Raw genomic sequence first — 43737 nt, forward strand, 5'->3', positions numbered from 1 at the left:
CGCGGTTCCCGGTTTTTGCGCTGGATCGCGTGCTTGGCGCACCCCACAATCTGGTCACATCGGTGGAAGTGCACAACACGCCGCTGGCGCGGCTGGCATCCGATCACCTGCCGGTCAAGGCGCATCTCGACCTCAAATCGGCAATGAGCCTGCTCGAGGAACTCAGCCCGGAAATATTTAACAGCCGAACCGGATGATATTCACAGGTAAGGCGAACCCAGCCAGATAATCCGGTCCAGAAGGCGCTCCAGGAAAGGCCGGCTCTTGAGACGCGCAAGATTGACCTCGCGGCTGTCCTCTATCACCTTGCCGATGCGCTCCTCCACCTGACGCGCCACATCGCGGTCGAGGATTTCCAGATCGACTTCGAAATTCAGCCGCAGCGAACGCGGATCGATATTGGACGATCCGACATAGGACCATGCGCCGTCGATGGTCATCAGCTTGGAATGATTGAAGGCGCCGCCCGCCCGCCAGATGCGGCAGCCGTCCTTCAGCAACTGGTCGAACTGGGCGCGCATGGCGCGGTCCACGAGCTTCAGATTGTTGACGCCCGGCACGACGATATCCACCGACACGCCGCGCCGCGCAGCCGTCACCAGCGCGCTGATCAATTCGCGGTCCGGCAAGAGATAGGGCGTCATGATGAGAATATGCTGCTCGGCGATCGAGAAGGCGCCCATCATCATGCGCTGGTTGGTTTCCACGTTCTTGTCCGGTCCCGACCCGACGACGCGCACCAGCGTTCCGGTGCCCGGCGGGTTTTCCGGCGGTGCGATCTTCCATGCTTCCCCGGTGAGAAGCTCGCCGGTTGCAAAGCGCCAGTCTTCCGATGCGATATGAAAGAGATCGGCAATCGCCGGACCTTCCAGCTTGAAATGTGTATCGAAGGCAACCGCGTCGCCCGCTATCCTTCGCACGAAGCCCGCACGAATATTCATGCCGCCGGTGAAGGCGATCTTGCCGTCGACGATTAGGATTTTACGGTGGGTGCGCAGGTTGGCGTAAGGCAGGCGCAGCCCGATGATGATATTGCCGTTGAACACATCGACCGCGACGCCCTTGTCCTTCAGGAGCTTCACGATGCTCGGAAAGGAATAGCGCGCACCGACCGCATCGACCAGCACGCGCACTTCCACGCCGCGCCGGACCGCATCGCCCAAGGCATCGGCAAATACTTCCCCAATCCCGTCCCGGTCGAAAATATAGGTTTCCAGCATGATGCTGCGCTCGGCGCGGCCTATGGCGTCGAGCATGGCGGCATAGGCTTCGTCACCCGTCTCCAGCATGTCGATATTGTTGCCGCTCGTGAAGTCATAGAGGCTCACCGCATCGCCCAATATCTTCATCGCCCCGAACTGACGCCCGAAGGCTGCGCGCACGAGGTCATTCGTCGTATCGAAGTGCGACAGGTGATAAAGCGCAATCTTGCCCCGGTTGGCGCGCTGGTGGCTGAGGGTCGAACGGCGGATGCGGTTCACACCCGCAATGGCATAGACCACCGCTCCCACGATCGGCGAAAGCACGATCACGCCTACCCAGCCGATGGCGGTGCGCACTTCTTCCTTCGTCATGGTCGCGTGAATGGCGGCGATCGCTCCGAGAACAACCGACAGGACAAACAGGATATGCGGCCAGTAGTGGGAAACGAGATCGAACATCGGCAGACTTTAAGCGGAAAACGACTGTAATAGCAAAGGGATATAATGCTGCGCCCACCAAACGAACACGGGCTGCGACAACGATCCGCCAAACCCGCGCATGACTTGCAGGCACCTTGGCACCGGACCACAGAAAACTGCGCCTTGCAGCCCCGCCTCACGCAGAACGCAACGGTTGTGATAAGCTGGTCAAATTCAATACATGCTCTATACTGGTCATGAGGCTTGACAATTTGAGGGACGTCTCATGGCAACAGCTCATAATGATATCGACCGCCCGACCTTTCCGGCAGAACTTTCCAGCAAGTGGGGCTGGTTTCTCGCTCTTGGGGTGGCGCTGCTGATCCTCGGAGGCATCGCCTTCGGCAATCTGGTTCTCGCCACCGTGGTCTCGGTCTACTATGTCGGCCTGATGATGCTCATCGGCGGCGCCATGGAAATCGTTCATGCATTCGGCGTCAAAACCTGGGGCAGCTTCTTCTTCTGGCTCCTGAGCGGCCTGCTTTATACGGCGGCGGGCATCGTGGCCTTCATCAATCCGGTGCTGGCGGCCGGTGTCCTGACCTTCCTTCTGGCGGCGGCACTTCTCGGTTCCGGCGCATTCCGCATCTGGCTCGGCTTCAAATCGAAACCATCGGCTGGCTGGGGCTGGATCGTTGCGGGCGGTGTCGTCACCTTGCTGCTTGGCCTCATCATCGCCATCAAATGGCCGGTCAACAGCCTGTTCGTCCTTGGCCTTTTCCTGGCGATAGACCTGATCTTCCAGGGCTGGTCCTTCATCGCCTTCGGCCTCGGCATCAAGAGCCGCTAAAAGCGCCGCGCACCATCGGCAAAGCGGCGCAGACTGCGCCGCTTTCATCCGCCACGAGACTTGTAACATGGCGCTTGTTGAGATTCTGGCCAACTCCTGCTAGATGCTGCCCAACATCTTCGCGGCGCGCCTTCACGCGCAGCCCAACATTTCGCCATCACGAGTTTCTTCATGCCCGCTGACCATCCCGTTTCCAAGCGCCGCACATTCGCGATCATCGCGCACCCGGACGCCGGTAAAACCACGCTGACCGAAAAGCTGCTGCTGTTTGGCGGCGCCATTCAGCTTGCTGGTGAGGTGAAGGCCAAGAAGGACCGCATCCAGACCCGCTCCGACTGGATGAACATCGAGCGCGACCGCGGCATTTCCGTTGTCACCTCCGTGATGACCTTCGAATACAAGGATTGCATCTTCAACCTGCTCGACACGCCGGGCCACGAAGATTTTGCCGATGACACCTATCGCACGCTGACGGCGGTCGATTCCGCCGTCATGGTCATCGACGCCGCCAAGGGTATCGAACCGCGCACGCTCAAGCTTTTCGAAGTCTGCCGCATGCGCGACATTCCCATCGTCACCTTCGTCAACAAGATGGACCGCGAGGCGCGCGACCCGCTGGAAATCCTCGATGAGATCGAGGAAAAGCTGGCGCTCGACACGGCCCCGATCACCTGGCCCATCGGTTCGGGAAAAAGCTTTGCAGGCACCTTCGACCTGCACAGCGACACGCTGCGCCGTCAGGATAATGAAGAACAGCCGACCAAGGTCAGCGGACCGGAAGAAGCCGCAAGGCTTCTGCCGGAAAACGAGCGCGAAGCGTGGCTGGAAGGTGTGGAACTGGCGCGTGGCGTCTGTCGCCCGTTCGACCTCGCCGCCTTCCGCGAAGGCCACATGACCCCGGTCTATTTCGGCTCGGCGCTGAAGAACTATGGCGTGCGCGACCTGATCGAAGCCTTCTGCGATTTCGGCCCTTCCCCGCGCGACCAGCAGGCCGATGCCCGCATGGTGGCGGCGACCGAAGACAGGATGACCGGCTTCGTGTTCAAGATTCAGGCCAATATGGACCCGAACCATCGCGACCGCATCGCCTTCCTGCGCGTGTGCTCGGGCAAGCTGTCGCGCGGCATGAAGGCAAAGCTGGTGCGCACCGGCAAACCGATGAGCCTTTCCGCACCGCAGTTCTTTTTCGCCCGTTCGCGCCAGATTGCCGACGAAGCCTTTGCGGGCGACGTGGTCGGCATCCCCAACCACGGCACGCTGCGCATCGGCGATACGCTGACCGAGGGCGAGGATATCCTGTTCCGCGGCGTGCCGAACTTCGCGCCGGAAATCCTGCGCCGCGTTCGCCTCGACGATGCGATGAAGGCCAAGAAACTGCGCGAAGCGCTGCAGCAGATGGCGGAAGAAGGCGTCGTGCAGCTCTTCCTGCCCGATGACGGTTCGCCGGCTATCGTCGGCGTTGTCGGTGCGTTGCAGATCGACGTCCTGACCGAACGGCTCAAGGTCGAATATTCACTGCCGGTCGGCTTTGAAATGTCGCGCTTTTCGGTCTGCCGGTGGATTTCCGCCGACGATCCGGCTGAGGTCGACCGCTTCATTGCCGCCCATCGCGCCGATATCGCACACGATCTTGACCATGACCCGGTATTTCTGGCCCAGAACGGCTTCTCGCTCAACTACGAGGCCGAGCGCTGGAAAGACATCCGCTTTGCCACCGTCAAGGATTACCAGGTCCGCGGCAAAGCGTGATCCTTTGGAGAGAAAATGAACGATCCGGTTCTGGCTGCGCTTGATCTGCCTCAGGCGCTGCGGCAGCAATTACGGGATTATCGCAGTCGGCAGGACGAGCTTGGCCGCTCGACGGCCAATGTGCATCTGCTCGACCATCCCGAACAAGAACCGCTGGTTCTGAAAGTGGAGCCGCAAAGCCCGGTCGGCGAACTTGCCGACGAAGCTGCACGGCTTCGCTGGCTCAGACAGCAAAACCTTGCCTGCCCCGAAGTCCTCGCTTTCGAAATCGCGCCGGAACACAGCTTTTTGCTGATGACGCGCCTGCCGGGTCAGGATCTGGCTTCGGCAGTCGGCACGCTCGCGCCGGAGCGTATTGTCGATATTCTGGCGAGCGCCCTGAAATCGATGCATGCCATCGACCCGGCTTCCTGTCCGTTCGATCACCGGCTGGAGTTCCGCATCGAAGACGCCCGCAAGCGTGTCGAAGCGGGTGCGGTCGATGAAGAGGATTTCGACGAGGAACGTGAAGGGCGGGACACCGCAGGGAGTTTTCGAAGAACTGCTTCGCCTGAAGCCCCAAAGCGAAGATATTGTCGTCACCCATGGCGACGCCTGCCTGCCGAATTTCATTGCCGACAAGGATGCCTTCACCGGTTTCATCGATTGCGGCAGGCTCGGCCTCGCCGATCGCCATCAGGATTTGGCGCTCGCCTGCTGGAGCATCCGTTACAATCTGGGTGAAGAATGGGTAGCGCCGTTTCTGGCCACCTATGGCGGGCCGGCAATCGAAGAAGCAAAGATCAGCTATTATCGCCTGCTGGACGAGTTCTTTTGAATCCGGTTCAGCTCGATTGAAACTCCGCATATCGTCACCGATTTGCAGATGGCGCAGTTTTTCGGGATTGCGAACGAGATAGATCGCGTGGACCCGCCCCTCGGCAATCTCCAGTGCGGCGACCTGCGGCAATCCATCCGCTTCCATGCTGATATGCCCCGGCAGACCGTCGAACACGGCGAACTGCCGGATGGCGGGAGGCACACCATCAGCCTTGCGGGAGATTCCCTCGTAGAAGCGCATGATCTTCGCTCGCCCATAGATGGGATTGAGCGCCGCGTTGCGGACACCGCCGCCATCGGAATACATGATGGCATCTTCCGCCAGAAGGCCCTGCAATGCGCTGAGATCGCCACTGCGGGAGGCTTGAAAGAAGGCTTCCGCGATGGTGCGTCCGCGGTCTTCCGGCAAGGTGAATCGCGGCTTTTCCTGGCGCACATGCATCCGTGCCCGGCTTGCAAGCTGTCGGCAGGCCGCCGCGTCACGGTCGAGCACTCGCGCGACTTCCCCAAAGTCCATGCCGAAAACATCGTGCAGCAGAAAGGCCGCCCGCTCCAGCGGCGACAGCCGGTCAAGCGCCAGCATGAGCGTCAGCGTGATATCGTCGCTCCGGTCTTCCTCTTCCTCGACCAGAGGTTCGGGAAGCCATAAACCGGGATAGGTCTCACGGCGCACGCGCGCGGATTTCAGATAATCGAGCGCGAGCCGGCTTACGACCCGCACCAGCCAGCCTTCCGGTTCCCGGACGGTTTCCTGGGCTGTCGTATTCCAGCGCAACCATGCTTCCTGCGCAATATCCTCGGCTTCCGCATGAGAGCCTATCATGCGGTAAGCGATGCGAACGAGCCGGGGCCGCAGGGCCTCGAACGCGTCCGCATCGAAGCTGTTGCCCGTATCAGGCTGCTGGCGCATCGGTCGTGACCGGATGCACGGTGCGGAACCCGACCGCAACACGGTTCCAGAGATTGATCATATTGATGGCCATGCTGAGCTTCACGATCTCCTCATCCGTGAAATGCGCTTTCAACGCTTCGTAATCCTCGTCCGGCGCGCGGGTCTGCGCGATCAGCGTCAAGGCTTCGGTCCAGGCCAATGCAGCGCGTTCACGGGGCGTGAACAACGGCGATTCGCGCCACGCGGCCACGAGGTAAAGGCGTTCTTCAGTCTCTCCCGCCTTGCGGGCATCGCGCGTGTGCATGTGAATACAGTAAGCACAGCCATTGATCTGCGATGCGCGAATACGCACGAGTTCATAAAGACTATATTCCAGCCCGGCCTCCGACACGGCCTTTTCCGCCTCGACCATAGCCTGCATGATCTTCGGTGCCAGCTTGTAGGGAACGAGTCTTGCTTCCATGATATGTCTCCTTGGGGCTTACGATTTGAGGTCGTTCACCATCAAGACGAAACAGGCACCGCAGATGTGACATGGTTCACAGAGAAATTTACCTGTCTGCTTCCAGCAGTTTTTCGGCAATCTTCCCGGCCAGTCTTTCAGCGACCTGTTCCTTGCTCATTTCCGGCCATTCCTCGATACCCGACCGGCTGAGGATACGGACATGATTGCGGTCGCCACCCATCACGCTGCTTCCATCCGGTGCGTGCGAAACATCATTGGCAACGATCCAGTCCGCGCCCTTCTTCTCAAGCTTGGCTCTCGCATTTCCGGCCACATCCTGCGTTTCGGCGGCAAAGCCGACGACAAGGCCGGGACGCCTGTCGCTATGGCCGACACCGGCCAGAATGTCGGGGTTTTCGACCATGGCGAGCGTCGGCGCGCTTTCTCCGGGCTTCTTCTTGATCTTCTGCCCCGCTTCATTGGCCGTGCGCCAGTCGGCAACCGCCGCCACCATCACCGCCGCATCGGCGGGGAAGATGCCGCTCCACCGCAGCCTGCATTTCACGCGCAGTCTCGACATGAATGACATCAACGCCTTCGGGATCGGGAATGGTTACAGGGCCGGACACCAGATGCACCGTCGCGCCAAGCCGCGCGAGTGCTGCCGCGATCGCATGGCCCTGCTTGCCCGACGAGCGATTGGCGATATAGCGGACCGGATCGATAGGCTCATGCGTCGGCCCTGACGTTATGACGATGGTTTTGCCCGCAAGCGGTTTCGCCTGCGGTGACAGCAGGTTTTCAATGGCCGCGACGATTGCCAGCGGCTCGCTCATGCGGCCCGTTCCAGCCTCGCCGCTTTCCGCCATTTCGCCCCTCTCCGGTCCGATGAAGCGAACGCCATCCTTTTCAAGCGTCAGGCGGTTGCGCCTCGTCGCGGGATTGTCCCACATGGCCGGGTTCATGGCAGGCGCGATCAGAACCGGCACCTTACGGGCCAGCAGCACGGCACTTGCCAGATCGTCGGCAAGCCCGTTGGCCATCTTCGCCATCAGGTCGGCGGTCGTCGGCGCGACGACGATCAGGTCCGCATCGCGGGCAAGCCGGATATGCCCGACATCCTGCTCGTCCTCCCGCGAGAACAGATCGGTAAAGACATGATCGGCGGACACCGCGCCGATGGTCAGCGGCGTCACGAATTGCTGCGCGGCAGCCGTCATCAACGGGCGCACATGCGCGCCACGCTCGCGCAGACGGCGGATGAGGTCAGGCGTCTTGTAGGCTGCAATGCCACCGCCGATAATAAGAAGAATGCGCCTTCCGGCCAGTGAAGCCCCTGCCCCGGGCGACGCTGCCACGACCGGCGCGGCTACATTCAGTCCGGCCAGCAGGATGCGCGCCTCTTCTTCCATCGAGCGCCCATTTTGTGCCGCACGAATACGGAGACGTTCCTTGGCGGCGTCATCAAGATTACGGATGGTAATGCTGGCCATGTGATTGCACCTGCCTGTTACAAGTGCAATCATTGAAATCAGTTTAAAAGCTGGCTGTCACCTTAAAAGTGATTTCATAGCCATAAATAGAGCTTGATAGCTATTGCAGCGAGCGAAATCGCAATCACGACCTGCGCGATGCGGCCCCAGCGCGAATGGCGCGCCTCTGCCCGACCGATAGCTTCCGCGGTGGCCTCGTCAAAGCGTAATCCATTTACAGCCATGTCGTCCAGCGCAACGGAAACACGTTCCACGCGCGCCACAAGTTCCGGCGTCTTGCGCGTGAAATGCAGCAGCGAATAAGCGCTGTCCTTCGCATCGAGAAGCATACCCTGCGGCCCGAGGTTCCTGGCGATCCAGTCGCCGACCACCGGCTCCGCCGCCTTCCACATGTTGAAATGCGGATCGAGCGTGCGTGAAACACCTTCTACAACCACCATGGTCTTCTGAAGCATCAGAAGCTCGGGGCGGGTTTCCATATCGAAAAGCTCGGTCACTTCAAACAGCAAGGTCAGAAGCTTGGCCATGGAAATGGTTTCGGCGGGCTGGCCGTGGATCGGCTCGCCAATGGCGCGGATGGCCTGTGCAAAGCTTGCCACGTCGTGCGTATGCGGGACGTAACCGGCTTCGAAATGCACTTCCGCCACGCGCATGTAATCGCGTGTGATGAAGCCGTAGAGGATCTCGGCAAGGAACCGCCGCTGCTGCTTGTTGAGCCGCCCGGTAATACCGAAATCGACCGCAACGATCAGGCCCTGATGGTCCACGAACAGGTTGCCCGGATGCATGTCGGCATGGAAAAAGCCGTCGCGCAGCGTATGGCGCAGGAAAGACTGGATCAGCGTTTCAGCAAGCTTCCGGAGATCGAAACCGGCGGCTTCAAGCGCTGAAATGTCCGACATCTTGATGCCGTCGATCCATTCGAGCGTGAGCACATCGCGGCCCGTGCGCTCCCAATCGACCTTGGGAACACGGAACCCCGCATCGTCCTTGATGTTCTCGGCAATCTCGGAAAGCGCTGCCGCTTCAAGACGCAAATCCATCTCGATGCGGGTGGTCTGCTGGAGTGTCTCCACAACCTGAACCGGACGCAGGCGGCGGGTGAAAGGAACATGGCGCTCCTGCATGCGCGCGACCATGTAGAAACCTTCGAGATCGCGGGCAAAACGCTGGCGCACACCCGGACGAATGACCTTGACGGCAACCTTCTGGCGCGCTCCGTCCTTCATGATTTCGGCCGGATGCACCTGCGCCATGGAAGCGGCGGCTATCGGCGCATCGAATTGCAGGTAAAGATCATCGATCTTGCGGCCCAGCGAACCTTCGATTGCCGCAACGGCATCGACCTGCGGGAAGAAGTCGAGCCTGTCCTGCAAAAGTTCGAGGTCGGCAGCAACATCGCGCCCCACGATATCTGGCCGCGTCGCCAGAAACTGGCCAAGCTTTACATAGGACGGGCCGAGCTTGTTCATGGCGCGCGACATGCGCTCGGAACGCTGCATGTGACGCGCGCGCGGACGCGCCAGAATGCCCGCGATCTTGTGCCCGAACGCCGGAAGACCGGAAAGACCCTCAACAGGCAATGCACTGATGACGCCTTCGCGCGTCAATATCCATCCGGCCCGCATCAGCCGGAAAGCGGCGGAAAAACTGCTCATGCCCCGATGCCCCGTTCCTGACCCCGTTTCATCACAGGCACGATCAAAGCTTCCAGCCGGAATGGAGCGCGGCAATGCCGCCGGTGAAATTGCGATAGCTGACGCGCTCGAAACCAGCCTTCTCGATCATCAGCGCAAAATCCTGCTGCTTGGGGAATTTGCGGATCGACTCGACCAGATAGCTGTAGGAATCCCCGTCGCCCGTAATCATCTTGCCGATGCGCGGAATAGCGTGGAACGACCATTGGTCATAAATCTTGTCGAGAACCGGCAGTTCAACCTCGGAGAATTCGAGGCACAGGAACCGACCGCCCGGCTTCAACACGCGATAGGCTTCGGACAGCGCCTTGTCGATATGCGGCACATTGCGAATGCCGAAAGCAATCGTATAGGCGTCGAAGCTGTTGTCCTGGAAAGGCAGTTCTTCGGCATTGGCTTCGACGAATTCGAGATTGTCGGCAAGGCCCTTCTTGATCGCGCGTTCACGACCGACGCCCAGCATCGAGCCGTTGATATCGAGAATGGTGACATGGGCCTGACGGCCGGAAGCCTCAACGATGCGGAAAGCGATATCGCCGGTGCCGCCAGCAACGTCGAGCGAGGTCCAGCCCGGGCGCTTCGACGGCGCCAGCCATGCGATCATCGCATCTTTCCAGACGCGGTGCATGCCCGCCGACATGAGATCGTTCATTACGTCGTACTTGCTGGCGACCTTATGGAAAACGTCGTTGACCAGACCCTGCTTCTCGCTTTCGTCAACCGCCTTGAAACCGAATGAATGCTCCATGCCGCCTTGTGCGCCCACGCGGTCCGCATTGCCGTTCTGCTGGCTCATAGCTCATCCTGCTTCTGATTATTAAGACGAAAACGATTTCCGTAATGCATATAAAGCTTGTGCCGGACGATACAAGCAGAGACCGCCCTCCACTACCCCTTTTGTGAAGGGACCTTGCGAACCGTCTTGCGTTAGCGTTTAAAAATGGCCAAAGAGACATAAAACTGTGCGTGCGCGCTCGCCACGCGTTTTCTCCGGCGCAAACTGCCGCTAAAGTCAAAAAGATAACAAGAAAAGTGGAAAGATCATGGGCGTTACAGTCGTCAGCCATCCGCTTGTCCAGCACAAGCTTACCATCATGCGCAAGAAGGAAACGTCCACGGCCAGCTTCCGGCGGCTGCTGAAGGAAATCTCGTTGTTGCTCTGCTATGAAGTGACGCGCGATCTCGAACTGACCACCATGCCCATCGAAACGCCATTGATGCCGATGGATGCACCGGTGCTCGAAGGCAAGAAGCTCGTCTTCGCGTCGATCCTGCGCGCCGGCAACGGCCTTCTGGAAGGCATGCTCGATCTGGTCCCTGCTGCCCGCGTCGCCCATATCGGGCTTTATCGCGATCACGACACGCTGCAGCCGGTCGAATATTACTTCAAGGCGCCCGAAGACATCGTAAACCGCCTCATCATCGTGGTGGACCCGATGCTGGCCACCGGACATTCGGCAATCGCAGCCATCGACAAGCTGAAGGAACGCGGCGCGACCAATATCCGCTTCCTCTGCCTGCTGGCGGCGCCGGAAGGCATCAAGCGTTTCACCGAAGCCCATCCGGATGTCGACGTGTTTACCGCGTCCATCGATGAGCGCCTCGATGAAAAGGGCTATATCGTTCCCGGCCTCGGCGATGCCGGCGACCGCATGTACGGCACCAAGTAAGCATTAACCCGCGCCTGCTATCGTGCCTCCAAACGGGGGCAGCATGGCGCGGGCTTTTACGATCCTTCTGGTATTCGCGGGACTGGCAATCGCCTTCCCGCTCCTGTTTGAAAAATTCAGCCCGCAACTGAAAGCCGGTTCAAGCACAGCCGCGACAGCCTCATCCGCTTCTTCGTCGCCCTCCACTGCCTATAGCGGCCGCCGCGCGCAGATCGCGCCGGACAGCCGCGGCCATTTCATCGCGGACGTCAGGATCGCCGGTCAAACCCTTCGCGCCATGGTGGATACCGGGGCAAGCGTCGTTGCAATCAACGCAAATGCCGCGCGGCGCATCGGCCTGTCGCTCAAACCCGATGATTTCAGATATCGCGTCTCGACCGCCAATGGCGAGACCCTTGCAGCACATGCCATCCTGCCGAGTATCGAAATCGGACGTATCCGCGTGGAGAATGTGGACGCGATGGTCCTGCGGGACGACGCGCTCTCGGATACGCTGCTTGGCATGAGTTTTCTGAAGCGTCTGCGTCACTATGAAGTATCGAATGGCGCACTCCTGCTGACGCAATGATGTGATAGCGTACTTCCGATACAGGTCAAAAGCGGTTACATCCACTGATCAGAAAGCCTCAAGACCGATGGAAGCCAGCCATGACACCGGACCAACGCCTGACCGAGCTCGAAATTCGCGTAGCCGAACAGGAAAAGACAATCGATGAATTGTCATCCGTTCTGGCCCAACAATGGAAAACCATCGACCAGCTTTCCAAGAAGCTCGGCGCACTGACCGATCGCTTTCTGGAACTGGAAGAGCAGACCGCGCCGGACGTGCCGGTCACCAAACCACCGCACTGGTAGAACATTATGCTTCAGATTGTCCCGCTTGCCGACCGTCCCGATCTCGTAACCGTCTGCGCCGCATGGAACCATGCGGAATGGGGTGAATTTACCGGGTCCACCCTCGATGAGACCGCACAAGCCTTTTACGACATCTCCCGTGAAGACGATGGGCAGGCAGCGCGGGTCGCGCTGTGGAACGGGGAACCTGCCGGGCTTGCCCTCCTGATCCATAGCGACCTGGAAACGCATCCGCATCTGAAGCCGTGGGTGGCGAGCGTGTTCGTTGCGCCCGGCCATCGCGGCAAAGGCATCGCCAAAGGTCTTGTCGGCGCCATTGAGGACGCCGCCCGGCAACATGGCTATGGAGAGGCCTATCTCTACACCAACAAGCCGGATCTCTACCGGCAGATCGGCTGGAGCGATTTCGAGCTGCTCGATGGCGACTATGCAGGAATGCTGATCATGCAAAAGAAAATCGCGCGGTAAGAACCGCGCGATCTTTTATTACCGGCCCGCTTATTGTGCCAGCGGGATCGGGCAACTCACGCCAGTGCCGCGCAAGCCGCAATAACCGTTCGGGTTCTTCGCCAGATATTGCTGGTGATAGTCCTCGGCATAATAAAACTCCGGCGCATCCTCGATTTCCGTAGTGATCGGGCCGAGTGCGCGAGCGGCGAGCGCCTGCGTGTAGTTTTCACGGCTCTTTTCCGCCACGTCACGATCCGCCTTGTCGAAAGTGTAGATGACCGAACGGTAGGTCGTGCCGATATCGTTGCCCTGTCGCATACCCTGGGTCGGATCGTGCTCTTCCCAGAAAAGGGTCAAAAGCTCGTCAAGGCTCACAACCTTCGGATCGTAGACGACCAGCACGACCTCCGCATGGCCGGTGAGGCCTGTGCAGGTTTCCTCATAGGTCGGGTTGGGCGTAACGCCGCCCGCATAACCGACCGCCGTCACATATACGCCCGGCACCTGCCAAAACAGGCGTTCGGCACCCCAAAAGCAGCCCATCCCGAACAGAACCTGCTTGTAGTCTTCCGGCCACGGTCCTTTCAGCGGGCGCCCGTTCACGAAATGGGTGGCGGCAGTCGGGATCGGCGCCGCGCGCCCGGGCAAAGCCTCGTCCGTCGAGGGCATCTGCATCTTCTTGCGATAGCTGTCCAAGAAACTCATGGTCTCCATCTCCTGATTATCGGGCGGTGAAACGTCCCAAAGGGCGCTCTCGACGATGACCGATTGCATAGAATAAAAGGGCGAGAATGCCGAAAAGAAGCCAGCCAGGCTGCTCAAGCAAAGGAACACAGACGGCATTCCAGGCTCCTGCCCCTATATAGTGCGTCACGAAGGTTTCTGCATCGGCCAATGTTTCGGGCGCGTTGCGTGACCACATGGATAAAAGCGGCTTGGCGATAAACTGCGACGCGCCAACGGAGCGCGCACCATCAAGGACCGCGAAGATCACCGCGAAAGCGAGAAAAACAACCGCAAAACTACGCAATACAAATCGGATCACGATTCTTCGCCCCGGATTCCTACCCTGCTCACGGCCCCGGTTTTGAGCCCGGCCTGCCGAAGATTTGTCTTTTTGACGTTACTAAAGCATAGCACACAGAACCTGCCACACTCAAAGCCAAGCTCGAACACAATTCCTCGACCGCAATAAAATTCAATGATTTCAAATATTTATCGCGCCGACATCGCTCTTTGCACAGGTTCGGCGATTTAGACGCAAAAACTTGCAAATAGCTGTTGAACATATGCATTTTCTGGCTATATTCGCGCCGCACCCGCTAGTTGGCGATTAACCAGCGCCTGTTTCGAAAAGCGGTGTCACGTTTGCAGTCAGTTTTCACCGTGAGACACGGTTTCCCGACAGCAAGGCAGACGGAGAGGTGGCCGAGTGGTTGAAGGCGCACGCCTGGAACGCGTGTATACGGGAAACCGTATCGAGGGTTCGAATCCCTCTCTCTCCGCCATTATCATCGACCCGGCGACGGGCCGCGCCTATCTTGATGCAGCGTAGGGTTTTGATGATGATATCGTCTCTGCGGTGACGTTTTCCCTAAAGGTAAAAAATCTGACTTGGATATGAAGCCCGCAGACGCAGGCTTCATAACGTTCCCCGATCAAGACTGATCGAGAAATTCCGTCAGGAAACGTCGAAACGGTCGGCTGCATTCGACCGGGGCCATGTGAGTTTGGCCTTCGAGAACTTCCAGTTTAGCGTCGACGATACCATTTCGGGCGGCTTCCATCATGCCGTCGCCAAAAAACTGATCCAGTTCCCCTCCGATAATCAGTGTCCTTGCTGTGATCGCGGTCAGATCGACTGGCTCAGCCTGCATTATCAATTGAAGATACCGCACAATAGCGTCACCGGAGTTCATTTTTTCTGGAAGTTTGTTGCGGTCCACCCATAGCTTTATCTTCAGTAACAAATTCAGCAGGGGATTGCGGAATATTGCCGCAAAGTCATTGATCAGCTCGTAGTACTGCTCCTGTTGGGCAAACTGGATTTGTCGATTTATCCTGATTTCGCCATTCTCGCTGAACTTGTGAGCGCTCGCCACCAAAATCAGCTTCTTAACCGACCCTTCGCGCGCTGCCGCAAGCCTTGTCGCCAGCAGTCCGCCATAGGATATCCCCATGAGCGAAAACGCCGGGACCTTCATTTCTCTGATCGCGCGCTCATAGTCTGACACGATTGTCTCAGTTGTTGCTTTCGTGTCGAGCTGCTGATCGTAGCCGATCAGGATAAAGCCCTGTGTTGGCGGCAGCATACGTGCGACACGTTTTGCGTCATGCATCATCCTGTCAAAGCTGTGTTTGCGGACAAAACCTTGCCCGCCATTGATCACGATCAGGGGATCAGATTGATCGCCCATGCGAATATAGGGAATTCTTCCGAGCAAAAAGCCGGTCTCAAATTTGGTCATGATAATCCTCAGCAGCAATAGCTGCTTTCGTCAGCATATTGGCTGTTGGGTTATTTATCAGCGATCTGGCGGGCAATAGCTTGCGCCAGAGGCGGCATCGGCAGCTCCATGCGGATGTAAACACGGCCGTCCCGTGTTCTCGATACCAAACCGGCATCGCAGATCTCGCGACGCAGCAAAGCGTGATCTCCGAAACTGTGCCACGCTTTCATAAGCGCGTTCACCTCGGCTTCCGTCAGTTTCGTCCGGGCCGGCAAGCGAGACCAAAGCACCCATAGAACCGATATCTGATCCGAACGTTTGCTTGGAAAGCGCGTAAGAACGCCATCCTTATCAAAGCAGCGGGCCACACGCTCCACGCTCGCTCGGTCGATAACAGGGTGTTTTTCTTCCTTTACAGGCTTTTTCGCACCGCTTCGCAGGTGCTGGAAGTTTTTGTATCCTGCACCTTTCGCAAGAATATTCAAAACTTCAAGGTGAGAAGGCTGTTTTTCGCGATCGGCATAGGCACTACGAATATTGCGCGCTAAAGCCGAAATGTCATTGACATGCAATGGTATTAATTCCCTGGGCATGGTCCCTGATCCTTAAGGCGTGCCTGTCAAATTGAGATCGGTGATCGCCATTCCGACGCGGCACGAACAAGGTGGTCGATGCGTCAAGGAACTAAAGAAGCAGGTTTAGCTTGCCCAGAGGGCGGCGATGCCTAGGTGAACTGCGGACCGGAGGCCCGTTTATCAGAAGGACAAATTGCCTGCAAGAGCAATTTGTTCTTGGTTCTCCGGACTATCTAACCGAGTTGCGGGACCGTGCAAGCCTCTCCCCGCTGCCAGCGCGGTTGTGCGGGGCATGATGGTAAAACGCCGTTCGAAACCAATGGTTTTGGGTATGCTCCGGAGCCCCAAAAAGGTGAGGCGTGTTCTACGACAAGTGCGCAATGCGAAGGCGGTGCATGCAGTCCGGGCCGAATTTCTTTACTGAACGACAAATCGTTTCATATGGAATGACCGTGCTGAATCGAGCATCATTCTGTCGACAACACCCAAGCCAAGCGGAAATCGATAATACGGCCCACGGATTGGCCGGGACCAGCGGTGACAAGCAATTGCGCTTATGGCGGACCGTGGTTCGTGCATGTCGCAGCAGTTCACATACCGCGAGAGCTCGTTCGGAATAGCTACCTGATTTTCGTCGGAAGACGATGAAGCAGAATCATGAGCGATTTGAAGTAACTGCCTCTGACCCGAACGGCGCCACTTCAAAAAACCCTCTTGCACAAAATCGGGGGCCCAATCGCGCTCGTCGCGCCGATTGGGCCTTGCTTTATGTAACTTACTCGGCGGGCTTACGGGTATCGCTGGTGCTGATCACCCGACCTCCCAGTATCGTTGCCAAAACCGGCACATCACGGATGGCTTTCGGAGCGACCGTCGCAGGGTCATCGCCCAGCACCACGAAGTCCGCGAACTTGCCAGCTTCGATGCTGCCGACTTTCTCATCGATCCCAAGAGTATAGGCGGCATCAATCGTTACCATGCGCAACGCCTTGTCCACCGATATGCGCTCAGCCGGAGCCAGAACCTTCTTGGAGATCGCACCAATACGATTCACAGCGATCCACACTTCTTCCAGCGGACGCGGCGGCGCAACGGGCGTGTCGGTGTGAAGCGACACGACCACACCTGCGTCCGTCAGCGTCTTCAGCCGGGCAGCGGTATTGGCCCGATCGGTGCCGAACTCAGGTCCGTTCAGGTCCGCGCGTTCGTAGACATAGTATGGGTTGATGCTCACCACACCGCCAAGGGGCACTCACCCGCCGCGCCTGCTCGGGGGTGGAAATACCATAATGTTCAAAGGTGAAGCGGTGATCGAAGCGCGGCTTATCCTTTTGCAGCGCATCCAGCGCATTGATGGTCGCCTCGTTTCCGGCGTTGCCATTGGTATGCACGTGGATGTGGAAGTTCTGCTCCCACCACGGCTTCATGTCGGCCACGAAGTCGGACAACTTGTCAAACATGAAGAGGCCGCTGTAGCGGTCGGAGTGGATGTAGCCCGGATTCTGTATCTGCATGCTGAAGCTCAGAAGGCCATCATCGGAGAAGAATTTTACCCCTTCGAACATCAGCCTGTCATTGCTCGAGTCGCGCAGCTTGTTTGCTTCGGCGATCGCATTGTCGCCATAGGTGCTCGCGAAAGTATGCCCGTCAACCACAACGACGAGGCGCTGATTGGCCTTCGAACTATCGAAGGAAGACTTCAGCACCTGGTGCTCAAGTGGAATATTGATCAGCCCGAACGCCAGGTCGGACATCGTGGTCACACCCGCCTGCTGGGACAGGTCCGACAGATATTTGACGTTCTTCAGCGCGATATCCGGCGCCAGCAATGCGTTGATGGTTGGAGCGAGCACATATTGAGCAGCGCGCTCACCCAGGAACTTTCCATTGAGTTCCCCGTCGGAGCCAACCCCAATGCCCAACACCTTCTTGGCGTCCTCGGTGGTGAGGCCCCGCTTCTTGATCGCGGCACTGTTGGTGAAGACGAAATGCTCGGAAGCATCCCAGACAAAAATCGGCTTCACGGTAGAAATCTTGTCGAGCTCGGTTTTGTCGAGATGGCCGCCCATCGCCACGACGTCGAAGCCAAAGGCCAGCACATCGGCGTTCGGGTCCTTCGACGCCTCTACATATTCCGCCAGCTTGGCAAGCGCTTCCTGCCGCGTCTTCACACCGGGAAACGCTGGCCCATAAGGGTTGAGCATCGGATAGTAGCTCAACGGCGGGCGGGTCAATGAGGTTGCGCCGACGATAGGATGGGAATGGGCCTCGACAAACCCCGGATAGATGACGCGATTCTGGAACTGCTTGTCGATCTTGTGCGGATACTTATCGAGCCAGGGCTTCAAGTCGTCCAGGGTCCCTACCGAGAGAATCTTTCCGTCCTTCACCGCGACGGCCGTTGCCTCGGGCCAGCCCGGATCCATCGTCACAATTTTTCGCGCCGTGTAGACGGTGACCAATCCATCATCCGTTGAGGCAGTCGCAGATTTGGCAGAGCCATCAGTAGATGTTTGAGCGAGCGCTAATAAAGGAAAACTTAAAGTAAAGGCAACGGACAATACGCCGACAGCAGACTTTATCTTCATCACGACCCCTCAAACAACCTCTAATAGAACCTTAAACGAAGAAGGAGCCAGCCATCAATAAAGTAAATCTGCCCCACCCAATGCCAATCTATGAGCAGTGATTACAATTGTCAATCAGGTGTTCTTTGTTTTATATTATAGAATTACATTATATTCGAGATTTATCTCAGGTTTGGATGGTGCATTTTTCTCGCGCGCGGAGGGAGCACGCGCTGCAAAATCAATCCTGCTGTCCTGATCGACGCAGCAAAACACCGCTGCATCCGAAACCGGCAATTAAAAAGCCGGAGGTTTGGCCTCCGGCTTTGATTTTAGTTCAGGCCTTCTTCCTTGAACGCCTTTTGCACGTTCGGGCGCGCCAACACGCGTTCGCGCAGCTTCAGCGCCTTGGGATAGGCACTTAAATCGAGTTTCAGTCCGACGCCCCAGCCAATGATGACAGACGCATAGGCATCCGGCTGCGTGAAATCATCGCCAAGCCAGTAGGCGTTCTTGTCCGACAGCATGGCTTCGAACTGCCCCAGACGACGATTGATATTGGCAATGACGCCCGCCTTCGCTTCTTCCGTGAGGGTGGGAGCGAACAGGCCGCTGAAAGCCGCATGCAGATCCGAGCAGAAGCCCAGCGCTTCCTGCAGGCGTGCGCGTTCGATCGTGCCATAGGCAGGTTTGAACGCCGCAACATCGGAATGGTCGCCGATATATTGGAGAATTGCCGCGTTCTGCGTGATGACAGTGCCGGGCTTTACTTCCAGCGCCGGAACCGCGCCGCGCGGATTGATCGCGAAATAGTCTTCGCCGTCAGCCGTCTTCTTGGCCTTGATGTCCACGGCTTCCAGCTCATAAGGCAGGCCTGCTTCGCTCAGGATGATGTGGGGTGCGAGCGAACAGGCACCAGCCTTGTAATAAAGTTTCATGAAAAACTCCCATCGGTTTCGATGAAAGATATCTATCAAATTCGCCCCGCCCGCAACAAACCGGGGATCACATTTCTTTGTGTGCCCCCGATATTCGAAAGATCGTCCTGAAACAGGCCATCTATCAGAAAAGCGATGCTATCCGGGCGGGTTTGGAGGATTGCATCCGGGTCACGACGACCAGCTTGTTGAACTCGCCGCGCTTGAAGGCGCGCAGGAAGCGCGGATAGTCCTTGAACACCACACAGCCATTGGAATCACCACGGCGTCCGAGCATGAAAGTATGCGCCAGAAGCCCATCGCGATTGTAGCGGTTATTGCCATCGACAGGCGTGAGGCGGATCGCCTCGACGCCGTGGAACAACGCCTCGCGCATGCGCAGATCATAGGTATGCGGCGGTGTGGGCCCGCGGTTCTTCTGGTTCACGTAGCGCGGATTGTCACGCATCGGACCGAGGCCGGAATGGGCTTCCAGACGCTCGCCGCTCGGCAGGTAAACGGTGGCCGCGGAAATATCATAGATGGCAACCTTGCTGCGCGAAGCCTGATTGAGAAGCGGGCTGAACAGGCCGAGGCGCGGCTCCTCGGTTGCGCCGCTTTCCGGCGCATAGGCGAGTTCGGTCTTTTCACGCATGCGGGAACGGCGCAGCGAAGGCTTGGCACCAGGCAGCGGCACGTCATCGGGCAGGAATGCGTCCTGAGTGGCACCGTCTTCTGCGGCGACAGCCGAGTTCTGGTCCGGTGCGAGCTGCGGAACAGGAACGGCATTGCCGGTGGGCAGATGTGCCTGCTTCTCCGCCGCATCCACTTCTTCGGCTTTCGAGAGCGGTTCTATCTTGCTGAAAGCCGCTGCCGCGTCCGATGGGGCAGGCACCGGCGCATAGGCGAGCATAGTCGCACCGGCCTCCGCAGCAGGTTGCTGTGGCTGAACGCGCGCCAAAACGGGCTCTTCGCGCCGAACGCGATCAGCGCGCAGTTCAATGAGGGACGCCGTATCAACGGGCTTGTCCTCGATGACGGAATCCGGGCCGATATCGGCGATGATAGGCGCACCATCCGCGCTTTTGCTCCGGCGCCAGTCGAGATTGGAATAAGCGGCGTCAGCGGTATAGGTATCGATGAAGCCTTGCCTGATGCGTCGCGACGGTGCGAGCCTGTGGTCGACGACGGCAAGCGCCTGCGGTGCGTTCAGGGAGACACGGCGCATGACCGGGGCAACAGGTGCAAAGGCTGGCACCACCGTTTCCAGCGTATCGAGCGCGGTCATCATCCAGCTTCCGGCTACGAGGCCCGTTGCGGCGAACACCGCAACACGCGTAAACCCCTTGAGACCGAAAGGAAGCCGGATGCCCTTGCCGCGCGGAGCTGCGGAGCCATACACTTCTGTTACACACGCCATGATACAAATCCGAGTGGAGAACAACTTTCACTGCACCGCCTTGCATGTCAGTCCGGCAAAAAGACGAACGCAACATGGCAAGGCGGTGACTGGAAGGTCATCTCCAGCATCGCCAATTATGGTAACCAAATCCTTTACGGGATGAAGAAAACCGGATCGCCCTTAGCCGGTTCAGCCTGTCAGAAGCAATGCGCCTTGCTTGGCGCTGGGGAACTCCAGCCCCTCCACCGCAACGCGATTTCGTCCACGATGCTTGACCCGCATCAGGGCAAGATCGGCCCGTGCCGCCGTTTCCCACAAGGTTTCGCCGCCGCGCACCATGGCGATACCGAAGCTGCATGTCAGCTGGCGGCCTGACAGCATGAGGAACTGATGCCGGGCCACGCGCCCGCAAAGCAGATTGCCCAGTCTCTCGCATGTTTCGGCATCGCCACGGACCAGAAGAACAAATTCTTCGCCGCCAATGCGTCCGACGATCGTCGTTTCGGCTGCTATGGTTTGCAGGATGCGGGCGAACTCGACCAGAACCTGATCGCCGGTTGCATGGCCCAGTGCATCATTGATCGATTTGAAGTGGTCGATATCGGCAATGATGACCCCATGGTCGCCGCGCTGGACCTCGGCCAGACGCATGCGCGCCCGGCGTTCCAGTCCGCGACGGTTGAAAACGCCGGTCAGCGGATCGGTGTCGCGTTCCGCCTGCAATTCCTCCACCACATCGGAAGTCGTTACCGCCAGAAGGACAAGGCCGGCGAACACGCCCGCAAAGGAACCGAATATCATGACGCCCTGCCAGTAGCGCGTATGTATCAGTTCCGACGGTTGCACAATCTCATCGGGGAGGCCCAGCGCCATTCCAGCCTGCACATAGAAATGCACCGTCAATAGCAGCAATGCACCGAACAGCACCCGATCGATCGAGCTTCGACAGGCGAGATCGCGCGCCTGAATGCAAAGCACCGCCATCAGGCTGCCCAGCGACAGATGCACCGCAGGCGCAATGCGCGCGTAACCCGTATCATTTGCGATGAAAAAGACCATGGCCGCCAGGAGACCGAGCCCGATCAGGCGGGGCGCCACCCGCGAATAACGCATGCCCATCCGCATCATCACACCTTCGCAAAGCAGCCACCCGCCCATAAAATGGAGAGCCGTTGCTATCGGCGAAGTCAGGGCAAGACTGTCCGGGATCCCCGATATCGGAACCAGAAGCCCCATGGCGAAACAGCCAAAGCTGAGGCCGAAAAACAAGAGATGCCTGCGCTTCATGTCGAGCGTCCAGACGCCCGACATCGTCGCAGCAAACAGCAAGACTATAAGCGGCGGCACAAACTTCACGAACTGGCCCTGATCAGTCAAAACAAGATTGCAGAAAACGCTATTTCAGGTTGAACGTAATGTGCAATTACAAACCGGGGGCAAAGTCAAGTTAATAGCTGTCAATATTGACAAACACCAAAGCCTAAAGGAGCAATATCGAGTATAAGTGAATGCTAAAAATCATCTGAAAACAACATCATTCAGGAAAGTTCTGCTTTCACATAGTTTTTACCTTGAGATTTATCCCCAGAAGCTTTTCGGCGATCATCCGCCCGATAGGTATGGAAGATGTTGCCGCAGGTGACGGCGCGTTGCAGACGTGAAGCATTCTCTCCGTTTCCCTGAAGAGGAAATCATGCACCAGCATACCGTCATCGAGCACGGCTTGCGCGCGTATTCCCGCCCCCGGCGCGCCGAGATCGGAAAGCTCCAGCGTCGGGCAATATTTCCGGCATTCCTTGAGATAACGCGCGCGGGACGCGGAATTGCTGAACTCGGACAGTGCAGAACGCCAGTTCTTCATAGCCATCTTCCAGAAGCCGGGAAATGCAGCCATGTCCGCGACGTCGCCCGCACGGAAACTGCCCTTGTCATATCCTTCGCGGGCGAACCCGAGCACCGCGTTCGGGCCGACCGTGACGCCGCCATCGATCGTTCGCGTCAGGTGGATGCCGAGGAATGGCAGGTCGGGATCGGGGATCGGATAGATCAGATGCTTGACGATATTCGCCTTCGATTGCGGCAGGGTGTAGTATTCGCCACGAAACGGCACGATGCGGTGGCTGATATCCAGCCCGGCAAGACGCGCAATGCGGTCCGACTGCAATCCGGCACAAGCGACCAGTCTGGAAGCGCGCACGGTCTCGCCATTCACCGTCACCGCAACGCCCGTGTCATCCTCCCGGATGGCAGTCACCGGCGAATTGAGCCGCACAATACCGCCGCGCTCGACGATTTCCGCCGCCATCGCCCGCGATATTTTCGCATAGTCGACGATGCCGGTCGCAGGAACCAGAAGCGCGCCCAGCCCCGCGACCGCAGGCTCTGCCTTGCGTAGCGCCTGCTGATCCACGTGCTGGAACGCGATGTCGTTCTGGACCGCACGCCTTGCCAGAGCCTCCATGCGCTCGACCTCGTGTGGAGAGGTTGCCACCAGAAGCTTGCCGCATGTTTCGAATGGAATGGAATATTGCCTGCAAAAGGCTTTCGTGGCTTCGGCACCGGCCCGGCACAATTGCGCCTTCAATGAACCGGGCTGATAATAGATGCCGGCATGGATGACGCCGCTATTATGTCCCGTCTGGTGGCGCGCGAAATCGCTTTCCTTCTCCAGCAGAATGATCCTTGCGCCCGGCTCCGCCTCCTGCATGGCTTTTGCTGTCGCAAGCCCGACAATGCCGCCGCCGATGACGCAATAATCATAATCCGCCACGAAATCCCCTCCTCAAGCCCTCTTCCATGCCCCTGCGCCCCGCCTTGCCACGGTTCGACAGGATGATTACCTGTTACTTATACGATTGCGGCCTTGGTTGCAGCACCGCAAAATGGCATTCTTTGCCAAACCCGTTCCCCCATGCGGAGAAGTTCCATGCGCCATCAGTTCGACCTTTTTGCTCCTTCCGCGGCGGAAGGACAGGAACGGGCAGAACTGCGTCCCGCCCGCGCCAAACACGGCAAGACCACCGGTATCGACGAAGCGGAAATGGTGAAGCGGCTGAAGGAGAGCGGACGTTACCGCATCCTCCAAAGGCTAGACCCGCCGCCGACCGTTCCCGACGCCGACAGGATCGCCTTCCCCCGTCTGGGCGTTGTCGTGGACACGGAAACGACCGGCCTCAATCCAGCGCAGGAAGAAATCATCGAGATCGGCGCGGTTGCCTTCCGTTATGCCGATGACGGGTCGATAGGCGATATCTGCGCCACGTTCGGCGCATTGCAGCAACCCTCCCGGCCGATCCCGGCTGACATCACCCGCATCACCGGCATCACCGACGAAATGGTGAGGGGCCAGACGATCCCCCGCGAAAAGCTGGACGCGCTCATCGCCGAGGCCGATATCATCATCGCGCATAATGCCGGTTTTGATCGCCCGTTTCTTGAACGTTTTTCCATCGCCTTCGCCAACAAGCCGTGGGCCTGCTCGGTCAAGGAAATCGACTGGACTGCACGCGGCTTTGAAGGCACCAAGCTTGGCTACCTGATCGGCCAGAGCGGCTATTTCCATAACGGACACCGGGCCGAAGATGATTGCCAGGCCCTGCTTGCGGTGCTGAAGGAACAGTCTGGCGATACCACGCCCTTTGCCGAACTCTTGAAGGCCAGCCAGCGCGCGCGGATGCGCATCTATGCGGAGAACAGCCCGTTCGAGATGAAGGATCATCTGAAAGCGCGTGGCTATCGCTGGTCGGACGGCACTGACGGGCGTCCGAAATCATGGTGGACGGAGATCGGTGAAGAAGAGCTCGACGCCGAACTCGAATATCTGCGCACCGAGATTTATGGCTGGCGCGACGCCGACCCGCTGGTCCAGAAGCTCACCGCCATGGACCGTTACAAGGAACGCGCGCCGCTTCGCCCGAAGAAGTAACCGCCCCCAACATCCCGAGCGCCTGCCCATCTCCCTCATCCTGAGGAGGTGACCTGAGCTTGTCGAAGGTCACCGTCTCGAAGGATAGGAGATGGCCCCTCGCCCTTCGAGATGGCGCTTCGCGCCTCCTCAGGATGAGGGGCAGGATTTGGCAGTCACGCAATAACTGGCCACGGCCTCTGCGCTGGCCGCATCTCCTCATAGGCTTTTGCAAGGCGCAATACGCCCAGATCATCGAAACGCTGGCCGAAAATCTGCAAGCCGATGGGCAAGCCCTTGGCCGTGTAACCGCAATTGATCGAAATCGCGGGCTGCTCCGACATGTTCATCGCCACGGTGAAGGCAATATGTTCGAAGGGACGCTGCGGGTCGTTGACCGGAGACGCCCATTCCGCCGGATAGGTCGGCATGGGCGCGGTAGGCGAAATGATGAAGTCGAAGCCCTTGGAAGCGGCAAGCGCCGCATTGCGCATCGCATCCATCTGGGCAAAGCCGAGATAGACTTCTTCGCCCGTTAAGCCCTCGGCGGTTTCCGTCCACTGATAGATATATGGCAGAATCTTCGCACGGTTTTCCGGCGTCATTTTCCTGATGTCCGACCACGACCGCGCGCGCCAGAAACGATCCAGACCGTCGATCATGGTGCGGTTCAGAAATGGCGCAACAGGCTCGATGATCGCGCCCGCATCGGCAAGCAATTTCGCTGCGGCTTCAACGGCGGCGCGGGTTTCATCCCCCACCGGCTCGCCGAAACCGGCATCGAGCCACAGGCCGATCTTCAAGCCCTTCACATCGATGTCGAGGCTCATCCAGTCGATGTCCTGATAGGGCAGGCTCATGCCATCGCGACGATCAGGTCTTGAAAGCACCGACATGTAAAGCGCGCTGTCAGCGACAGTGCGCGTCATCGGCCCGGCCACGCGACCGAGAAATGGCGGATCGATGGGAATGCGCCCGAAGGAAGGCTTCAGTCCAACGAGGCCGCACCAGCCTGCAGGCAGGCGGATCGAGCCACCAATATCCGTGCCGATATGCAACGGACCGTAACCGGCCGCACCGGCGCTGCCCGCACCGGCACTTGATCCGCCCGGATTGGTGCCGAGGTCCCATGGATTGCGCGCAAGCTTGTGGAAGCTCGACAGGCCGGAAGACAACATGCCAAGATCAGGCATGGTCGTCTTGGCCAGCAGCACGCCGCCAGCCTCGCGCGTGCGCGCTGCAGGCGGGGCGTCGGCGCTGGCAGGCTTCAGCGGCAGCGCCGCGCAGCCGAGCGGAACAGCCGTGCCTTCCGTCGCGATATTTTCCTTGATCGTCAGCGGAACGCCATCGATGGGTCCGGCAGGCTCGCCCTTTGCCCAGCGCGCTTCCGAGGCCTTGGCCGAAACACGTGCGGCGTCGGGATCGTAAGCCCAAAGCGCATTCAGCTTCGGCTCATAGGCTTCGATGCGGGCGATGACGGCTTCCGTGACCTCGACCGGCGAAAGCGACTTCGCCTTATAGGCGGACACGAGTTCGACGGCTGACAAATCGGCTGGATTCGACATTGGGATTTCCTCAAATCACTCAGGCAATTTCAGTGTGGAGCTTGGACGTCGCACTCGCTTGCGGCGACCGGAGAACGGCTTCGGCACGGCGTCGACAAGTGCCCGCGTATAGTCATGCCGGGGATTGTCGAAGACTTCGTTCGTCGGTCCCTGCTCGACAATATTGCCGCGATAGATCACGGCGACGCGGTCGGTGATGGCGCGCACGACACCCAGATCGTGGCTGATGAACAGATAGGAAAGGCCGAACTTTTCCTGCAGATCCATCATCAGGTTCAGCACCTGCGCCTGAATGGAAACGTCAAGCGCCGACACCGGCTCGTCCGCGACGATCAAAGCGGGCTTGGTAATCAGGGCGCGCGCGATGGCGATACGCTGGCGTTGCCCGCCCGAAAACTCGTGCGGATATTTTTCCGCCGATGCCTTCGGCAAGCCAACCGCTTCCAGCACTTCCGCCACGCGGTCGTCGCGGTCTTTGGAACTGGTGCCGCTTTCCAGCGACACAATCGGCTCGGAAATGATGCGCTTGACCGTATGGCGCGGGTCGAGCGAGCCATAGGGGTCCTGAAAGATCGCCTGAAAGCCCTTGCGCGCCTCACGCAAGCCAGCGCGATCAAGCGCATAGATATCCTGCCCGTTGATGAGAATTTGTCCCGCTTGCGGACGCTCCAGCCCCATGACGGCGCGGGCCAGCGTGGACTTGCCGGAGCCGCTTTCACCCACGATGCCAAGGCTTTGCCCGGCTTCGATCTCGACATTCACCCCATGCAGGACACGCAACGCGCCCGGTTTTGAAAAAAATGACGGACGGGGCAGCTGGTATTCGCGCACCACATCGCGCACCTGCAAGATCATCTTGCTCATGCGAGCACCTCGCCGTCTCGCGGATGAATACAGGCGGCACGATGCGCGATCCCGTCGTTCTCACCGATGAAATCGAGCGGCGGTATCGCCTTGCGGCAATCCTCCTGCACAAAGGCGCAGCGGTCAGCAAAGGTACAATAGGGCGGGCGCGCCAGCGGGTCCGGCACGACGCCGGGGATAGCGGCAAGGCGCTGGCGCCCCGTGCCGTGGCTGCGCACCAGCGCCGCACCATGTGGCGAAGCCTGGAACAGCCCCCGGGCATAAGGATGCGCCATGCGATTGAACACCGCTTCCGTGCGTCCCGTCTCGACGATGCGGCCCGCATACATGACGGCGATGCGGTCGGTCATTTCCGAAACCACGCCGAGGTCGTGGGTGATAAGCATCAGGGCCGTGCCGGTCTCGTCAATCAGTTCGTCCATCAGGTCGAGTATCTGCGCCTGAACGGTGACGTCGAGTGCCGTTGTCGGTTCGTCGGCAATCAGCAGGTCGGGCTCGCAGGCAATCGCCATGGCGATCATCACGCGCTGGCGTTGCCCGCCGGAAAGCTGATGCGGATAGAGATCGAGATTGAAGCGGGGCGCAGGCAGCCCGACGCGATCAAGCAGCCGACGCGCTTCACGCTCCGCATCGGCGCGGCTCTCACCCATATGCAGGCGGCGTCCTTCGGCAATCTGCGCGCCTATGGTCTTGACCGGATTGAGCGCGGTCATCGGTTCCTGAAAGATCATCGCCATGCGCCGTCCGCGCATCTTGCAGAGTTCCGCTTCCGGCATGGCGGCAAGGTCCTCGCCGTCGAAACGCAACGTGCCACGCACGCGCATCCGGTCGGGCAGCAGGCCCATGGCGGCAAGGGCGGTGATCGACTTGCCGCTGCCGGATTCACCCACCACGCCAAGGCGTTCACCGCGATTGAGCGTCAGGGTAATGTCGGACACGATATCCGCGAGTTTGAGCCCGATGGGCAGTTCGACGGACATATTGTCCATTTCAAGCAAAGGTGTTGTCATCTCTGCCTCCTGACGCGCGGATCGAGCACATCACGCAATCCATCGCCCAGCATGTTGAGGCCAAGCACGGCGAGCGTGATGGCGAGCCCGGGGAAGATGGCGAGCCATGGCGCATCATAGATGAAAGTCTGCGCATCGTTGAGCATCTTGCCCCAGCTCGGCATCGGCGGCTGGGTGCCAAGCCCGACATAGGAAAGGCCCGCTTCCGCGACGATGGCCAGCGCAAACTGGATCGTCGCCTGCACGATCAGCACATGGTTGATGTTGGGCAGCACATGCAAAAGCGTGATCGATATATCGCCGCGCCCCGCACAACGCGCCGCCTGCACATATTCACGCTTCCAAAGCCCCAATGATGCGCCGCGTGTGACGCGCGCGAACACAGGAATGTTGAAGATGCCGATGGCGATCATCGCATTGACCGCGCCGGGCCCGAAAATGGCAGTGATGATGACGGCGGTAAGAAGCGCTGGAAACGCGAAGGCGAGATCGGTCATGCGCATGACGAAACCATCGATCAGCCCGCCGCGTGCCGCTGCAAGCGACCCGAGTGGAATACCGATACCGGCCCCAACCAGCACCGCGATGATCGATACGGCGATGGAATTGCGCGCACCGACCATGATCATGGAAAACACATCGCGCCCAAAATTATCCGTGCCGAAGAGGTGATTGAGGCTCGGCCCTTGCAACTTGTCGCGGAAGTTCATCGCCGTCGGCGAATAAGGCGTCCAGACATAGGAGATGACGGCCATCGCGACCAGAATGATCGTGATGAGTGAGCCTAGAGCCAAACTGCGGCTGGTCAGTATGGTCTTGAATATGCCCGGTTTCGGGAAAGCCTGCGCCTCACTCATCGGCTGCCTCCCGTCGAAAGGCGCGGATCGATGAAGCCATAGACAAGATCGACGATGAAATTGACGGCAATCACCGAAGCGGCAAGCAGCGTCACCAGCGACTGCACGGTGATGAGATCGCGCTGCGCGATGGCTTGAAACACCAGCCTTCCAAGGCCGGGGAGATTGAAGACATTTTCGATGATGATGGTTCCCGCCAGCAGAAAGGAAAATTGCAGCCCGATGATGGTGACGACCGGGATCAGCGCATTGGGCACCGCATGACGCCAGAGCGCGGCCTTGCGCGTCAGGCCCTTGGCGCGGGCAGTGCGCACGAAATCCTCCCCCAGTGTCTCGATGACGGCGGATCGGGTTACGCGGGCCAGAATGGCGGCAAGCGGCAGCGCAAGCGCCAATGCGGGAAGGAACAGCGAACGGATACCGTTCCAGAACCCGCCTTCCCAGCCCGCGAAACCCGAAGCCGGAAACCAGCCAAGCTGCAAGGCAAAAAGCAGGATCAAAAGCAGACCAAGCCAGAAATTCGGAATTGCGACACCGACCTGCGCCACGCCCATGGAGAGCACGTCGCCGGTTTTGCCGCGCTTGGAAGCGGCATAGACACCGACCGGAATGGCGACCGCGACCGACAGGACCATCGACAGCAGCGCCAGCGGCAGCGTGACCATGATGCGCGGCCCGAGCAATTCGCTGATCGGCACGGAATAGGTATAGCTCGTGCCGAAATCGCCTTTCAGAAAGCCGCCAATCCATGTGAGGTAGCGCCACCAGAGCGGCTGGTCGAGGCCAAGCTGCTTGTGAAGCGCTACCAGTGTCTCGGGCTGCGCATTGATGCCCAGGATCACCGCCGCCGGATCGCCCGGCAGCACCTGCATCAACAGGAAGACGATGACGGAAGCCGCAAGCGTCGTAAGCAGGAGCGAAACCAGTCGCCCGGAAATGTAAGCCAGCAAAACGACCTCCTTGAAAAGACGGAAATCCGCTTTCCACATTCCAATCCGCCGCACGCCCTCCCCTTATCTTTATGGGGTGCGCGGCCATCTATTTGGTCCCCCGCCGAACGTGCGACGGGGCGAGCCAGAGCGTGTCCAATCAAAACGGGCATAGGACCCGCTCCGGCTACTTGTTTCTACGCATTATCCAAGCCAAAACCGCTTCGCGCTTTTGGCTCGAAAATGCTTCGTTTATTCCGCCCAATAGGCTTGCGTCAGATCGTCAGCCGGGACCGGCATGTTCTTCCACAGGCCCTTCACATTCTTGTTCCACACACCGATTTTCGGCAGCGCATAGAGGAAGATGTTCGGCTCGTCGGCAGCAAGTTTTTCCTGCAGCTTCTTCACGAGTTCGAGCTGCTCCTCATCGCTACCAGCCTCGGCATAGGCCTTGTAGAGCGCCTTGTATTCCGGGTTGTTGTAGTTGAAGTAGTATTTGTCGCGGGCATAGATATCGAGATCGCGCGCCTCGGTATGCGCGATGATCGTCGCGTCGAAATCCGACCGCTTGAACACCTGATCCAGCCATTGCGCAAACTCGATCGGCACCAGATTGGCCTGGATGCCGACCTCCGCCAGCATGGCCGCGATGATCTCGCCGCCGCGCCGCGCATAGGCCGGTGGTGGAAGCGTGATGGTGATCGACGTGCCCGCTGGAACGCCAGCCTCCTCCAGCAACTGCTTCGCCTTGGCCGGATCATAGGGATAGGTTTCCGACAGGTCGACATAACCCGGATCGACCGGCGCATAATGCGAGCCGATTGGCGTGCCGAAACCGGAATAAACGCCTTCGATCAGCGCCTTGCGGTCAATGGCGTGGGCCAGCGCCTGACGCACCTTCACGTTGTCGAAAGGAGCCTTGGCATTGTTGAGCGACAGCAGGACCTTGCCCGCAGTATCACCCACTTCGACCTGCAACTTGTCGTCGCTCTTGAAGCGGCTGATGAGTTCCGGTGCCTGGAACATCGGGAAGACGTCGATGTCACCGGCAAGGATGGCCGCGGCAGCAGCCGACGGGTCGCTCACAAAACGGAACGTAACGGCGGAAAGCTTTGCCGGTTCGCCCCAATAGTCCGGGTTGCGTTCCAGCTCGACGCGGTCGCCCTGCACCCAGCGTTTGAATTTGAACGGGCCCGTACCAACCGGCTTGGTCTTGTTGTCGGCGGCCGAATTGGGCGCGACCATGACCGCGTCACCCCAACCCATATTGAACAGGAAATTCGAGGTCGGACGCTTCAGCGTGACAACGGCTGTCGCGGGATCGGGACATTCCGTGCTCGCAATGGGCTCGAACAGTCCCTTTTGCGCATTGGTGGAATCCGGAGCCACGGCGCGGTCATAGGAGAATTTCACCACCGGGCAGTCGAACGGCGTGCCGTCATGAAACTTCACGCCCTGCCGCAACTTGAACGTATAGGTCTTCTTGTCGTCGGAGACGGTCCAGCTTTCAGCCAGAAGCGGCTTCACCGTGCCGTCCTCGACAATGCGCACCAGACCTTCATAGAGGTTCGCATAGGTAACCTGCCGGATGCCGGCGGCGGCGTTGGCGGTCGGGTCGAGGCCCGGCGGCTCCAGCACTTCGCCGACCACCAGCGTGTCTTTTGCAAATGCACCGTTGATCGATGCCAGCATCGCGGCTGTTATCAGCCCGGCTTTCAGCAGCTTACCCATTGTTCCTCTTTGGCTCCCCTTGCCTTTTTTCCTAAATCGAACGCCCGCCATCCACGTCGAGCGCAACCCCGGTAATCATAGAGGCAGCAGGCGAGCAAAGGAAAGCCGCAGCTTCAGCCAGATCGTCGGGTTTCAACAGGCGGCCCATCGGAATGGAATCGCGGAATTTTTTGCGGATTTCCTCGGTGTCCTCACCCATGAAAGTGGTAAGAAGCGGCGTTTCACCGGCAACCGGGTTCAATGCCACCACACGGATTTTCGCCGGAGCAAGCTCGATGGCGAGCGCCTTGGTGACCGAAACCACCCAGCCCTTGGTGGCATTATACCAGGCGAGGTTCGGACGCGGACGCCCCGCGCCGGTCGAGGCGACGTTGAGGATTACGCCCTCGCCGTTGCCCTTGAAATGCGGGATGAGCTTGCGGGTCATCAGGTAGACGCCGCGTACGTTGACGCCGAGAATGCGGTCGAATTCTTCCGGCTCGACCAGTTCGGCATTTTGCGGCTTGTGGCCGATGCCGGCATTGTTGATCAGAATATCGACCTTGCCGAACTTCGACAGGGCAGCCTCCACCGCCGCGTCGACATCGGCTTCCCTGGAGATATCGGCAGCAACGGCCAGCGCCGCCTCGCCTATTTCGCCTGCCACACGCTCAGCGCCTGCCTTGTCGCGGTCCACGATAACGACCTTTGCGCCGCCGTCAGCAAAGCGCTTCGCCATGCCTTCGCCAAACCCCGAACCTGCTCCCGTGATGAGCGCGACCTTACCTTCAAGCGACACTGTAATCTCCTTAACCGTGATACACGGAAATCGTCTTCAGCGAGGCGAACCCATAGAGCGCCTCGAAGCCCTTTTCACGGCCATGGCCGGATTTCTTCACACCGCCGAAGGGCAATTCGATGCCGCCACCGGCCCCATAATTGTTGATGAACACCTGACCGGAATGGATGGCACGCGCCAGGCGGAACTGACGTCCGCCATCATTGGTCCAGATACCGCAGACGAGGCCATAATGCGTGCCATTGGCAATCGCGATGGCTTCTTCTTCGGTGTCGAAAGGCAGGATGACCTGCACCGGACCAAAAATTTCTTCCTGCGCCAGACGATGGTCGGCAGGAACATCGCGGATCAGCGTCGGCAGGACATAGGCCCCGCCTTCCGGCGCATCTTCTGCCAGCACCCCTTGCGCGGCAATGGCCAGGCCGCTTTCTTTCGCAAGAGCCAGATAGTCATCGACAATCGCCTTCTGGCGCTGCGACACGACCGGACCGACAGACAGATCGGCGCTGGCTGGCCCGACCTTCAATGCGCGGTAGCGCTCGCTCATGCGCGCGACAACTTCTTCATAAATGTTGCGCTCGACCAGAATGCGCGACGAGGCCGAGCAGGTCTGACCGGCATTCTGGATGCCCGCATTGACCAGAAACGGCAGGGCGCGGTCGAGATCGGCATCGGCGAAGACGATCTGCGGAGATTTTCCGCCAAGTTCCAGCGTCACCGGCACCGTATTCTTTGCAGCCGCAGCCTGAACCGCTTCCCCGGTACGAACGGAGCCGGTGAATGAGATGTGATTGACGTCCGGATGTTCGGAGAGCGCCGCACCGGCTTCCGCGCCAAGCCCGGTCACGACATTGAGCGCGCCTTTCGGCAGGCCGGCCCTTTCGGCGATCCTGGCAAATTCCAGAATGGTCAGGCAGGCTTCTTCGGCAGGCTTGACCACGGCTGCATTGCCCATGGCAAGCGCTGCGCCAAGACTGCGGCCCAGAATCTGCATCGGGTAGTTCCATGGAATGATATGGCCGGTAACGCCGTGCGGCTCATAGATCGACAGAACCGTAAAACCGTTCTGATAAGGCAGCGTGTCGCCGTGCACCTTGTCGGCGGACGCGCCATAAAATTCGAGATAACGCGCCAACGCCACCACGTCGGCACGCGCCTGCGTGACCGGCTTGCCGACATCCTTCGATTCCAGATCGGTCAGGAGGTCGATGTTCTTCAACACCTCTTCAGAAATGCGGTGCAGCACACGGCCACGTTCAGTCGCCGTCAACTTGCCCCAGTCGCCCGAAAGTGCGCTGCGCGCCGCTGCAACGGCCAGATCAATATCGGCCTTGGTGCCGCGCGCAATCAACGCAAGATCGCTGCCGTCGGAAGGGTTTTTGAGCGTGATATGCTCGCCGCCAACGGCATCCTGCCATTCGCCCGCGATGAAATTGCCATAACGGAGCAAGCCGGCTCCTCCCGTCTTGTTCTCATGCTTCATTTTCGTTCTCCCGAAGCGGCATTCCCGCCTCCAACCTTGCCGTGGTTGCGCGAATATGCGCCCGCGCCAGCCGCTCGGCCTCCTCGCCATCGCGCGAAGCGATGGCTTCGACAATGGCTCCATGCTCGCGGATTGCATCGCGCGCCCGATCCACCGACAGCGAAAAGGACGGCGCAAAAACCTGCGATGTCATGCGCAGAAGCGGCACGAAGGCGATCAGCGAAGCATTGCCTGCCGTATTCATCACCGCCATATGAAAATCGACGTTGGATTGGGTATAGGCTTTCGGGTCCCATGGATCGACAACCGCGCCCTGCCCCGCAACATGCGCGCGCAGCCTGACGATGTCCGCATCCGTTGCCCGTTCGGCGGCAAAACGCGCCGCGACCCCATCCAGCACTTCGCGCACCGCATAGGCATCGATCAGCCGGGTGAGATCGGCGGAAGCAACACGAACGCCTCGCCCCGGCAGGTGAATGACCAGCCCGTCACGCTCCAGAACGCGCAGAGCCTCGCGCAAGGGCGTGCGGCTGATGCCGAATTCAGCCGCGATATGTTCCTGCCTGAGTATAGCGCCCGGCGCATAATCGCCCGCATAAATCCGCTCGCGAAGTGCATCTGCCACTTCGTCCAGCAAACGGGTCTGACTGCGCCATTCAAAAGCCGCCAATATAAAAGCCTCCCAACTTTTCTGGACACAATATCCTGGATACAAAATCAGTCAATCTGAAAACGGATAGGCTTTTCAGAAATTAAATCGCGTGGAAAAGACCGGAAATTTCGTGGATGGCTCCCGAAAAGACGCAAACCGCCAAAGGCCCCATTGGGCAAATAACAGGAGACAACCCTCCGGGATTCTCACTCGCCAACGACTTCCGCCAACATGGCGGCAAGCTGGCGGATTTGTTCGGGTCCATTGTCCATGTGCCGTATGACGATTTCCATCGGTTCGACGAAGGGCAGTTCAGCGGCGGCAGGCACTACCCGATGACCAGGCAACGCCACACGCTTCGGCAACAGGCTGACACCCAGTCCCTCGGCAACTGCGCTCTGGATACTCGCCAGGCTGGAGCTGGTGAAAACCACATGCCAGCGCCTGCCTGCCCGGTCGAGTGCCTCCATCATGTCGCTGCGATAAAGCCCGTTCGGCGGGAACACGACAAGCGGCAGGGGATCGACATGCGACACGGGGAAGTCGGCGCTTTCCAGCCATGAAAGCGGTTCCCGCCAGCGCATCGTCCCGACCGTTTCGCCGCGCTTCTGTTTCACCATGACCAGATCGTATTCCCCGGTCTCGAAACCTTTCTGCAAGTCGCGGCTGAGACCGCTTGTCACCTCGAGTTTCGTGTTTGGGTGCGCGCGCATGAAACGCGCCAGCGCCGGTGTCACCAACCGCGAGGCAAAATCTTCCGGCAGGCCGAGACGGAACACGGCGGCGAGCGCCGTCCCGGTCATCGCGGCGGCTGCCTCGTCATGGAGCTGCAGGATGCGGCGCGCATAGCCCAGCAGCTTTTCCCCTGCATCCGTCGGACGCACATCATGCCGGGCACGTTCCAGAAGCGCCTGACCGGCGGCTTCCTCCAGCCTGATGATCTTCTGGCTTATCGTCGATTGGGTCGAATGCAACTGCGCGGCAGCTACCGTGAAACTGCGGCTATCGACGACAGCCACGAAGGCCCGCAAAAGATCGAGATTGAAAGCAATATTCATGAAGCCACTGAATAGCAGTTAAACATTTAATTTCCAAATATGTCACCCGGCCTGTATGAACGCAACAAGCAGGAGAACCAGCCGATGCGTCAAACGATATTCAGCTTGAGTGCCTTGGCAATGATTGCAGGGACCGTAGTCATGACCGAACCGACATTGCCCGGCCACCATGCCGCAGCCCGTGCCGAAACCTCGCTTATTCAAGCCGCGGCAGCCGGAGACCTGGCCTCGGTCAATTCGGCCATCAAGGCCGGAGCGGATCTCGAAGCACGCGGCAGAAATGGCGAGACGGCGCTTCTTGCAGCAACCCACGCAAACCACATTGATGTCGCACGTGCGCTCATTGATGCAGGGGCGGACGTCAACGCCAGGGATGCCATCAAGGACAGCCCCTATCTTTATGCGGGCGCGCGCGGACACCTCGAAATTCTCAAGATGACGCTCGCGAATGGAGCGGACCTCAAAAGCACCAACCGCTATGGCGGAACGGCTCTCATTCCCGCTTCCGAACGCGGGCATGTCGAAACGGTGCGCACGCTGATCGAGGCTGGCGTGAAGGTCGATCACGTCAACAATCTCGGCTGGACGGCGCTCCTTGAAGCCATCATGCTTGGCGATGGCGGCCAGCGCCATGTCGAGATCGTGAAGCTTCTCATCGAAGCCGGTGCCGACGTCAATCTCGCCGACAATGACGGCGTGACGCCGCTCCAACATGCCCGCAGCCGTGGCTATGCCCCCATGGTGGCCCTGCTGGAAAAGGCTGGCGCGAAATGAGCAGCGACGGCACATTTCTCGATCAGGCCATAAAGCTCGCCTTCGACAATATTGAGCAAGGCGGACGCCCGTTCGGCGCTGTGGTCGTCAAGGGCGGCGAAGTCATCGCCACCGGGGTCAACCGTATGCAGGCCGATTGCGATCCCACCGCGCACGCAGAATTGCTGGCGCTGCGCGCGGCAGGAAAGGCGCTGCGATCGCCGCGCCTCGATGGTTGCGAAGTCTATGCCAGCGGCCAGCCCTGCCCCATGTGCTTTGCCGCCATGCGCATGGCGGGTGTGGAAAAAATCCGCTTCGCCTATTCCAATGAGCAGGCCGAACCTTTTGGCCTTTCGACCGCGAAAATCGCCGCGGAACTTGCCAAGCCTCTGCATGCACAGACCGGCATCAGTTTCGAACATTCCCCGCCGGAAAACGATCCGGAACTCTATCAGCTATGGGAAAGCAAGAATAAGACTGGCGCCTGAAACATGCAGACTACCAACCACCCGGCAACCGGCGGCGGGCGCACCGCAAGCTTTGCCCTTATTGCGCTCGTCGTCCTGATCGGCCTCAACCTGCGTCCGTTCCTGACTGCACCGGGGCCGGTGCTTTCAGACATTGCGACCGATACGGGCATGGGTTTCGGCGCCCTCTCCCTGCTCACCTTTCTGCCGATGATGCTGATGGGTCTTGGCGCTTTTGCAACCCCGCGCATCCAGTCGCTATTCGGCACCCGCCGCAGCATGTTTGCAGCGCTGGCCATTCTTGGGGCAGGCTCTCTCCTGCGCGGCTTCGTGCCGGATGGCGTTTCGCTGGTTCTGACCGCCGTGCTGTGCGGCGCAGGCGTTGCTATGATTCAGGCATTGATGCCCGGTCTCATCAAGGCCAGCTTCCCATCCGCCATTGCCCCCGTGACGGGACTCTACTCAGCCATGATCATGGGCGGCGGCGCGCTCGGTGCGCGGCTGACACCATGGCTTGCGGGAAGCCAGCATAACTGGCGGTTCGCCCTCGCCGCGCTTGCCTTCCCGGCTGTGCTCGCCCTGCTGGCAGCAGTCCCCATTCTCCGCGAAACCTCGTCGTCCGGCAAAAAATCCGGAATAACCGGCCATTTGCTGCGCCGCCCGCGCACCTGGGTGCTGATGGCTGCATTCGGCCTCGTCAATGCGGGTTATTCATCCATGGTTGCGTGGCTTGCCCCCTACTACCAGTCGCTGGGGCTTGCGGCGTCCACCACCGGAAATCTCGTCGCGGCGATGGCAGTCGCGCAGGCGCTCGCGGCCTTCGGACTGCCCCTGCTCGCCCGCCGCAGCACCGACCGCCGGCCTTTCCTGTTGCTGACATTGGCCATGCAGGCAGTTGGCTTTGCTGGCCTTGCCTTTGCACCGCAACTTTCCCCGTTCTTCTGGTCGGCGATCTGCGGCGCGGGTCTCGGCGGCAGCTTTGCCCTTGCGATGATTACATCGCTCGACCATCTGCCCAGGCCGGAGGAAGCAGGCGCGCTTACCGCCATGATGCAGGGCGGCGGCTTTCTGATCGCCGCTCTCGGTCCGGTCGCCACCGCTTTCCTGCACGGATTGACCGGCTCGTTTGCTTCCGGCTGGATCATGCACCTCATTCTGGTCGCAAGCATCTGCCCGCTCTATCTGAGCTTCAATCCGCGCAAATATGCGCATGTGATGAAACTGCCAGTGCAGGCGGAAACTGGCGCATGATAGCGTTCCCCGGCCAGTTTTATCCGTCCTAACGCCGCTGCGATGCAAGCAGCATGGGGCTGTCATGGGGCTGCGGGCGCGGTGGGCTCCGATTTCATCCACAGCTTTGCGAAAGAACAGGCAAACATCTTGCACAAAGAAGCAAATTTCCCTGTTGCAATCTGCGAAGCGTTGGTCCATATAGCGCCTGCCTGACGGAAACGAACGGTTCCGGAATGACTGGCGCGAGCGGGTGTAGCTCAGGGGTAGAGCACAACCTTGCCAAGGTTGGGGTCGAGGGTTCGAATCCCTTCGCCCGCTCCAGTTTCTCAAATCAGGTTTTACGAAGGCTGCCGACAGGCGGCCTTTCGTGTTTCAGGACATCTCGTCATTTGATTTCAACTAGAGCATTTCCAGCAAAAGTGTGAAACGTCTACGCGGGGAAATCAGTTTACTGGACTGATTTCTTATCCCGCTTCGATACGTTGGATAATGCGATAAAACAAATATTTAGAGCGGTGCCGGCGATTCTGTTAGAATAGGAACCGCTCTAGATCAGCTTGAACGGCAGCCCCGTAAGAAGCGCCTTGATATAGCGCTTCTTCTGAAAATAGCCGTTGAGGGAAATACGCGGAATGGCCGCGACCAGCATCACGCCGGACTGCTGCAGCACACTAGGCTGCGTGGTTACGCCCACATCGAAACCTGCTTTTGAAACGGCTTCGATTTCACGTTCACCGACCGCCGTCTTCCAGCCATACGGATAGGCAAAGGATCGCGGCCTGTAGCCGGTATAGTTTTCAACCGAGGCGGTCGAATCGGCGATTTCCCTTGCCAGCCTGTCGTCATCCACGCGCCGCAGGTTGACGTGAGTGACTGTGTGCGCCCCAAGATGCACAAGCGGATCGCGGGCCAGGTCATGCAGTTCGGATGCATTCATCACCGATTCGTCGACGAGAGAAATCGGATCGATCCCGGCCATCTTCGCTGCTGCATCGATGCGGGCTACAGCCTCGTCTTCGTCGAAATGTTGCATGAACTGGACGAGCCTTGCGAAGGCAGCTGATTTCTGGCCTTGGCTTTGCGCGCGGACATCAACGGTACCGCCGCCGAAGTCGAACCGGAAACCGTCGGCTTCCGTTACCAGAGCCGCACTGGTTCTCCACCACATGGATCGAGTACGTTCCACAAAGCCGGTCGTGATGAAGATCGTGTAAGGAATATTGTGCCGTTCAAACACGGGCGCTGCGAATTCCGCATTGTTGCGATAGCCGTCATCCAGAGTGAAGGCGACATACTTCTGTCTATTATCGGGCTCGGAAAGCAGCTTCGGCAAATCATGCAGGTGGACGGGCACAAGGCCCGCTTCCAACGATGCTTCTATGGCCATTTCGAGCGTCTGCGGCGTAATCGAGAGAATAGCGTTCGGGTCCAGCCGGTCTGTCGCCTCTTCCGGTTTGACGTGATGCATCGTGAAGACGACACCACGTCCACCGGCAGAAGGGAAAAGCGCTTCAGCACCGGAAAAGGCGATAGCCTCCAGCCCGGCCCGGATCAGCGGATATTTCAAACTGCCCTTTATCGACCGCAGCGACATGGCCTGATTCTTTTCCCCCCAAAGGCTCCAACGGGAACTGCCTTGCCCCCGTTGGCCTATAGCAATTACGTCGCCCCGCGTGAATTGCATTCATCCATTCACGCGAAAGGCCGCACGCTGAGCGTACGGCCTTTAACATGCTCTTCGTTAACACATCAAAGCGAAGTCGAACTCTTCCACCAGTCGGTTCCACCGTCATGCGCATACTGGTCAATCTCTGCCAGCTCCTCGGCGCTGAATTCCAACCCCTTCAGGGCTCCCAGCGAATTTTCAAGCTGTGTTACCGAACTTGCCCCGATCAGCGAAGAGGTGACACGCGGGTCGCGCAGTGTCCAGGCGATAGCCATTTGAGCCAATGTCTGACCGCGACGTTCCGCAATGGCGTTCAGCGCCCGGATACGGCCCAGCAGTTCTTCGTTCTGTGCACTGGCCTTCAGGGAGCCGCCCTGATTCGCCCGCGCCCCTTCGGGAATTCCGTTCAAATAGCGGGAGGTCAGCAATCCTTGAGCCAGAGGCGAAAAGACAATGCAGCCGGTTCCGATCTCGCCAAGCGTATCGAGCAGGCCATTTTCGATCCAGCGATTGAACATGTTGTAATTGGGCTGATGAATGAAAAGCGGAACCCGCTCTTCCTGAAGGATCGCGGCCGCCTTCTGCGTCAGTTCCGGTGAATAGCTGGAAATCCCCACATAAAGCGCCTTGCCCTGACGGTGCAGATGCGCGAGCGCCCCCATCGTCTCTTCAAGCGGCGTCGTGGCGTCCACACGGTGCGAATAGAAGATGTCGACATAGTCGAGCCCCATCCGCTTCAGCGACTGGTCGAGGCTGGCGATCAGGTATTTGCGACTGCCGCCAATGCCTCCGTACGGCCCCGGCCACATGTCCCAACCGGCTTTTGAAGAGATGATCATTTCATCGCGATAGGGCCGAAAATCACTGGCCATCATGCGACCGAAATTTTCTTCCGCTGAGCCGGGAGGCGGTCCATAATTGTTTGCGAGGTCGAAGTGGGTCACACCCAGATCGAACGCCCGGCGCAGGATCGCGCGACCGTTTTCATAGACATCGCGACCGCCGAAATTGTGCCAGAGACCAAGCGAAATGGCTGGCAAATCGATACCGCTCCGACCAGTGCGGCGATAGATCATATCCGACTGATAACGGTCGGCAGCTGCAGAATAGTGCATCACGCATCTCCATCAATGAAATGATCGATCATGCGGGGAAGCCGATGCCCGTTCCACGCATGACAGACGTGGCGCCTATTTGAACCTGAAAGGCACGCGAGGCAACGGCTATCTGTTTACATCGCTCCGGCGAACACCACGCGATCGCTGTCCGGACCTGCGCGCAATCTACCGCAAGCAGGTCGCCTGATCGGAGGGCTCAATGCCGCCCAGATGACGCGGCACCGGCAGCAGCTCTGCCGGGCCGTCTTCAGCACAATCCGTCCTGCAACCCGACGAAATGGGAGAATTAGAGATTGAGCATATCGAAGAATTGGGAGCGATTATGCTTTGATGAAGGAGGATCAAAACGCAAAAAAGCCCCGTTACGTTGGTAACGAGGCTCATTCAACAACCATGGTTGCGGGGGCAGGATTTGAACCTGCGGCCTTCAGGTTATGAGCCTGACGAGCTACCGGGCTGCTCCACCCCGCGTTATGGGTGCGATATTCTGACCGGTTTTGGTATTTTTTTGGCGCTTTGAGCGTGATTTGGTCTGTTTTGCATGGGTTTGAGAAGATGAATTGATTTGTGTGCTTTGCAGACCTGGCAGCGACCTACTCTCCCGCATCTTAAGATGAAGTACCATTGGCGCTGGAGCGTTTCACGGCCGAGTTCGGAATGGGATCGGGTGCAGCCGCTCCGCCATAACCACCAGGTCGGCGAAGAACACAAATGAGAAGCTGGTTCAGGGCAGTAAGGCAGTAGGGGAATAGGGCAGTATGTTTGGTCTGCGCCTATCCTTTGCCTTTGTGCTTTGTCTTTCTGTGCAGGCGATGGTTAAGGGCTTTAGGCAACATATTGCCTTATTGCCCTACTGCCATATTGCCTTCATCGAACTTCGTTCGATGGATATTGTAAATGGGAGTGATCAAGTCGATCGAGCTATTAGTACCGGTAAGCTGCATGCGTTGCCGCACTTCCACACCCGGCCTATCAACGTGGTGGTCTTCCACGGCTCTGATAGGGAATACTCGTTTTCAGGTGGGTTTCCCGCTTAGATGCCTTCAGCGGTTATCCCGTCCGTATATAGCTACCCTGCTATGCCGTTGGCACGACAACAGGTCCACCAGAGATACGTCCATCCCGGTCCTCTCGTACTAGGGACAGATCCTGTCAATATTCCTACACCCACGGCAGATAGGGACCGAACTGTCTCACGACGTTCTGAACCCAACTCACGTACCGCTTTAAATGGCGAACAGCCATACCCTTGGGACCTGCTCCAGCCCCAGGATGCGATGAGTCGACATCGAGGTGCCAAACAACCCCGTCGATATGGACTCTTGGGGGTCATCAGCCTGTTATCCCCGGCGTACCTTTTATCCGTTGAGCGATGGCCCTTCCACGCGGGACCACCGGATCACTATGACCGACTTTCGTCTCTGCTCGACTTGTCAGTCTTGCAGTCAGGCAGGCTTATGCCATTGCACTCGACGAACGATTTCCGACCGTTCTGAGCCTACCATCGCGCGCCTCCGTTACTCTTTAGGAGGCGACCGCCCCAGTCAAACTACCCACCATACACGGTCCTGGACCCGGATAACGGGCCGCAGTTAGACATCCATATAGGCAAGGGTGGTATTTCAAGGATGACTCCACAATGGCTGGCGCCACTGCTTCAAAGTCTACCACCTATCCTACACATGCCGACACGAATGCCAGTGTAAAGCTATAGTAAAGGTGCACGGGGTCTTTCCGTCTAACCGCAGGAACCCCGCATCTTCACGGGGAATTCAATTTCACTGAGTCTGCGTTGGAGACAGCGGGGAAGTCGTTACGCCATTCGTGCAGGTCGGAACTTACCCGACAAGGAATTTCGCTACCTTAGGACCGTTATAGTTACGGCCGCCGTTTACTGGGGCTTCAATTCAATGCTTGCACATCTCCTCTTAACCTTCCAGCACCGGGCAGGCGTCAGACCCTATACGTCGTCTTGCGACTTCGCAGAGCCCTGTGTTTTTGGTAAACAGTCGCTACCCCCTGGTCTGTGCCACCCCCACATGGTTGCCCATATGAGGGTCACGCTTCTTCCGAAGTTACGCGTGCATTTTGCCGAGTTCCTTCAACGCAGTTCTCTCAAGCGCCTTGGTATTCTCTACCAGTCCACCAGTGTCGGTTTAGGGTACGGTCTATATGCAGGAGCTATTTCCTGGAACCGCTTCGCTGCACGTTCAATCCAATAAGAACGTACAACACACGCGATCCGTCACTACCTGCAGGCCCACGAATATTAACGTGGTTCCCATCGACTACGCCTTTCGGCCTCGCCTTAGGGGCCGGCTAACCCTGCTCAGATTAACTTTAAGCAGGAACCCTTGGACTTTCGGCGAGGGAGTCTCTCACTCCCTTTATCGTTACTCATGTCAGCATTCTCACTTCCGATACCTCCAGGATGTCTCACGACTGTCCCTTCACAGGCTTACGGAACGCTCCGCTACCACGCACATACGTGCATCCACAGCTTCGGTGTATGGCTTGAGCCCCGGTACATTTTCGGCGCAAAGACCCTTATTTAGACCAGTGAGCTGTTACGCTTTCTTTAAATGATGGCTGCTTCTAAGCCAACATCCTGGTTGTTTTGGGATCCTCACATCCTTTCCCACTTAGCCATAACTTAGGGACCTTAGATGGTGGTCAGGGTTGTTGCCCTCTCCACGACGGACGTTAGCACCCGCCGTGTGTCTGCCGACTAGTACTCCCCGGTATTCGGAGTTTGGTTAGGATCAGTAAGACGGTGAGTCCCCATAGCCCATCCAGTGCTCTACCCCCGGGGGTATTCGGTCGACGCTCTACCTAAATAGATTTCGCGGAGAACCAGCTATCTCCAAGTTTGATTGGCCTTTCACCCCTAGCCACAAGTCATCCCGATCTATTGCAACAGATATGGGTTCGGTCCTCCAGTACGTGTTACCGTACCTTCAACCTGCTCATGGCTAGATCACTTGGTTTCGGGTCTAATGCATCGAACTGAACGCCCTGTTCAGACTCGCTTTCGCTGCGCCTACACCTACCGGCTTAAGCTTGCTCGATACACTAAGTCGCTGACCCATTATACAAAAGGTACGCTGTCACCCAGGACGAACCTTGGGCTCCAACTGTTTGTAGGCATCCGGTTTCAGGTACTGTTTCACTCCCCTCGTCGGGGTGCTTTTCACCTTTCCCTCACGGTACTGGTTC

The 43737-nt window shown here is 58.7% G+C and carries 37 protein-coding genes, 3 tRNA genes, 2 rRNA genes and 3 pseudogenes (2 of these 45 running past the window's edge); 14 read left to right on the plus strand and 31 right to left on the minus strand.

The genetic code is table 11. The features are described from left to right. On the plus strand, positions 1–197 hold the 3' end of the coding sequence (locus OINT_RS09585; protein ID WP_006467606.1) for an endonuclease/exonuclease/phosphatase family protein. It extends 661 nt beyond the left edge of the window; 197 of the gene's 858 nt are visible here — the last part of the coding sequence; its start codon lies beyond the left edge, outside the window; the stop codon is at positions 195–197. 3 nt (positions 198–200) lie between these two features. Here OINT_RS09585 and cls read toward each other — a convergent pair whose 3' ends face one another. Then, positions 201–1661: a cardiolipin synthase gene (gene cls / locus OINT_RS09590; protein WP_006467607.1), complete on the minus strand. Its 1461-nt coding sequence runs from the start codon at positions 1659–1661 to the stop codon at positions 201–203. A gap of 247 nt (positions 1662–1908) precedes the next feature. Here cls and OINT_RS09595 point away from each other — a divergent pair, with 247 nt between their 5' ends. From OINT_RS09595 to aph(3')-IId, 3 genes and pseudogenes are all read left to right on the plus strand, one after another. Continuing rightward, on the plus strand, positions 1909–2472 hold the full coding sequence (locus OINT_RS09595) for an HdeD family acid-resistance protein (protein WP_006467608.1): 564 nt from the start codon (positions 1909–1911) through the stop codon (positions 2470–2472). 171 nt (positions 2473–2643) lie between these two features. Next, positions 2644–4221, plus strand: coding sequence for a peptide chain release factor 3 (locus OINT_RS09600; protein ID WP_006467609.1), 1578 nt, complete (start codon positions 2644–2646; stop codon positions 4219–4221). A 15-nt stretch (positions 4222–4236) separates the two neighbouring features. Next, positions 4237–5038, plus strand: a pseudogene (gene aph(3')-IId / locus OINT_RS24080) (aminoglycoside O-phosphotransferase APH(3')-IId). A gap of 45 nt (positions 5039–5083) precedes the next feature. Here the strand turns inward: aph(3')-IId and OINT_RS24085 are convergent. From OINT_RS24085 to ubiE, 5 genes and pseudogenes are all read right to left on the minus strand, one after another. Further along, positions 5084–5950, minus strand: a pseudogene (locus tag OINT_RS24085) (sigma-70 family RNA polymerase sigma factor); the annotation flags it as partial. Continuing rightward, positions 5934–6395, minus strand: a complete 462-nt coding sequence (locus tag OINT_RS09615) for a carboxymuconolactone decarboxylase family protein (RefSeq protein WP_006467611.1) — start codon at positions 6393–6395, stop codon at positions 5934–5936. The pseudogene OINT_RS24085 and the gene OINT_RS09615, both read right to left, overlap by 17 nt. Positions 6396–6483: 88 nt before the next feature. Beyond that, positions 6484–7870: pseudogene (coaBC, locus tag OINT_RS09620) on the minus strand (bifunctional phosphopantothenoylcysteine decarboxylase/phosphopantothenate--cysteine ligase CoaBC). A 74-nt stretch (positions 7871–7944) separates the two neighbouring features. Next, positions 7945–9528, minus strand: a complete 1584-nt coding sequence (gene ubiB / locus OINT_RS09625) for a 2-polyprenylphenol 6-hydroxylase (protein WP_006467612.1) — start codon at positions 9526–9528, stop codon at positions 7945–7947. A 43-nt stretch (positions 9529–9571) separates the two neighbouring features. Next, a complete protein-coding gene (gene ubiE, locus OINT_RS09630; RefSeq protein WP_006467613.1) occupies positions 9572–10363 on the minus strand; it encodes a bifunctional demethylmenaquinone methyltransferase/2-methoxy-6-polyprenyl-1,4-benzoquinol methylase UbiE in 792 nt (263 codons plus the stop codon). A 247-nt stretch (positions 10364–10610) separates the two neighbouring features. Between ubiE and upp the strand changes: the two genes are divergently transcribed. The 4 genes from upp (at position 10611) to OINT_RS09650 (ending at position 12560) form a co-directional block, all read left to right on the plus strand. After that, on the plus strand, positions 10611–11237 hold the full coding sequence (gene upp / locus OINT_RS09635; RefSeq protein WP_006467614.1) for a uracil phosphoribosyltransferase: 627 nt from the start codon (positions 10611–10613) through the stop codon (positions 11235–11237). 43 nt (positions 11238–11280) lie between these two features. Next, positions 11281–11805 (plus strand): retropepsin-like aspartic protease family protein, encoded by a 525-nt coding sequence (locus tag OINT_RS09640; protein ID WP_006472206.1) that lies wholly within the window; start codon positions 11281–11283, stop codon positions 11803–11805. A gap of 80 nt (positions 11806–11885) precedes the next feature. Then, positions 11886–12092, plus strand: a complete 207-nt coding sequence (locus OINT_RS09645; protein WP_006467616.1) for a SlyX family protein — start codon at positions 11886–11888, stop codon at positions 12090–12092. Between the two features lie 6 nt (positions 12093–12098). After that, on the plus strand, positions 12099–12560 hold the full coding sequence (locus OINT_RS09650) for a GNAT family N-acetyltransferase (protein ID WP_006467617.1): 462 nt from the start codon (positions 12099–12101) through the stop codon (positions 12558–12560). Between the two features lie 30 nt (positions 12561–12590). Here OINT_RS09650 and msrA read toward each other — a convergent pair whose 3' ends face one another. Together msrA and OINT_RS09660 are read right to left on the minus strand one after the other, a co-directional pair. Continuing rightward, positions 12591–13247 carry a peptide-methionine (S)-S-oxide reductase MsrA gene (msrA, locus tag OINT_RS09655; protein ID WP_006472205.1) on the minus strand — a complete coding sequence of 219 codons (657 nt, stop codon included), beginning with the start codon at positions 13245–13247 and terminating at the stop codon, positions 12591–12593. A gap of 16 nt (positions 13248–13263) precedes the next feature. Then, positions 13264–13587, minus strand: coding sequence for a hypothetical protein (locus OINT_RS09660; protein WP_006467619.1), 324 nt, complete (start codon positions 13585–13587; stop codon positions 13264–13266). 373 nt (positions 13588–13960) lie between these two features. On the opposite strand from OINT_RS09660, the gene OINT_RS09665 reads away from it, so the two are divergent. Then, positions 13961–14050 (plus strand) — tRNA-Ser (locus OINT_RS09665). Between the two features lie 150 nt (positions 14051–14200). On the opposite strand, the gene OINT_RS09670 is transcribed toward OINT_RS09665, so the two are convergent. The 8 genes from OINT_RS09670 to lhgO form a co-directional block, all read right to left on the minus strand. Continuing rightward, positions 14201–15010, minus strand: a complete 810-nt coding sequence (locus tag OINT_RS09670) for an alpha/beta fold hydrolase (RefSeq protein WP_006472204.1) — start codon at positions 15008–15010, stop codon at positions 14201–14203. 50 nt (positions 15011–15060) lie between these two features. Continuing rightward, positions 15061–15564, minus strand: a complete 504-nt coding sequence (locus OINT_RS09675) for a DUF2087 domain-containing protein (protein WP_006472203.1) — start codon at positions 15562–15564, stop codon at positions 15061–15063. A 778-nt stretch (positions 15565–16342) separates the two neighbouring features. Next, the gene (locus OINT_RS24295; protein WP_006467622.1) at positions 16343–16801 is read right to left on the minus strand and encodes an amidohydrolase family protein; all 459 of its coding nucleotides are present in this window, start codon (positions 16799–16801) and stop codon (positions 16343–16345) included. After that, entirely contained in the window at positions 16749–18155 is a 1407-nt protein-coding gene (locus OINT_RS09685; RefSeq protein ID WP_268870291.1) for an amidohydrolase family protein, read from the minus strand. Before OINT_RS09685 ends, OINT_RS24295 begins: the two co-directional genes overlap by 53 nt. 311 nt (positions 18156–18466) lie before the next feature. Next, positions 18467–19072, minus strand: coding sequence for a glutathione transferase (gene gst, locus OINT_RS09690; protein ID WP_006472201.1), 606 nt, complete (start codon positions 19070–19072; stop codon positions 18467–18469). 124 nt (positions 19073–19196) lie between these two features. Next, positions 19197–20471 carry a DUF2778 domain-containing protein gene (locus OINT_RS09695; RefSeq protein WP_036565448.1) on the minus strand — a complete coding sequence of 425 codons (1275 nt, stop codon included), beginning with the start codon at positions 20469–20471 and terminating at the stop codon, positions 19197–19199. A 171-nt stretch (positions 20472–20642) separates the two neighbouring features. Next, positions 20643–21809, minus strand: a complete 1167-nt coding sequence (locus OINT_RS09700; RefSeq protein WP_036565454.1) for a GGDEF domain-containing protein — start codon at positions 21807–21809, stop codon at positions 20643–20645. Between the two features lie 199 nt (positions 21810–22008). Beyond that, on the minus strand, positions 22009–23223 hold the full coding sequence (lhgO, locus tag OINT_RS09705; protein ID WP_006467628.1) for an L-2-hydroxyglutarate oxidase: 1215 nt from the start codon (positions 23221–23223) through the stop codon (positions 22009–22011). 156 nt (positions 23224–23379) lie between these two features. On the opposite strand from lhgO, the gene OINT_RS09710 reads away from it, so the two are divergent. Further along, entirely contained in the window at positions 23380–24378 is a 999-nt protein-coding gene (locus OINT_RS09710) for a 3'-5' exonuclease (RefSeq protein WP_006472199.1), read from the plus strand. A 155-nt stretch (positions 24379–24533) separates the two neighbouring features. Here the strand turns inward: OINT_RS09710 and OINT_RS09715 are convergent, their stop codons facing one another. The 10 genes from OINT_RS09715 to OINT_RS09760 all read right to left on the minus strand — a co-directional run bounded on the left by OINT_RS09715 (position 24534) and on the right by OINT_RS09760 (position 35284). After that, complete coding sequence (locus OINT_RS09715) at positions 24534–25922, minus strand: amidase (protein WP_006467630.1); 1389 nt, start codon at positions 25920–25922, stop codon at positions 24534–24536. 15 nt (positions 25923–25937) lie between these two features. After that, complete coding sequence (locus tag OINT_RS09720) at positions 25938–26786, minus strand: ATP-binding cassette domain-containing protein (protein ID WP_006467631.1); 849 nt, start codon at positions 26784–26786, stop codon at positions 25938–25940. After that, positions 26783–27796, minus strand: coding sequence for an ABC transporter ATP-binding protein (locus tag OINT_RS09725; RefSeq protein ID WP_006467632.1), 1014 nt, complete (start codon positions 27794–27796; stop codon positions 26783–26785). The genes OINT_RS09720 and OINT_RS09725 overlap by 4 nt, the downstream gene beginning before the upstream one ends. Beyond that, on the minus strand, positions 27793–28653 hold the full coding sequence (locus OINT_RS09730) for an ABC transporter permease (RefSeq protein WP_006472197.1): 861 nt from the start codon (positions 28651–28653) through the stop codon (positions 27793–27795). The genes OINT_RS09725 and OINT_RS09730 overlap by 4 nt, the downstream gene beginning before the upstream one ends. Next, the gene (locus tag OINT_RS09735) at positions 28650–29603 is read right to left on the minus strand and encodes an ABC transporter permease (protein WP_006472196.1); all 954 of its coding nucleotides are present in this window, start codon (positions 29601–29603) and stop codon (positions 28650–28652) included. The genes OINT_RS09730 and OINT_RS09735 overlap by 4 nt, the downstream gene beginning before the upstream one ends. Positions 29604–29834: 231 nt before the next feature. Next, positions 29835–31313, minus strand: a complete 1479-nt coding sequence (locus OINT_RS09740; RefSeq protein ID WP_006472195.1) for an ABC transporter substrate-binding protein — start codon at positions 31311–31313, stop codon at positions 29835–29837. Positions 31314–31344: 31 nt separating this feature from the next. After that, the gene (locus OINT_RS09745) at positions 31345–32091 is read right to left on the minus strand and encodes a glucose 1-dehydrogenase (protein WP_006467635.1); all 747 of its coding nucleotides are present in this window, start codon (positions 32089–32091) and stop codon (positions 31345–31347) included. Between the two features lie 10 nt (positions 32092–32101). Further along, complete coding sequence (locus tag OINT_RS09750) at positions 32102–33574, minus strand: aldehyde dehydrogenase family protein (protein WP_006467636.1); 1473 nt, start codon at positions 33572–33574, stop codon at positions 32102–32104. Then, positions 33564–34244, minus strand: coding sequence for a GntR family transcriptional regulator (locus OINT_RS09755; RefSeq protein WP_006472194.1), 681 nt, complete (start codon positions 34242–34244; stop codon positions 33564–33566). The genes OINT_RS09750 and OINT_RS09755 overlap by 11 nt, the downstream gene beginning before the upstream one ends. A gap of 188 nt (positions 34245–34432) precedes the next feature. Continuing rightward, positions 34433–35284: a LysR family transcriptional regulator gene (locus OINT_RS09760; RefSeq protein WP_006467638.1), complete on the minus strand. Its 852-nt coding sequence runs from the start codon at positions 35282–35284 to the stop codon at positions 34433–34435. Positions 35285–35425: 141 nt separating this feature from the next. Here OINT_RS09760 and OINT_RS09765 point away from each other — a divergent pair, with 141 nt between their 5' ends. From OINT_RS09765 to OINT_RS09780, 4 genes are all read left to right on the plus strand, one after another. After that, a complete protein-coding gene (locus OINT_RS09765) occupies positions 35426–36058 on the plus strand; it encodes an ankyrin repeat domain-containing protein (protein WP_230349220.1) in 633 nt (210 codons plus the stop codon). Continuing rightward, positions 36055–36525, plus strand: coding sequence for a nucleoside deaminase (locus OINT_RS09770; protein WP_006467640.1), 471 nt, complete (start codon positions 36055–36057; stop codon positions 36523–36525). Before OINT_RS09765 ends, OINT_RS09770 begins: the two co-directional genes overlap by 4 nt. A gap of 3 nt (positions 36526–36528) precedes the next feature. After that, the gene (locus OINT_RS09775) at positions 36529–37755 is read left to right on the plus strand and encodes a cyanate transporter (protein ID WP_006467641.1); all 1227 of its coding nucleotides are present in this window, start codon (positions 36529–36531) and stop codon (positions 37753–37755) included. Positions 37756–37983: 228 nt separating this feature from the next. Next, positions 37984–38058 (plus strand) — tRNA-Gly (locus tag OINT_RS09780). Between the two features lie 226 nt (positions 38059–38284). On the opposite strand, the gene OINT_RS09785 is transcribed toward OINT_RS09780, so the two are convergent. From OINT_RS09785 to OINT_RS09805, 5 genes are all read right to left on the minus strand, one after another. Then, positions 38285–39331: a polysaccharide deacetylase family protein gene (locus OINT_RS09785; RefSeq protein ID WP_006472192.1), complete on the minus strand. Its 1047-nt coding sequence runs from the start codon at positions 39329–39331 to the stop codon at positions 38285–38287. A gap of 155 nt (positions 39332–39486) precedes the next feature. Beyond that, positions 39487–40518: an L-glyceraldehyde 3-phosphate reductase gene (mgrA, locus tag OINT_RS09790; protein WP_006472191.1), complete on the minus strand. Its 1032-nt coding sequence runs from the start codon at positions 40516–40518 to the stop codon at positions 39487–39489. A 397-nt stretch (positions 40519–40915) separates the two neighbouring features. After that, a tRNA-Met gene (locus OINT_RS09795) sits at positions 40916–40992 on the minus strand. 109 nt (positions 40993–41101) lie between these two features. Then, a 5S ribosomal RNA gene (rrf, locus tag OINT_RS09800) occupies positions 41102–41216 on the minus strand. 208 nt (positions 41217–41424) lie between these two features. Next, positions 41425–43737, minus strand: a 23S ribosomal RNA gene (locus OINT_RS09805); it runs 630 nt beyond the window's last position.

It is taken from the genome of Brucella intermedia LMG 3301 (genome assembly GCF_000182645.1).
Lineage (GTDB): Bacteria > Pseudomonadota > Alphaproteobacteria > Rhizobiales > Rhizobiaceae > Brucella > Brucella intermedia.

What these genes read in the sequence shown, in the direction of transcription:
- cls (WP_006467607.1), bottom strand. Translation starts at nt 1,661, where the DNA reads ATGTTCGATCTCGTTTCCCACTACTGGCCGCATATCCTGTTTGTCCTG.
- OINT_RS09595 (WP_006467608.1), top strand. Translation starts at nt 1,909, where the DNA reads ATGGCAACAGCTCATAATGATATCGACCGCCCGACCTTTCCGGCAGAA.
- OINT_RS09600 (WP_006467609.1), top strand. Translation starts at nt 2,644, where the DNA reads ATGCCCGCTGACCATCCCGTTTCCAAGCGCCGCACATTCGCGATCATC.
- OINT_RS09615 (WP_006467611.1), bottom strand. Translation starts at nt 6,395, where the DNA reads ATGGAAGCAAGACTCGTTCCCTACAAGCTGGCACCGAAGATCATGCAG.
- ubiB (WP_006467612.1), bottom strand. Translation starts at nt 9,528, where the DNA reads ATGAGCAGTTTTTCCGCCGCTTTCCGGCTGATGCGGGCCGGATGGATA.
- ubiE (WP_006467613.1), bottom strand. Translation starts at nt 10,363, where the DNA reads ATGAGCCAGCAGAACGGCAATGCGGACCGCGTGGGCGCACAAGGCGGC.
- upp (WP_006467614.1), top strand. Translation starts at nt 10,611, where the DNA reads ATGGGCGTTACAGTCGTCAGCCATCCGCTTGTCCAGCACAAGCTTACC.
- OINT_RS09640 (WP_006472206.1), top strand. Translation starts at nt 11,281, where the DNA reads ATGGCGCGGGCTTTTACGATCCTTCTGGTATTCGCGGGACTGGCAATC.
- OINT_RS09645 (WP_006467616.1), top strand. Translation starts at nt 11,886, where the DNA reads ATGACACCGGACCAACGCCTGACCGAGCTCGAAATTCGCGTAGCCGAA.
- OINT_RS09650 (WP_006467617.1), top strand. Translation starts at nt 12,099, where the DNA reads ATGCTTCAGATTGTCCCGCTTGCCGACCGTCCCGATCTCGTAACCGTC.
- msrA (WP_006472205.1), bottom strand. Translation starts at nt 13,247, where the DNA reads ATGAGTTTCTTGGACAGCTATCGCAAGAAGATGCAGATGCCCTCGACG.
- OINT_RS09670 (WP_006472204.1), bottom strand. Translation starts at nt 15,010, where the DNA reads ATGACCAAATTTGAGACCGGCTTTTTGCTCGGAAGAATTCCCTATATT.
- OINT_RS09685 (WP_268870291.1), bottom strand. Translation starts at nt 18,155, where the DNA reads ATGAAGATAAAGTCTGCTGTCGGCGTATTGTCCGTTGCCTTTACTTTA.
- gst (WP_006472201.1), bottom strand. Translation starts at nt 19,072, where the DNA reads ATGAAACTTTATTACAAGGCTGGTGCCTGTTCGCTCGCACCCCACATC.
- OINT_RS09695 (WP_036565448.1), bottom strand. Translation starts at nt 20,471, where the DNA reads ATGGCGTGTGTAACAGAAGTGTATGGCTCCGCAGCTCCGCGCGGCAAG.
- OINT_RS09710 (WP_006472199.1), top strand. Translation starts at nt 23,380, where the DNA reads ATGCGCCATCAGTTCGACCTTTTTGCTCCTTCCGCGGCGGAAGGACAG.
- OINT_RS09715 (WP_006467630.1), bottom strand. Translation starts at nt 25,922, where the DNA reads ATGTCGAATCCAGCCGATTTGTCAGCCGTCGAACTCGTGTCCGCCTAT.
- OINT_RS09720 (WP_006467631.1), bottom strand. Translation starts at nt 26,786, where the DNA reads ATGAGCAAGATGATCTTGCAGGTGCGCGATGTGGTGCGCGAATACCAG.
- OINT_RS09725 (WP_006467632.1), bottom strand. Translation starts at nt 27,796, where the DNA reads ATGACAACACCTTTGCTTGAAATGGACAATATGTCCGTCGAACTGCCC.
- OINT_RS09730 (WP_006472197.1), bottom strand. Translation starts at nt 28,653, where the DNA reads ATGAGTGAGGCGCAGGCTTTCCCGAAACCGGGCATATTCAAGACCATA.
- OINT_RS09740 (WP_006472195.1), bottom strand. Translation starts at nt 31,313, where the DNA reads ATGGGTAAGCTGCTGAAAGCCGGGCTGATAACAGCCGCGATGCTGGCA.
- OINT_RS09750 (WP_006467636.1), bottom strand. Translation starts at nt 33,574, where the DNA reads ATGAAGCATGAGAACAAGACGGGAGGAGCCGGCTTGCTCCGTTATGGC.
- OINT_RS09760 (WP_006467638.1), bottom strand. Translation starts at nt 35,284, where the DNA reads ATGAATATTGCTTTCAATCTCGATCTTTTGCGGGCCTTCGTGGCTGTC.
- OINT_RS09765 (WP_230349220.1), top strand. Translation starts at nt 35,426, where the DNA reads ATGACCGAACCGACATTGCCCGGCCACCATGCCGCAGCCCGTGCCGAA.
- OINT_RS09770 (WP_006467640.1), top strand. Translation starts at nt 36,055, where the DNA reads ATGAGCAGCGACGGCACATTTCTCGATCAGGCCATAAAGCTCGCCTTC.
- OINT_RS09775 (WP_006467641.1), top strand. Translation starts at nt 36,529, where the DNA reads ATGCAGACTACCAACCACCCGGCAACCGGCGGCGGGCGCACCGCAAGC.
- OINT_RS09785 (WP_006472192.1), bottom strand. Translation starts at nt 39,331, where the DNA reads ATGTCGCTGCGGTCGATAAAGGGCAGTTTGAAATATCCGCTGATCCGG.
- mgrA (WP_006472191.1), bottom strand. Translation starts at nt 40,518, where the DNA reads ATGCACTATTCTGCAGCTGCCGACCGTTATCAGTCGGATATGATCTAT.